Source organism: Stenotrophomonas sp. GW821-FHT09E08 (assembly GCF_059416125.1).
The window spans coordinates 168459-226129 of the sequence record NZ_JBWKOO010000002.1 but is presented as its reverse complement, the minus strand read 5'-3'; the positions used below and the strand labels follow the sequence as shown (position 1 = coordinate 226129).

Here is a 57671-nt window from a genome sequence, read left to right as displayed (position 1 = left end):
CTATCTGCTGCTGTCGCTGCTGGCCCTGGTGATCGGCCGCAACGAGCGCTGGCTGCGCCCGATCGTGGTCAGCAGCGTGCTGGTCGACATCATCGCCGCCACCTTGCTCTCACATGCACTGCCCGGTGCCAGCGCCGGCATCTCGATGTCGCTGCTGTTCAACATCGCCGCTGCTGCCACCCTGCTGCCACTGAGCTGGGGCCTGGGCCTGGCGATCGCCGCCAGCCTGGCCACGGGTGCGGAATACAGCTGGAAACTACTGGAAGGGGGCGACCCCACACGCACCCTCGCCGAGCTGGCGATGTTCGCCACCAGCTACCTGGCGCTGGCCTTCATCAGCTTCCAGGTGGGCAACCGCGCGCGCCGCAACCAGCAACTGGCCAACCAGCGCGGCGATGAAGTGGCCAACCTGTTCCAGATCAACGAACTGATCATCCGCCGCATGCGCACCGGCGTGCTGGTGGTGGATGCCGACAGCCGCATCACCCTGGCCAACGAAGCCGCCTCGATGCTGCTGGGCGACAGCGATGGCAACGGCGAAAGTGGGCGCCTGGACCTGACCAGCGCCGCGCCGGAACTGGCCCGCCGCCTGCAGCGCTGGCGCAACGGCTGGGCGCAGGACGAGCTGCCGCTGCAGCTCAACCCCGACCAGCCCGAGGTACAGCCGCGCTTTGCCCGCCTGCTGGCCGGCAGCGAACTGGCGCTGGTGTTCCTGGACGACTCCAGCGTGGTCTCGCGCCGCGCCGAATCACTCACCCTGTCGGCGATGGGGCGCTTCTCGGCCAGCCTGGCGCACGAGATCCGCAATCCGCTGGCGGCGATCAACTACGCCGTGCAGTTGCTGGAGGAAGGCACCGGCTTCAACGAAAGCGACCGCCGCCTGCTGCAGATCATCCGCCAGCAGTGCCAGCGCACCAACGGCATTGTCGAGAGCGTGCTGGGCCTGGCCCGGCGCGAGCGCGCCACCCCCGAGAACGTAGACCTGGCCGCGTTCGTGCGCCGCTTCGTGCTGGAGTACAAACAGGGGCAGACGTTGGAGACCGACAGCATCGAGCCGATCATCAACGACAGTTCGGTGATGGCCCAGGTCGATGCGAAGCATCTCTACCAGGTGCTGACCGTGCTGGTGCACAACGCACTGAAGTACGGCCGCATCGGCCAGCAACCCGCACGCGTACGGCTGCGCGTGGCGCAGCACGAGCGCAGCGCGGTGATCGACGTGATGGACCGTGGTCCGGGTATTCCAGAGAGCGTTGCCGCGCAGCTGTTCCGGCCGTTCTTCACCACCTCCGAGCATGGCACCGGCCTGGGACTGTATATCGCCCGCGAACTGTGCCGGGCCAACCAGGCACGGCTGGACTACATTCCAGTGCCGGCCGGCGGCTCCTGCTTCCGCCTGGTGCTGCCCGGCCCGCACACGCTGTTGCCCACCTGATTCCGATTCTGTGCGTCAAACATTTGTCGCTTCCAGCCCCCTCGTTTATCTTTCACGCCCATGAACGAAACCCGCAGCGCCCTCGTCGTCGACGATGAACGCGACATCCGCGAACTGCTGGTACTGACCCTCGGCCGCATGGGGCTGCGTATCAGTACCGCCGCCAACCTGGCCGAAGCGCGCGAGCTGCTGGCCAGCAATCCGTACGACCTGTGCATCACCGACATGCGACTGCCCGATGGCAACGGCATCGAACTGGTCAGCGAGATTGCCCAGCACTACCCGCGCACGCCAGTGGCGATGATCACCGCCTTCGGCAGCATGGACCTGGCCGTGGAAGCACTGAAGGCCGGTGCCTTCGACTTCGTCAGCAAGCCGGTGGACATCGCCGTGCTGCGTGGACTGGTCAAGCACGCACTGGAACTCAACAACGCCGAACGCCCGCTGCCCGGCCCCAATGCCGAACAAGGCGCACGCCTGCTGGGCGCTTCGCCGGCCATGGACGTGCTGCGCACCACCATCGGCAAGGTCGCGCGCAGCCAGGCGCCGGTCTACATCCTGGGAGAGTCCGGCGTTGGCAAGGAACTGGTCGCACGCACCATCCACGCCCAGGGCGCGCGCGCGGCCGGACCGTTCATTCCGGTCAACTGCGGCGCCATTCCCGGCGAGCTGATGGAAAGCGAGTTCTTCGGCCATCGCAAGGGCAGCTTCAGCGGCGCCCACGCCGACAAGCCCGGCCTGTTCCAGGCCGCGCACGGCGGCACCCTGTTCCTGGACGAAGTGGCCGAGCTGCCGCTGCAGATGCAGGTGAAACTGCTGCGCGCGATCCAGGAGAAGTCGGTGCGACCGGTCGGTGCGGCCAACGAAGAGCCGGTGGACGTGCGCATCCTCTCCGCCACCCACCGCGATCTGGCCGAGCTGGTCGAGGACGGGCGTTTCCGCCACGACCTGTACTACCGCATCAACGTGATCGAACTGAGGGTGCCGCCGCTGCGCGAGCGGCGCCAGGACCTGCCGGAGCTGGCCGCGGCAGTGCTGGCACGACTGGCCCGCAGCCACGGCCGCGCCACCCCGCTGCTGGCGCCGTCGGCGCTGGAGGCACTGGCGCAGTACGCCTTCCCCGGCAACGTGCGCGAACTGGAGAACATCCTGGAACGGGCGCTGGCGCTGGCCGAGGAAGACTGCATCGGTGCAGACGACCTGCGCCTGCCGCAGCATGCCCCGCGCGTCCCCGGCGGTGCGGCTCCTGCCGAAGCCGTGGCTGACCTGCAGCCTGGCAGCGCCGCCCTGCCCTCGTACATCGAGCAGCTGGAGCGCAGTGCCATCCAGCGCGCGCTGGAAGAGAACCGCTGGAACAAGACCCGCACCGCCGCACAGCTGGGCATCACCTTCCGCGCGCTGCGCTACAAGCTGAAGAAGCTGGGAATGGAGTAATCAGCCGGGTCGGATCCCTTTCCGCAGGAAAGGGCTCTGACCCGATGCCGACCGACGTCATCCACGCATGGCGTGGATCGACGTCAATCCTTGGTCACGCGGTTGATCTCGGCCAGGCTGGTCACGCCTGCCGCCGCCTTCTTCAACGCCGACTGCCGCAGGTCATTCACCCCGATCTGCTGCGCCGCCTCGGCAATCTGCAGTGCATTGCCGCCAGCCAGCACGATGGTGGCGATCTCATCGGTCATCGGCATCACCTGGTAGATACCGGTACGGCCCTTGTAACCCTCGGTGCACTCGTCGCAGCCCACTGCCTCGTACAACTGGATGCCCGCATCCAGCTGCGCCTGGGTGAAGCCCTCGGCCAGCAGCGCATGCTCCGGCAGAGTGGATGGGCGCTTGCAGTTGCCGCACAACCGGCGTGCCAGGCGCTGCGCGATCACCAGCGTCACCGAGCTGGTGATGTTGTACGGCGCAATGCCCATGTTCATCAGTCGCGCGATGGTCTGCGGCGCATCGTTGGTATGCAGCGTGGACAGCACCATGTGGCCGGTTTGCGCCGCCTTGATCGCGATCTCCGCCGTCTCCAGGTCGCGGATTTCGCCGACCATGATGATGTCCGGGTCCTGTCGCAGGAACGAGCGCAGCGCGGCAGCGAAGGTCATGCCGCGCTTGTTGTTCTGCTGCACCTGGTTGACGCCGGGCAGGCGGATTTCCACCGGATCTTCGGCGGTGGAGATGTTGCGCGTCTCGTCGTTGAGAATGCCCAGCGCGGTATACAGCGACACGGTCTTGCCCGAACCGGTCGGGCCGGTCACCAGCACCATGCCGTACGGCTTGTGGATGGCGTCGTGGAACAGCTTCTGCTGGTCCGGCTCGTAGCCCAGCTTGTCGATACCCAGCTTGGCCGCGCTGCCATCCAGGATACGCAGCACCACCTTCTCGCCGAACAGGGTCGGCAGCGTGCTGACGCGGAAGTCGATCTGCTTGGTCTTGGACAGGTTGAGCTTGATGCGTCCGTCCTGCGGCACGCGCTTCTCGGCGATGTCCAGCTGCGCCATCACCTTCAGGCGCGCGGCGATGCGCTGGTTCAACTTCACCGGCGCGCGCGCCACCATCTTCAACAGGCCGTCGATGCGCAGGCGCACACGGTAATCGTCTTCGTAGGGCTCGAAATGGATGTCCGACGCGCCCTTGCGGATCGCATCGACCAGCACCTTGTTGACGAACTTCACCACCGGGGTGTCGTCGCCCTTGGCGTCGATGCCGGAGTCGGTGCCCGCCCCATCTTCGTCACCGAGGCCGACATCAAGGTTGGCCATACCCTCGTCATCGCCGCTCAGCGCATCGCCAATGGTGTCGTGGCTGGCGTGCCACTGTTCCAGCGTGCGGCGGATCTGGTCCTCATCGACCAGGATCGGCTCCACCACCAAGTTGGTGTGGAACTTGATCTCGTCCAGCGCATGGGTCGGATTGCTGGTGCCGACGAACAGCTTGCCGCCGCGTTTGAACAGCGGCAGCACGTTGTGCTTGCGCAGCAGTTCCTCGCTGACCAGGCTCATCGCGTTCTGGCTGGCATCGAACGTGGATACGTCGAACAAGGGCATGCCGAACTCGACCGCGTTGGCGGCGGCGAGCTGCGAGGCACTGACCAGCTTGTTCTGCGCGAACCACGTAGGCAGCGGCTGGCGCGCGGCCGCGGCCTTGGCCATGGCGTCGCGGGCGCTGGCCTCATCCATGGCCCCATCCTGGACCAGGCGGCGGGCCAGGCCGGTGATGCCGACGAGGTTAGGGGTGGTGACTGCGCTCATACGCTTCCTTTACTGGCCCAAGACGGCCGCCGTGACGGCCATAGTGTTGTCTACAGGGGTTACATACTAACCGCGCAGCCCGTGTGAACGCTTGTCCAGACACCCAAAGTCCGCCTTCAGAACGGCTGCTCCCGATGCCAATCCCAGGCGCTTCCGACGATGGCTACCAGGTCCTTCCAGCTTCGCTCCCATCCCAGTTCCCGGTGTGCCTTTGCACTGGAGGCCACCAGCCGGGCCGGATCCCCAGCACGGCGGTCGACGATTTCAAGAGGTACTGCGCGCCCGACCACCTTCGCCGCGGCCTCAACGATATCCATGACTGAGTAGCCTTGTTCACTGCCCAGATTGAAGTCATGGGTTCCAGGACTCCGCTCCATCAGGTTCATCGCCAACCCATGGGCACGCGCGAGATCCTGCACATGCACATAGTCCCGTACGCAGGTCCCGTCAGGTGTGGGGTAGTCCGCGCCAAATACCTTCAGCGGTGGCGCCTGCCCGGCGGCGGCCCTGAGCACGTTCGGAATCAGGTGAGTCTCGCACGCATGCGCCTCACCTATACCGTGTTCAGGAAGAGCACCGGCAGCATTGAAGTAACGAAGCACCACCGATGACAAACCATATGCCTCACAAGCGTCAGCAAGCATCCGCTCGACCATCAACTTGCTGGCACCATACGGATTGATCGGCTGCATCGGCTGCTGTTCGTCGATAAGGGAAGCAGACGACTGCCCGAACACAGCCGCCGTGGATGAAAAAACCAACTTGCCTATATCCCGGCGCCGCAGCTGTGCCAGCAGATTCAGCGTGCCGGCCACATTGTTCCGATAGGTGGAGAATGGATCGACGACTGAAGACGCAACCAACGAATTCGCAGCGAAGTGCATCACCACGTCAAAGCGCCGACCGCTGAACGCACGCGCCAGCGAAGACTCGTCCAGCAGATCTGCCTGGATGAACTCCCCCCATTTCACTGCCTGCCGGTGACCGGTGGACAGGTTGTCCAGCACGGTTACGCCATGGCCCTGTTCGGCCAGCCACTGTGACATATGGCTACCAATGTAACCCGCCCCTCCACAGACAAGGACGCTCCACATCTGCATGACTCCACATCAGATCGAATATCACGCCGGACTATAGCCCTCCCCAATCCCCGGCAGACACCAGGAAGGAAGCATGAGGGCTGTCAGGGCTCAGGCGTTGGCCTCTTCGTGGTATTCATCGTCCACATTGATTGACCACAGCCGACTCTTGTCCACGTTGCCGGACAGGATCTGATCAGCAGCCTCTTTGGCTGTCAGCATCGAGTGATCCTGATTGTTGTAGCGGTGCATACCATTGCGCCCAACCAGGAACAGGTTCTGCACCTGATCCAATGCAGACCGCAATCGGTCGAACTGAGCGTAGGCGTCACCAAAGTAACCCGGATAGGCTTTGGGTACTCGGATCACAACTGCATCCTGCGCATGCTCAGCGGTGACCAGACCGATCTGGAGCATCTCGCGTTGGGCCAGTGCCTGCAGGTCGGCATCATCCATGTTCCACAGTGGATCAGTCTCTCGGCAGAAGAACTCGAGCCCCATCCATACCTTCGATGCGTCACGAACCATGTACGGGCTCCAGTTGTTGAAGACCTGTACGCGCCCAACGTTCACACCCGGCTCCTGAATGTAAATCCAGTTGTCGCCCAGTGTCCGCGGAAGATCGGCAGCATCGTAAAGCAGCCCGACGGTGATGAAATCACGGTATTGCAGCCCATCGGCGATCGCAGCCACATCCTCGGGCCAGCTTGACCGCGAGGCGGACACCAGCTCACGCACGGGCATGGTCGAGACCACGTGCGAGCACTCCAATTTGAAGGCCTCGCCAGTCCCGGACTGTACGGTGACGCTGTGCACCAGAGCTTCGCCCACTTCCAGGCCAACAGCGCGATGCTTCATCAACAACGTGCCACCACGCGCGACGAACTGCGCGGCAGCCATTTCCCACATCTCACCGGGGCCATGCTTCGGATACAGGAAGTGCTCGATCAATGAAGTCTGTTCAGCCTTCCCGTTCAAGCCCAGCGCGCTTCGCGCAGCGTGCAACACCGCCTTGGTGATCGACAGGCTCTTGATGCGTTGCGCACCCCATTCGGCACTGATCTGGTTGCAGGGCACACCCCAGACCTTCTCGGTGTACTCCTTGAAGAACTGTCGATAAAGACGCTTCCCGAAGCGGTTCACGAGGAAGTCCTCCAGGCTCACTTCCGGCTCGATCTTGCTGACCTGCGAGCGCAGGTAGCTGAAACCGAACAATACGGACTTGCCCAACCCCAGGTTGCGGAAACTGTCCGCATTCAACTTCAACGGGTAAGAGAAAAAGCGCCGATTGAAATAGATGCGCGACAAGCGGTTGCGTACCAGCATCGCCGTCGGCTGTGAGCTCTCTGCCACAGGTGCACCCGTCGGCAAGCCCTCACGCACCTGGCCCTGGTAGCGAAGGTTCAACGGAACGTCGCCTGTGTGTTCGATGGGCATCAGGTTGGCCCACCACTGCATCACCCAGTCCGATTTCGAAAAGAACCGGTGCCCACCAATATCGATGCGGTTGCCATTGTGATTGACCGTGCGCGAGATGCCACCCACGCAGTCGTCCGCCTCCAGCACCGTGACCTGCACACCCGGCTGCCCCACCAGCTCCAACGCGGCAGTCAAACCCGCCGGACCCGCACCGATGATTACTACATGCTTGCTCATGCCACCTCCCCGATGGCCCGTTCGCGCCCCCGCGACCGGAAAAGAATCAACTTGCGCAATGCGAAGTTCGACGTGAACGAAAACCCGACCGCAACGAGCCTGGCAATGCTCCCAGGCACACCAAGCCACTCAATGCAGACCCACATCACGCCCTGAACGACCAGCAGACCGAAGCAACCAATCAGCACGAATATGGCCAGCTCCGCCGAGGCAGAGCTGACCACGCGCCGCGCGAACACCCAGCGTACGCTTATTAAATAGGCCACCACGCTTCCTGCAAGGAAGCCACCTGCAGCGGCGTAGTACCAGCCGCTCCACCAGCGCGAGAGCAATGCAAACGTGCCGAGGTCCACGCACAAGGCAACGGCCGATGCCATCAGATAGCGTGTGCCTTCCGCCACGATTGCGAAGCGGGCATGCATCTGCTGCACCAAGCCGCGAACGGCACGATCAGGTTTCATTCAAACGCTCCGGGTCGAGAAGCCGATTTTCGCTCTCTGGAGTTCCCTGCCCAGCCCAGTCACTGCATCGGTAGAGATAGAACGTGCCCAGCGGCGCCCCGCTGTCTGGATGCCGGGGCGTCCAGTGTCCCAGTACATGCTCCTGCTGCCGGAACGGCAGAACGAAATAGTCCGGCGCCGGTACGTCCCTGTAGGGTGAGCACATGTATTGCAGACCTGGCTTTCCGATCCAACAGGCATGCGGATCCTTGTTGACAGCATTGACCATGTCACAGATCTCGCCTTGGCTATTGACCGGCCCGACCTGCAGCTGACGCTGGATGCCCTGCATAGAGGTGCCGCGATTGAACATCTGCCCTGACAACTGGAAGATGCTGAAGTAATTTGCGCGATTGAGCACCAGCCACGGCCCTAGCGGTGAAGGTTCGGTTGCATACCAGTAGACGCTTGCATCGCGCGGCAGTGCGGTACCAAACACATTGGCGCCAGGGGATCCCTCCATTACCCGCGTCCACGGACTTCTAGAGTCCCAGAGCAAGAACGAGCCCACCAGCCCAACAATACTCAACGCCCCGAGCAGAGCCCCCCATCGTGGGCCACGCCCATAGAGCCAGACCAGACCGAAGCTCAGCGCTCCGGCAAACAAGGGATAGCCCAGGATCACGACGTCTTGGCGAACCCGCTCGAAATCACCACCGAACACCTCGAACACCAGCCACGCACGCATCTGATAGCGGAATGCCGCCGCGACAATTACCGCAACCAGCCCTACCAAAACAATCGCCCTAGTTGGCGCACTCACTTTGCGTGTCGCATGCGGCCACAGAATGTGGAGTGGGATGAGACCGAGCACAGCCCAAGGAAGCGTGATCCGCGAGATACTGGCACCCGTCAGCGCAATAGCCACCAAGAGCACCACGGGCACCCATTCACGAGGTGTGCGCTGCCACTGCTCCCAGACTAGATAGGGAATACCTGCCATTGCCAGCCAATGCACGAGCCACAGCACGCGCCACGACTGCAGGCCAACCGGTAGTACAAGCTGCAGCAAATCTGCAAGCACAGCGCTGAACGTCATGCCGATGGCAAACGCGGCCAGAGCAGCGGTACAGAACTGCGCGAGCAGACTGTCGGCTTGCGTACGCCGGCTCAACAGGTAAAGGAAGTAGAAATCAGCTAGGACAATGCACCAGTCCCTGGGTTCCCATGTACCCAGATAGATCTGGCCACTAGACATGTAGATGAGTTCCCACCAGTCATAGTCAATCGCCGTCACTAGGCCTGCAAAAGGCCCGACACGGAATACCGCAAGGACAACGACGGGAACCAGCGTCAACAGCGACCAAAGCCAGCGGCGGTCGTGCAGAACCAGCCAGCACCATGCCAGCAACACCGCGGCAAACCCCTGCAGCGGATGAAGAATGCCGGCTGCGCCGAGCACCAAGATGCCAGACATGTGCTTGCGCCGCACCAGCAACCCCAGCCCGAGAAGCGCCATCGCCTCTGCATAGGGACGCGACGTGAGGAAGGGCTCGGCATACGCAAAAATGCTGTAGGCGCCATAGCGTGTCGGCATCACGATGAGTGCCAACAATGCCGGCCAGCGCCAAGCTGGTGGGAACAGCGCTCGAATCAGATACCAGCTGGCGCCGTAGAATGCGATACGTCCGAGCAGGCTCAGGACGAGAAAAAGGCCACCAGATTGGAAGTGGCCAAGCAAGGACGCCAGCAGCTGCGGGAACAGAGTGAAGTCGGCCTGGCTGCCGGCAACGAAGAACAAGTCACGGTTGAAGATATCCGGGTCGAGCAGGCGCAACGCCTGCGCCAGATACAAGGTGGCATCATGGCGTATTCCGGTATATGGCCGCAGATAGATAACAAGCGCCAGCGCAAAGCACCATGGCGCAAGCCTGCGCAGTGTCGACATCCCCACAACGCGTCCCCAATGTTCCCCATGAAAAGCAAACCCCGCGTTATGCGGGGCTGCTTCTGGACCGCTATAACACTGTGCTGGCAAAAGCCAGCAGACGACAGGTTACTGGCAGCTACCCGGACGATACTTAGCCGGGATCGAACCGCCGCAGGTCCAGCCCACAGTGCCATTGGTCGAGTTCAGCGAGGCGGTCAGGGTGATGGTCGAAGTATCGACGCCGGCACCAATGCCCTGCGCGGTTGCGGTGATGACCGAACCGTTCCAGCCGACGCTGCTCACGTACTTCGACGACTGGGCCTCGTAACCACTCCAGCCACTGCCCGGCAGCGAGTTGTTCGACGACGCATATTCAGCAACGGCAGTGCGCAGGGCCGAAGCCGCCAGCACGACTTCCGAGACCTTCGACTTCTTGGTGTAATCGGAGTACGCCGGCAGCGCGATAGCGGCCAGGATGGCGATGATCGCGACGACGATCATCAGTTCGATCAGGGTGAAGCCCTTCTGGTTCTTCATGGTGGTACATCCCCAAGATAAGTGGTGGTTGATGTCGGGGGTGGCGACCGACCGGCCAGATGGCCGGATGAGCAGGCTGCCCGTCCCCGCGGGTGGATCAACGCAGGTTACGTGCCAAACTGCCATGGCAGCGTCTCCCCGATTTCCCCGCGCCAATGATGGCAGCAATTTCGCGGATGGGAACCCCCCTGAGATCAATCTGCGATGGACGCGGCAATGTGACGCGGTACGTCACCTTTCGTCTCGTCAGGTCGAAAACCCTGCGCGGCGTCACGCCAGCAGGCTCCCCGGACGGCCTTGAACCGGCTACCATCGCCGGTCAGGATGCCCGCCTGGGGATGGCGGGCCTTGGGGAGCCAACATGTCTGTCAGTCGCAATGCGATCAAGAAAGAGCCCGTGGCGCGTAGCACCATGGAGCTGCAGCCGTTTGTCTGGGAGGGGACCGACAAGCGGGGTATCAAGATGAAAGGCGAGCAGTTGGCGAAGAACGCCAATCTGGTGCGCGCCGAACTACGCAAGCAGGGGATCAATCCCGGCCAGGTCAAGCCGAAGCCGAAGCCGCTGTTCGGCGCAGCTGGCAAGCCGGTGAATGCCAAGGACATCGCTTTCTTCAGCCGGCAGATGGCCACGATGATGAAATCCGGCGTGCCGATCGTCTCGGCACTGGAAATCATTGCCAGCGGGCACAAGAACCCGCGCATGAAGAAGATGGTGGATGGGATCCGGGCTGACATCGAGGGCGGTTCTTCGCTGAACGAGGCAATCAGCCGCCATCCTGTCCAGTTCGACGAGCTCTACCGCAACCTGGTGCGCGCAGGTGAAAGCGCCGGTGTGCTGGAGACGGTGCTGGACACCATCGCCTCCTATAAGGAGAACATCGAAGCGCTGAAGGGCAAGATCAAGAAGGCCCTGTTCTACCCGGCCATGGTGCTGGTAGTGGCCTTTCTGGTAAGTACCATCCTGCTCGTATGGGTCGTCCCTCAATTCGAAGAAGTCTTCACCAGCTTCGGTGCGGACCTCCCGGCCTTCACAAAGATGGTCGTGGGACTATCTCGATTCATGGTTAGCTGGTGGCTGCCCATCGTGATCGTGATCGTCGCTGCGGTCGTTGGAACGATCATGGCCTACAAGCGGTCGCCAAAGATGCAGCATGGCTTGGATCGGGCCATCCTGAAGGTGCCGGTGATCGGCCAGATCATGCACAACAGCTCGATCGCTCGTTTCGCCCGGACCACGGCGGTGACCTTCAAAGCGGGCGTGCCGCTGGTTGAGGCGCTGGGCATCGTGGCCGGCGCCACCGGCAACAAGGTCTACGAAGAAGGCGTGCTGCGCATGCGCGACGACGTCTCGGTCGGCTACCCGGTCAACATGGCCATGAAGCAGTTGAACCTGTTCCCGCACATGGTCATCCAGATGACCGGCATCGGCGAAGAGGCCGGCGCCCTGGACGCCATGTTGTTCAAGGTGGCTGAATACTACGAGCAGGAGGTCAACAATGCCGTGGATGCCTTGAGCAGCCTGCTGGAACCGATGATCATGGTGTTCATTGGTACCATTGTCGGTGGCTTGGTCATCGCGATGTACCTGCCCATCTTCAAACTCGGCGCCGTCGTCGGCTAAAGGTATCAATGGCATTTCTCGACCAGCACCCCGGCCTCGGCTACCCCGCCGCGGCCGCCCTGGGACTGCTGCTGGGCAGTTTCCTGAACGTGGTCATCCTGCGGCTGCCCAAGCGGCTGGAGTGGCAGTGGAAGCGCGATGCGCGCGAAGTCCTGGAGGAACCGGACTTCTATGAACCACCCCCACCGGGGATCGTGGTCGAGCCGTCGCACTGCCCGCACTGCAAGCACAAGCTGAGCTGGTACGAGAACATCCCGCTGTTCAGCTGGATCATCCAGGGCGGCAAGTGCCGCCACTGCAAGGCGCCGATCTCGCTGCAGTACCCGCTGGTGGAGGCGCTGACCTCGGTGTTGGTGCTGGCCTGCGTCTGGCAGTTCGGTTTCGGCTGGCAGGGCTTCGGCGCGATCGTGCTGACCTGTTTCCTGATCGCCCTGTCCGGCATCGACCTGCGAACGCAGCTGCTGCCCGACCAGTTGACCCTGCCGCTGATGTGGCTGGGGCTGATAGGCAGCATCGACAATCTGTACATGCCGGCCAAGCCCGCCCTGGTGGGCGCGGCGGTGGGTTACCTGTCGCTGTGGACGGTCTGGTGGCTGTTCAAGCAGCTGACCGGCAAGGAAGGCATGGGCCACGGCGACTTCAAGCTGCTGGCGGCCCTGGGCGCCTGGTGCGGGCTGAAGGGCATCTTGCCGATCATCCTGCTGTCGTCGGTGCTGGGCGCCATCATCGGCTCGATCTGGCTGTACAGCCGCGGCCGTGACCGCGCCACGCCCATCCCGTTCGGGCCGTACCTGGCCATCGCCGGCTGGCTGTACTTCATGTGGGGTGCGCCACTGGTGGAGCAGTACCTGGTGATGAGCGGGCTGCGCTGAGGGGAGTCCCCATGAGCCGCTATGTGGTTGGCCTGACCGGCGGCATCGCCTCGGGCAAGAGTGAGGTGACCCGGCGCTTCGAGGCGCTGGGGATCGTGGTGGCCGACGCCGATCTGGCTGCACGGGCCGTGGTGGCTGCCGGCAGCCCGGCGCTGGCCCGTATCGCCGAGCGTTTCGGCGCCGACATGCTGCTGGCCGACGGCAGCCTGGACCGGGCCCGGCTGCGCGCCCATGTGTTTGCCGACCCGGCCGAGCGGACGGCACTGGAAGCCATCACCCACCCGGCCATCCGCCTGCTGATGCAACAGCAGTGCGAGCAGGCCGCCAGCCCCTATGCAATTGCCGCCATTCCGCTGTTGACGGAGGTTGGTGGGCGGCAGGCCTATCCGTGGCTGGACCGGGTGCTGCTGGTGGATGCGCCGGAAGCCGTGCAGCATGCCCGGCTGATGCTGCGTGACGGCATCGACGCCGCGCTGGCCGACCAGATGATTGCCGCCCAGGGCAGCCGCGCGCAGCGCTTGGCGCTGGCCGACGATGTGGTGGTCAATGATGGGCAGCCGGAAGACCTGCAGGTGCAGGTGGAACGGCTGCACCTGCGGTATCTGGAGTTGGCTGGGGGTTGAGGCCGGGTTGCCGGCCAGCGGCCGGCACTACCGAAGCGCGTCCATGCATGGCGTGGATCTACTGATCGGGCGTCCATACGGGGCGTGGATCTACTGTAGAGCCGAGCCTATGCTCGGCTCCGGGAGCCCAAGGCAGCCGAGCATGGGCTCGGCTCTACACGGACGTCAGGGCCAGGGCCGACCAACGCCGGCATCTACCGTTTACAGTGGCTTCGGCGAGAACGTCAGGGTGGCGATCACGCCGCGTTCGCCGCCGGGGCGCACGCTCACCTGCCAGCCGTACAGATCGCACAGGCGGCTGACGATCGACAGGCCGATACCACCGCCCTGCGAATGGCCGGCATGGGTGCCGCGGTAGCCACGCTGGAACAGCTTGGCGGCATCTTCTTCGCTCAGGCCCGGGCCACTGTCGGTCACCGACACCGAGTTGGTACCGACGAACACGCGTACCTCGCCGTCCTGCGAGTACTTCACCGCATTGCCGATCAGGTTGCCCAGCGCCACCGACAGGGCCGCTTCGGGCGCATCGATCACCAGGTTGCGCTCCCCTTCCAGCAGCAGCTCCAGCGGCTTGCCGCCCAGCTGTGCGCGATGTGCATCGAGCAGCTGCTCGGCCACGCGGGCGACGTTGCTGGTGCCCTGCCCGCGCTCGTTGCGCGACAGCAGCAGCAGCGCGCCGATCAGGTCACTGCACTGCTGTTCGGCGCGCTGGATGCGCTGCAGGCGCTGCAGCACCTTCTCGTCCAGGCCGGGCCGGGTCAGCAGCAGTTCGGTGGCGCCTCGGATCACCGCCAGCGGCGTGCGCAGCTCATGGCTGACGTCTGCATTGAACTCGCGGTCGCGCTGCACCACTTCGGTCAGCCGCGAGGAATAGTCGTCCAGCGCCTGGGCCAGCTGCCCCACTTCGTCGTCGGGGAAGCGTGGCGCCAAGGGTTCGGGATCACTGGTGCCGCCGCGATAGGCACGCAGCCGCGCGGCCAGGTCCGACACCGGCTTCATCACCTTCGATGCCGACCACCAGCCCAGCACCAGCGACAGCACGCTGAACACCAGCACCGACAGCACCAGCGCGCGGTTGAGCTGCTTGCCGCCACGCACGCTGTCGGTCATGTCGTAGGCGAGGAAGAACCAGGCGTCATTCGCTTTGCGTACGGCGAGCTTGTAAGCGTAGGGCTGTCCTTGCTCGTCGGTGCCGCTCAGGTTGTAGTTGCCGTTCTGCAGATCGGCCCATTGCGGCCAGGATTCACGCGCCTTGTCGAACTTGTCGGCCGAGTAGGCGTATGCACGGATCTGCTGCACAGGCACGGCCGGATTGCGCCCTGGGTGCTCATAGAAGCGGCGGGCGTACTCTTCGATGTTGTGGTTGATCACGTCCTCCACCAGCTGGTTTTCCACGCGCATGCGGGCCCAGTTGGTGGCGAACGCGAACAGTGTTGTCAGGCAGAAGCCCAACAACACGAACGACACGATGATGCGGCTGCGCAGGCGTCGCCGATACGGCGTGCGTCGGCGCTCCCCCTTGGCTGCCACGGAATCAGGCTTCCGGGGTGGCGATGCGGTATCCGATGCCATGGCGGGTCTGGATCAGCGGCACTTCAAACGGCTTGTCGACCACCGCACGCAGGCCATGGATATGCACCCGCAGCGAATCCGAATCGGGCAGCTCCTCGCCCCACACGCGGGTTTCCAACTCCTGGCGGGTCACCACGGCCGGGGCCGCTTCCATCAGCGCCTGCAGGATCTTCAGCGCGGTCGGGTTGAGCTGCAGCAGCTTGCCCTGGCGGCGGACTTCCAGCGTATCCAGGTTGTATTCCAGGTCGCCGGTTTCCAGCACGCGGGTCTGCACGCCCTTGCCGCGGCGCGACAGGGCATTCAGGCGCACTTCCACTTCCTGCAGCGCGAACGGCTTGATCAGGTAGTCATCGGCACCGGAATCGAAACCCGCCAGCTTGTTGTCCAGCGAATCCCGGGCAGTCAGCATCAGTACCGGCGTCTGCTTGCGCGCTTCATTGCGCAGCTTGCGGCACACTTCGATGCCGTCCATGCCAGGCAGGTTGAGGTCCAGCACGATCGCGTCGAACTCGTGCACGACGGCCAGGTGCAGGCCAGTGACACCATCGGCCGCGAAGTCCACGGTGTGGCCACGATCCTCAAGGTAGTCGCCCAGGTTGGCGGCGATGTCGCTGTTGTCTTCGATTACGAGAATGCGCACTGGAACCTCTGGTTCTTGAAGGGTCGTCGGGGGGCCAGGCCCACCCCTGCAGGATGGACCTGCCTGAGTGGACGCGACGTCTACCTGCTGAACGATACAGGTTCCATTCTTAACATTTCGTACCGGCGCCGCGACCGGCGCGAATGGCCTGGGCCGGGGCCGTCGGTCAGCGGCTCATCCGCTGCTGGTCGGTCATCGCGCGGCGGCTTTCTTCCTGGGCCTTGCGGCGCTGGGCCACGGTCAGGCAGACGCTCTGCGGCATGCTGCTGCCGGTCAGGCGCTCGCGGCGGCAGATCATGCGGCTGTCGGCATGGGCACGGGTCATGATCGTGTTGACGATCTCCTGCTCGTTGAAGACGTCGTTACGCTCCTGCGGCGCAAGCTCATCAACCTTCTCGCGGCCATTCATCTTGATCTTGATGCGGTTCAGTGCCTGCTGCACCCGGCTCTTGTCCTCCAGCCCGATCTCGCTGTAGTCCTCGCTGCCGATGGCCGCTTCAACGCGGCGGATCTGCTCGGCCACCGGTGCGCCGCCGTCCATCCGAACGCCTTGCTTCTCGGCCTTGGCGTGCACAGTGGCAACCAGGCCCAGCGACAGCATCAGGGCCAGCGTGGTCTTGCGGTACATAACGCACTCCAGGTTCTTCCATGAATGGGGACCAACTTTACGACTCCGCCGATGCGCCCACAAGGGACGCTCGGCAGGGTGACCGTTGGCGATGCCTTGCGATCAGGGCTTGTAGTTGTTGAAGCGCTGGGTGTCGTTGAGCGTCTTGCGGCTTTCTTCCTGCGCCCTGCGGCGTTGCGCCACGGTCAGGCAGACACTCTGCGGCATGTTGCTGCCGGTGCTGCGCTCGCGACGGCAGACCATGCGGCTGTCGGCGTGGGCGCGGGTCATGATCGTGTTGATCACTTCCTGGTCGTTGAAGACCTGGGTCTGGTCGTGGGGGCTGAGCTGCTCCACGTGCTGGTGGTCACCCACCGTCAGTTTGATCCGACCCAGCGCCTGCTGCACCCGGCTCTTGTCCTCCAGGCCGATCTCGCTGTAGTTCTCTGAATTGATCGCCTTCTCGACTGCCTGGATCTGCTCGGCCACCGGTGCCTTGGCGTCGAACTTCACTTCACTCTTTTCTGACTTCGCCTGCGCCGTTGCGGCCAGGCCCAGGCACACCATCAGGGCAATCGGGGTCATGCGTTGCATCACTACCTCCATGTTCGTCCATGATTGAACGGCTAGAAACGGGAATCTGTCGATGTGGCCATGCGCAGCGCAAGGCAGGTGTGGGACACGGGGATCAGCGCCCGGAAGGCGGAACGAGGTTGCTGTAGCTGCGCTGGTCGTTGATCAGGGCCTTGCCCTTCTCCTCGATACGGCGCCGCTCGGCCACGGTCAGGCAGCGCCCCTTGGGCATGTTGCTGCCGGTGGTGCGCTGGTAGGTACAGATCTGGCGGCTGTCGTCATGGCCACGGGTCAGCAGGGTGTTGATCCGCTCCTGCTCGTTGAACACGTCGGCCTGCTCCTGCGGTGGCAGCTCCTGCACGGTCTGGCGTTCGCCCATCCGCGAGCGGATCCGCTCCAGTGACTGCTGCACGCGGCTGCGGTCCTCGTTGGACAACTCGGCGTATTCAGGAGTGGCCAAGGCTGCCTCCACCTGGCGGATCTGTCCGGCCACCGGCGCCTGCCGGTCCATCTGTAGGGCGGTCTTTTCCGGCTTGGCGGCAGCCGCGCCGGACAGCCCCAGCAACAACGCGATCATCGTGATGCGGTACATCGCCAGCCTCCGATCCATCCAGGAACGATGCGCGTCACTCTACGGCCGTCACGCGGCCTCCACAAGGGGCCTTCGGCAGGCATAAAAAAGACCCAGGCGGTGCCCCCGCCTGGGTCTGAAGTTGTATCCCGATACCGATCCTGCTGAGAGGCAGAGCTGCGGTTCGCTGAAGCCTACGCCGGCACCGATTAAAGGCTCGTTAAAGCCGGCATCATTTGCCCATGAGAATCATAATTACTTGAAATATCAGGGTTTTCTAAGCTTCTCGACGTGCTCGATGATACGCGTGGCGACATCCACTCCGCAGGCGGCTTCGATCCCTTCCAGCCCAGGCGTGGAATTGATTTCCAGCACCAGTGGCCCGCGCGCGGAGCGGATCAGGTCCACCCCGCACACGGAGAGTCCCAGTGCCTTGGCCGAACGTACTGCCACCTGTTGCTCGGCGCGGCTGGCCTTGGCCGCTACCGCGGTCCCCCCGGCATGCAGGTTGGAGCGGAAATCACCTTCCGGCGCCTGCCGCTGCATGGACGCCACCACCTGGTCACCCACCACGAAGCAGCGCAGGTCGGCGCCCTTGGCCTCGCCAATGAACTCCTGCATCAGGAAGTTGGCGTACAGACCACGCAGGGCCTCGACGATGCCGCGCGAAGCGCTGGCCTTCTCGGTAAGGATCACGCCCCGCCCCTGGGTGCCCTCGTTGAGCTTCACCACGTGCGGCGGCGGGCCGAGCATGGATAGCAGGTCGACGGTGTCATCGGGGTTGTCGCCGAACACGGTGACCGGCATGTCGATGCCCTTGGCCGCCAGCAACTGGTGCGCGCGCAGCTTGTCGCGCGAACGCAGGATCGCATCGGACGGATTGGGGGTGCGTGCGCCCATCAGCTCGAACTGGCGCAGCACGGCGGTGCCATAGCGGGTGATCGAGGCGCCGATGCGCGGAATGACCATGTCCACACCGGTCATCGGCCGGCCCTTGTAGTGCATCGAAAAGCCATCGGCAGCGATGCGCATGTAGCAGCGCAGCGGATCGAGGATGCGTACGGTATGGCCGCGCGCGCGCGCCGCTTCGACCAGCCGGCGGGTGGAGTACAGGGTGCTGTTGCGGGACAGGATGGCGAGCTTCATCGCGGCGGGATCGGACGGCAGGCGCGCAGCATAGCGCGGGCGTGTGGCGGGTGGATGATGCTCTGCGAACGGCGACATCTGCTCGCCTGGCAGTGCTGTGCGAAGATGCCCCTGCCGGCCAATGGACAGGACACGGCCGGCTTGCACAAACCAAGGAGAACCACAGATGCGAATGGGAATTCCGCTGTTGTTGCTGTTTGGCCTGGTGGGAGGCACCGCAGACGTACAGGCTGCGCCGACCCATGCAGTCTCCCGGCTCTACTTCGATGCCAACAACACCCTGATCGGCCAGGGCCTGCGCTACTGCACGGGCAAGACCCAGCACCAGGGCGTTGCCTCACACGCCAATACCCGCTGGATCGATGTTTCCTACGCCTGCCAGGGCGACTCGACCGACGTTTCCTATGGCAGCTGGGTGCCTGCGCAACTGCGGCAGGACTTCTGCACGCTGTACGACGCCTGCACGTCACTGATGCCGTGGCCGGAACCCGGCCTGCCCGGCCCCCTCGGCAACGGCTTCTACTCAGACTGACGGCCCGTAGCCGCCTCACTGTCTCCGGCGATGGCTGCACCGTCGCCGGAGACTCCACCCACTACACCCCGGAGACCTCATGCCGTTGACGATCCTTCCGCGTTTCTCCGAAGTGGATGTACTCGGCCACGTCACCAACACCGCCCTGCCCGTCTGGTTCGAGGAAGGTCGCCAGGAGATCTTCCGCCATTTCAGCCGCGAGGCCAGCATGCGCGACCTGACGCTGATCCTGCGCCGCTACGAGATCGACTTCCTGCAGCAGATACAGCCGGGACACGAAGTGCGCATCCAGACCCGTATCGAAAACATCGGCCGCTCCTCGCTGTCGATCGTGCAGCAGGCGTTCCAGTTCGAGGCCCTGGTGGCCAGCGGGCGCTGCGTGATGGTGCATTTCGACTACACAACCAACGCCTCGCGCGCCATCGATGCAGAGCAGCGCCGGGCGTTGTCAGGGCTGTTTACCGAGGAGTATGCGCAACAGGTGCAGGCGGCAGGCGCATGAGCCATACGGAAGTCCGGTCATACGCACCCGGTACTGCCCGCAGCCCATTTCTTCATCTTTTCCAGCGCTTTCCCGGCCTGCATCGACGACGCATGCCGGAACCTCCTTGTTTGATTCGACGCAGTCTAACCTGTGACCGAGGGCCGCTGATCCGCGCGGGGCAAGCGCAGCGAGAAGCCCCCATCGCGGACACGCACGGCCAATGCGGTTTCCCGCCATTCCACAGGCAGCGCCAATGCCGTATGTGGCGTGGGGATGCGTGTGATCGCCTCGAACGTCCAGTGTTCCTCATAGGCTTCGCAGCAAAGCGTTCCGTCATCGCCGACCGCGATCACATCGATCCAGGCCCCACTCCGGGTCTTGCCGCTGCCGCCCATCGCACGGCGGCCAATGGCCTGCCAACGCCCCTGCCAGTGGACGAGCCATACGCCCTCGATGGGACGCAGATCCCCATCAAGCACGCTTCCCGCCACCACCACGCATCGACCGGACGGGCTGGCAATGACCGTCTCCAGATCGCAGGCGTGACGGTCACTGGGCTCGCCATCAAGACAGAGCGCGTACGGGCAGATGCGCGCGAACAAGGTCGGATGCGCAGTCAGGCGCAGGTCGTCGGGAAGCAGCGGGATGGCCTGCAGCACCCGGGCATCAGGCAGGACATGCCGCAACACCTGCGGCAACCCGGCGGACAGCGCCGGATGCTCCTGTTCCAGCCATAAACCCCGGCAGGGGCGCAGCGTGGTCGATCGACTGGGAATATCCCGCAACCACATCGCGGCTTCGGCATCCCCGCCAAGCTGCCGGCGCTCGTGCAGCTCCTGCCAGAACAGGCTGGGAACAATCGCCAGCAGGTGCATCACCCTCTTGTCCGCTTCGTCGTAGACGATCACCGCTTCGCTGCGATCGCTGTAGCCACTGGCCACGCGCAGCGCGCTTCCTGCCAGCGCCTGCCACTCACTGCTGGCATCGCGACTGCCGTTGGTCGATACGCCTTCAACGATGGCGCCATCGCGCAGCACCTGGGTGCTGTAGGCAGGTCCGCCCATACCCAGCTCGCCCCAGTCCAGCAGCACATCGTGCGTGGGCGGCCGAGTGGCAAAGGGCAGCGTCGCCCGCGAGCGCAGCTGTGCGCCGCCTACGGCATCGCCAACCAGATCGAAGCGCTGCAGCACGCCGCCCAGGGCAAGGCATGCGGCCAGGCCAACGACCACGCCCAAGGGCGACCACCAGGCCACGCAGATGGCGACCCAAGCCAGGAACGGCAGCCATTGGGTATATCGGCGGAGGGTGATGCGATCAACAATCATGCGGGTGTGGTGGCTGTGACTGCGCACCATTCAAACCTTCAATGCACTGCCAGGCAATGGGGTTCGAACCAGCATTGCCGCTAGACTTTCGTTGATGATGGAATCGATGACCACCATGACGGGCCAGAATCTTCTGCAGGACGTGCTGCCGCGATGGCGAACCCTGGCGAAGGCGCCGGGCCTACCGCGCCGCACGTTACGTCTGCCGGATTGGCAGGCGGACTGGAACGCGGGCATGGCCCTGCTTGCACGTCATGCGCGCAATGGCGGTGAACCGGCACAGGATCCGCTGCAGGGGCATGCGGCGCTGGAGCATGCCTACGGCTGGGAAGCAGCCGCCCAGACCGGCAGCAACCTGCTGCTGAAAGGCATCGACCGCGGTTTCGCCCCCACGGCATTGCAGCAGATGCATGCCGACGTAGCAGATCTGTGGCTCGAGCATGCGCGTTTGCTGGCCGTTGCCAGGGACAGCCTGCAACAGCAAGGCCACGACATCATGCTGACCGCCTCGTTGCAGCCACGCACAACGCAGCACTACGAATTCGCACTGCAATTGTTGTCACTGGGCGTGCTGCTGGATGCGCAGGAACGCCTTCCGGCGTTGGTGGAGAAGGTGCTCTGTTTCGACACCGACCGCGTGCTGGACTACCTCAGCGCGCCCGCGCTGGGCCTGGTGGAAGCCAGTGATGAGGTCTTTCATCCGCGACCGTTCGCCGAGCTGTTCGCACCGCTGCGCGACGGTGAAGCGTTCGACCCTTCACTGCTGGCCGGCTACCTGCAGGTGCAGTACCGCGACTTCTTCCTGCTGCCGCCAAAGGCTCAGAAGCGGACCCGGCGCCTGATCGGGCCGAACGCGTGGGGCTACTGGGCATTTGAAGTGGCTGCGCTGGTGGTGCTGTATGGCGGTGACGACGCCACGCTGCGCACCTGCCCCCACTACCCTTCCGACCTGGTGGACTTCGCCCGGCGTTGAGTCAGGCACCCGGCAGGCCGGAAACACCGCCGAATCGATTCTCTTCCTCGTTGCCCGGCAGGAGTATGACAGGAAAGAGGACGAACACACCCAACGGGATGAAGGCGATCACCACGTACCAGCCAGACTCGTCGATGTCATGCAGTCGTCGAACGGCCAGGGCCAGCATCGGCGGAAGGAGGACGATGACCGCGCAGACCGTCATGACACTCCCCAGCGTCCGGAACGGCTCGAAGGCCTCCCAATCGAGCAGCACGGTGCCCGTCAGCCAGTATCCGCCGTCCATCAAGGTGTAGCCCACTGCCATCACAAGGGCAACAGACAGGGAGTACGACCAGAACTCTTTCCGGTTGGATCGCCCTGAAAAATCAAAGCAACGCCTGAGGGGCAAAAGTGCGGGAATCATTCGCGCTCCGGGCAGCGGACGATGGGAGGCAAGGGTTAACGATCTTTTAGCATCCCCAAGCCCAGCACCAACTGAACCCTGCGGCCCGGCGGACCCGGCAGACAGCGGAGGTTGCAGGAGGCCGCCGCGGCAGCCGCGCAGCCGGAGACGCAGCGCGAACTACCGCACATTTCCATAGGCGTGGGCATTCTGAATCGGATCACTGGCTTGCAGCAGTGGCGGATTGGTCGAATTCCAGTTTTCCAGAATGGCGCCTCTGCTAACGTCACGACTCACTCATGGATTCGAGGTTTTGAATGGCTGCGATTTCTTTTCCGCTGATGCTGGCACTGCTTTCCACCCAGGCCCCGATGGCCGCAAACGCGGAAGGTGACTACACCAGAGCCGCGGGGGCTTCGATCGGGCCTGGCATCTGCGACCCCGGCATGGACATGCTGCCGAACGGCGGAGGGGTGGTGATCCGGCGCTGCGGCAAGAATGGAACGGTCGCTGGCGTTGGCAGCAATATCGATGCTGCGACGGCCAACACCAATGGCCTCCTTGCCGTCGCCGAGGAAGGTCCCGTCTGCAGTGTCTTCGCGCGCGACCCCTATGTCAGCCTCCGGGCACCGGGTGTCGGTATCAAGGCGCAGTGCAGTTCCACGCCGCTTTCCGCCTATGGCATGACGACCACCACTGCGGGACAGAACGTACTTGAGCTGGCCATCAACCTGGCGGCGACGCAGGCCTGGTGCAATGTCGACTACTACAATGGTTCGGCGCATGGCTATAAGTATCCCTACACCTGCAACCGCCCGGGCCAGTCCTGGAGCGTTGCCGGCCTTGGCTCCAGCGTCGACGATTCAAACGCAATGGCAATGCGGCTTGTGAAGAAATCTTCCAAAACCGGTACGCACTGCTATTTTGACAACGCCCAGTTGAATGGCGTCGTCTTCCGCGCATACCTGCACTGCAACGGATCGACCTATACCGGTTTCGGGAGCTCTGTGACTGCTGCGGCCAAGGACGCGGCTGCGCAAGCGGGCGCATAAGCTACTCGGGCTGTGGTTCGGAAGAGCCACAGCCCGACGCATTGAAGAATGAGGTTCCGGCGCCGTTGCCCCACGCTGGACTGGGGTGTGGTTCAACGATTGCGCCGCGTCTGCCTGGGGTGAATACCCTGGAGACATGGAGCGGGCGATGGGAATCGAACCCACGTCAGTAGCTTGGGAAGCTACAGCTCTACCATTGAGCTACGCCCGCGTTGCGGTGGAAAGTCTATGCGGAGCGGCCGGTGTTGCGCAATGGTGGCCGGTCCATCCTGCCATGCAGCGACGGGGTCGGAGCCCTTTCCCTGCGGAAAGGACCCCGACCCCGCTCTGGATCAGAAGCTGCCGCTGACGGTGGCGAAGACCGAGGCATCACGGGCGCGCTTCTGCGCGGCCGTGGTGCTCAGGCCAACGTTGCCCTGCAGGCCGAACAGGTCCATGCGCGCACCCAGCACGGCGGTGGCGTAGTTCTTGTCGAAGTCCAGGCCCGGCACGCGGTAGCTGCCCAGTTCCGGCAGCGTCTGCAGCCAGGCGCTGGCCTGCTTGGTGTCCTCGAACTCGTGGTCGTAGGTCACCTGCACGTACGGCTTGACGGTGCCGCCATCGAAGCGGGCCTGCCAGCCGATACGGCCGACGGTGGAGTCGACGTTCTGGCGGTCGTAGCCCAGGGCGGTGGCCAGCGTGCCGGCGGCGGCGCTTTCGCTGTAACCGTCGATCTTGACCTTCTGCCAGATCACCGCAGCGACCGGACCATGGCGGAAGCCACCTTCGGTGCCGAACTCATAACCGGCGTTCAGTGCAGCAGTCAGGTTGCTGCCATCCGGCGAACCACCGTGCTCGCGGGTGGCCGGGCCCAGCTGGACCTTGCGGTTCACGTCATACGACAGCCAGGTGTAGCTGACCTGGCCGTTGACCCAGACGCGGTCGCCGTACCATGCCGCAAACAGGCCGGCAGTGGTGTCCTTCTGGGTGAAGTCGCCACGGCTGTTGCCGAAGTCGGCATTCAGGCGGCCGAAGCCGGCGAAGCCGCCGAGCACCACGCCGTCGCGCGCCCAGTCGATGCCGAACAGGCCGGCCGGAGCGAGGCCGTCATACAGGTCCGCGTGGTCGTAGCGCTGCAGGTCGCCACGCACGCCACCCCACCACGACAGGCCATCGGCCGGACGGGCGCCCAGGTGATTGCTGACCTGATCGGCACGCGAGCGGCCGATGGTCTGTGCCGAGTGGCTCAGCACCTGCTGCAGGCGCGGTGCTTCCAGCACCGAAACGGCGTACTGACCCAGCAACTGGTGGCCAGCGACGGTCGGATGCACGCCATCGGCGAACAGATAGGTCTGGTACGCATCCGGGCTGACATAGCTGGTCGGATTGCAGGTCAGGATGCTGACCGTCGAGTTGTTCGGATCGATCTTGCAGGCGGTGCTGGTGACGTTGGTGAAACCGTACATGGCCGGGTTGGCAGCCACTTCACTCAGCACGGTGAACGTATCCAGCGGAATGAACTCGATGCCGGCCTGCTTCAGGCCACCATACAGGGCCTTGTTGTAACCCGCGGACAGCGCAGTGGCGGTGGCCGCATTCGGGCCACGGAATGCAGGAGTCAGGCCGACGTTCGGCAGGTTCGGCACCAGCACGTACTGTGCCCCCGCCTGCTTCAGCGCGCCAACCAGGGCAATCTGATCGGTAACGGCTGCGCCGATGATGGCCTGGGCCTGCGTCGGAGCGCCAGCTGCAGCGAACAGGTCGTTGGCGCCACCCCATACGGTGTACAGGGCATTGCGATCTGCCTTGCCGCCGTTCGCAGCCAGGTAACGGTTAGCCTGCGTCTTCAGCGACGGGATGACGCCCAGCGCGCTCGGTACGTCCACGCTGACACGGGCACCGCCTGCGGCGTAATTGTCACCGTTCTGGCCATTGCCGTTGGCGCCGTTGTTGAGGCCGTAGTAGTTGGCCACCTGTTGTGACCACACCCAGCCCGGGTTGGTGGTGAACTGACCGGTGGCCCCCTGGGTGGCCGCCGGCAGCAGCGGACGGAAGTAACCGGCGTCGGTCAGGCTGTCACCGAAGAACACGGCCTTCGAGTACGGGTTTTCGCCTGCCATGGCCGGAAGCGCGGCCAGCGCGATCGCGGCCGCCATCAGGGAGCGGATCGGGTGTTTGCTGAGCTGCATGTAGAAACTCCTGTGGGGAAGATAGGTAGGAATCCGGCGCACGTACGCCGGCGCACGGTGAATGGTTTCACCGCGCCGCCTTTTGCTCACGCTGCGCCGCCGCATGGATTGTCGCCTGATCGCCTGACAGTGCGCTGTGCCAGCGTTGGCGCCCGGAGGAAGTTGCAAGCATTCCGATCCTGACGTGCCATCAGCGACAATGAGCGGATGAACATCCAGCTCAATGGCGAACCGCGTACCCTGCCCGCTTCGGCGACCCTCCACGACCTGCTCGAGGCCGAACAGCTGCTGCAGCGCCGGGTGGCGGTGGAGGTCAACGGCGAGATCGTCAGCCGCAGCCGCCATGGCGAACATGCGCTGGCCGAAGGCGACGTGGTGGAGATCGTGCACGCGCTGGGCGGGGGCTGATGGCCGGGGTCGGATCCCATCGAATTGCGATGGGCTCTGCCCCAGAACCACTTCGCAGCGGGTCAGAGCCCTTTGCCCTGGCAAAGGGATCCGACCCAGCCCTCTACGTGACCCCATCTTCAGGCGGATAAGCGATAATCGCGCCATGAACGTTCAAGTCTCCCCCGATTCGCTGGTGATCGCCGGCAAGACCTATGGCTCGCGGCTGCTGACCGGCACCGGCAAGTTCAAGGATCTGGAAGAAACCCGCCTGGCCACCGAGGCTGCAGGCGCCCAGATCGTCACCGTGGCCATCCGCCGCACCAACATCGGGCAGAACCCGGGCGAGCCGAACCTGCTCGACGTGCTGCCGCCGGAGCGTTTCACCATCCTGCCCAACACCGCCGGCTGCTACACCGCCGAGGATGCCGTGCGCACCTGCCGCCTGGCCCGTGAGCTGCTGGACGGCCACAACCTGACCAAACTCGAAGTGCTGGGCGACCAGAAGTCGCTGTACCCGGACGTGGTGCAGACCCTCAAGGCCGCCGAGCAGCTGGTCAAGGACGGTTTCGAGGTGATGGTCTACACCTCCGACGACCCGATCCTGGCCAAGCGCCTGGAAGAGATCGGCTGCGCTGCGGTGATGCCGCTGGCCGCGCCGATCGGTTCGGGCCTGGGCATCCAGAACAAGTACAACCTGCTGCAGATCATCGAAGACGCCAAGGTGCCGATCATCGTCGACGCCGGCGTCGGCACCGCTTCGGATGCGGCGATCGCGATGGAGCTCGGCTGCGATGGCGTGCTGATGAACACCGCCATTGCCGGCGCACGCCACCCGGTGCTGATGGCCAGCGCCATGCGCAAAGCGGTCGAAGCCGGACGCGAGGCCTTCCTGGCCGGGCGAATCCCGCGCAAGCGCTATGCCAGTGCGTCGTCGCCGATTGACGGGTTGATCGGCTGATGACCAATCCTTTCGACAGCGCGGGTTCCAAGGCCCCGCCCAAGCCCTTCACGGTCAGTGAAGGTCGCCGCGAAGTGCGCAGTTTCGTGCTGCGTCAGGGCCGCTTCACTCCGGCCCAGCAGCGCGCGTTCGACGAACGCTGGCCACGCTTCGGCCTGGACTACAGCGGCCAGCCGCGTGACCTGGATGCGACCTTCGGCCGTCCCGCGCACAAGGTGCTGGAAATCGGCTTCGGCAATGGCGCGGCCATGCGCTTCGCCGCCCAGCACGACCCGTCGCGCGACTACATCGGCATCGAGGTGCACGCCCCGGGTGTGGGCCGCCTGCTGAACGCGCTGGCCGATGACAACGCCGATCACGTGCGCCTGTACCACCACGATGCGGTGGAGGTGCTGCAGAACGAGATCGCCGATGGCGCGCTGGATGAAGTGCGCATCTACTTCCCGGATCCGTGGCACAAGAAGCGCCACAACAAGCGCCGCCTGCTGCAGCCGGCGTTCGCCGAACTGATCGTGCGCAAGCTGCGCCCGGGCGGCCGCCTGCACTGCGCCACCGACTGGGAGGACTACGCCGAGCAGATGTGGGACGTGCTGGACGCCACCGCTGGCCTGGTCAACCGCGCCGGTCCGCGTGGCAGCGTGCCGCGCCCGGACTGGCGGCCGCAGACCCACTTCGAGACCCGCGGCCAGAAGCTCGGCCATGGCGTCTGGGACCTGTTGTACGACCGCACCTGACGATCGCCTGAGGACGCCGCTCCCCACATGGATACCGCGCTGACGCTGACCAACGACATGAAGCTCGTGCTCGGGCTGGTCGGCTTCACGATGGCGATGTTCCTGTTCGAGCGCATCCGCGCCGACGTGGTCGCGCTGGTGGTGCTGGTGGTGCTCGGCGTCACCGGCCTGATCGCGCCGGAGGAAATCTTCGGTGGTTTCTCCGGTAACGCGGTGATGAGCATCATCGCCACCACCATCCTCGGTGCCGGCCTGGACCGCACCGGGGCGCTGAACCGGCTGGCCGCATGGCTGCTGCGGCGCGGCCATGGCGTCGAACAACGGCTGCTGATGATGACCACGGCCATCGCCGGCCTGAACTCGTCCTTCATGCAGAATCCGTCGGTGATGGCGCTGTACCTGCCGGTGGCCTCGCGGCTGGCGGCGCGCACGGGCCTGACCATGCAGCGGCTGCTGCTGCCGATCTCGGCGGCGATCGTGATGGGTGGCGCGCTGACCATGGTCGGCAACTCGCCACTGATCCTGCTGAACGATCTGCTGGCCTCGGCCAACAACAACCTGCCCTCGGGCCTGGCCACCATCGAACCGCTGCGCATGTTCGCGCCGCTGCCGATCGGCGTGGCGCTGCTGATCGCTTCGCTGCTGTACTTCCGCTACTACGGCGACCGCAAGCTGGTGGAAGAGGAAAGCCTGGTCAACGACGGGGTCACCCCGGCACGCACCGAGAGCTACTTCGCAAAGACCTATGGCATCGAAGGCGACGTGTTCGAACTGGTGGTCAGCGCTGAAAGCCCGCTGGTCGGCATGACCCTGGGCGAGGCCGAGAACCTGCATGATGCGCCGCTGCTGCTGGCCCTGAAAACCGGCAATGACACCCGCCTGGCGCCACCGGCGGAAATGCGCATCTGGGTCGGCAGCGTGCTGGGGGCGATGGGCCCGCGCGAGCAGATCCACGATTTCGCGCAGAACCAGTTCCTGCGCATGTCCTCGCGCCTGAAGCACCTCGGTGACCTGTTCAACCCCAGCCGCGCCGGCATCTCCGAGGCGGTGGTGCCACCGACCTCGAACGTGATCGGCAAGAGCGCGGCCGACCTGCGCCTGCGCAAGGAGCGCGGCATCAGCCTGCTGGCGATCAACCGCGACAAGCAGGTGATCCGCGAGGACGTGCGCGATGTGCAGCTGCGTGCCGGCGACATGCTGGTCTTCCACAGCATCTGGACCGACCTGGCACAGGCCGCCAGGAGTCGTGACTTCGTGGTGGTGACCGACTACCCGACCGGCGAGCAGCGCCCGCACAAGTTCAAGATCGCGATGGCGATCTTCGCGTTGACCATCCTGATCGCGCTGACCAGCAAGCTGCCGGTGGCGCTGACCCTGATGACCGGCGTGGCCGGCATGCTGCTGACCGGCGTGCTGCGCATGGACGAGGCCTACGCCTCGATCAACTGGAAAACAGTGTTCATGATGGCCGGGCTGATCCCGCTCGGCTGGGCGATGGACTCCAGCGGCGCGGCGGCATGGGTGGCCGGCCACACCATCGACAAGCTGCCCACCGGCATCCCGGTTTGGGTGCTGGAAGTCGCACTGGCGCTGCTGACCACGGCGTTCTCGCTGGTGATCAGCCATGTGGGCGCGACCATCGTGATGGTGCCCATTGCGGTGAACCTGGCGCTGGCCGCGGGCGGCAACCCGACGGCGTTCGCGCTGATCGTGGCGCTGTCGGCGTCCAACAACCTGATGACGGCCTCCAATCCGGTGATCTCGATGATCACCGGCCCGGCCAACTACACCCCACGCGAAATGTGGCGGGTCGGCGGACCACTGTCGCTGATCTATACGTGCGTGGTGGTGTTGATGATCAACCTGATGTTCTGAGGGTTGGGGTTTGTTGGCAGGGGTGCGCCCTGCACCCGCCGAGGCAACGACAACGGCAACGGCCTGCATTCCTTGGGATGGCGGGTGGGTCCGGTTGCGGGGGACGCCGTAAACCCGTCCGTGGGGGCTTGGCCGCGGCATCCATGCCGCGGACACCCCCGCAACCGGACTCACCCCGCCTTCGACAGATTTCCGCGCGCTGTCGGAACGGCATGGACCGCTGTTGGTAGGTGTCGCCCTCGACACGACTTTTGTAGAGTCGAGCCGTGCTCGACTGCTTCCGGCCTCAGGCCAGGTAGACCTGCCCGTCGCGCACGTCCACCGGCACCGCGCGCAGGCGGTCGCCCTTGCAGGGGCCGGCGATGCAGTCGCCGCTGTCCAGCGCGAACGAGGCGCCGTGCGCTGCACATACCAGGTGGCCTTCGCGGCTCTTCAGGAACTGGCCCGGTGCCCAGTCCAGGCGGCGACCGGCATGCGGGCAGATGTTCAGGAACGCCCGCACCTGAGACCCGTCGCGGTACAACACCAGCGACTCGGCATCCCCATCGACCACCGCCTCGACCTCGGCGAACGCGCCATCGGCAATGGCATCAAGGGCGATCAGGGCAGCAGCGGCAGTCATGGCGAAGGCTCGGACAGTAAACGCGCATTGTCGCACGCCCACTCAGGTGACTGGCTGCAACATGAACACAAGTCATTGATTCGTAATAAGCACAGGCTATATTTAACGAGTTTTTCACTCAAAGACAGTGGCACCTCCCGATACTCTGGTTTCGCTGATTCCAGCCTATCGAGCCGCCATGTTCAATCGCGCATCCGCCTTCAACCAGTTCCGCACCCTGTTCGCGCCGCGCAAGCCGCGCCATCCGCTGGTGCGCGTTGCCGTAGGCCTGCTCGGCCTGGCGATCCTGGCCGCGATGGTGTTCATTGGCGTGTTCGTCGGTGCGGCGATGATCCTGGTCGGCCTGGCGTGGAAGCTGCTGGCTTCGCGCAAGCCGGGCACTGCCCGTCCGCTCGACCCGAACGTGGTCGAGGGCGAATTCCGCGTGGTGCGCAAGCCGGTGCTGCCGGCCTCGCGTTGATCCACGCCCTCCGCGCCCGCTGACGGCGGGCGCCATGCGTTCTAGACTGCGGGCACGCCCTTCCTGGATGCCCGCATGTCCGATGTCTCCGATGTGATTCCTGCCGTAGCCCTGCCGCGTGTGCCGGTGGTGGGTGGTGGCAGCTTCCCCGTGCACCGTATCTACTGCGTCGGCCGCAATTTCGCCGACCATGCCCGCGAAATGGGCGCAGCGGTGCCGGCGGCCGACGACCGCGGCCGTCCGATGTTCTTCAGCAAGCCGGCCGATGCGATCGTGGTCGGCCACGACGATGCCATCCCCTATCCCCCGGCAACCGCCAACCTGCACCACGAAGTGGAACTGGTGGTGGCGATCGGCCGTGATGCGCCGGCCGGTGAACTAGCCGTGGCCGATGCCGATGCGCTGGTCTACGGCTATGCAGTGGGACTGGATCTGACCCGTCGCGACCTGCAGGCCGCCGCCAAGGACAAGGGCCATCCGTGGGATGCAGCCAAGGGCTTCGACGCCTCGGCGCCGATCAGCGAGATCGTGCATGCCGCTGAAGTGGGCGACCTGGCCGCGCTGAACCTGTCGCTGGAGGTCAACGGCGAGGTCCGCCAGCAGGCCCTGCTCGACCAGATGATCTGGAACGTGCCGGAGATCCTGCATGAGCTGTCCAAGCTGTGGCAGCTGCGTGCCGGCGACCTGGTGTTCATGGGTACCCCGTCCGGGGTGGCCGCGCTGAAGCCCGGCGACCGTTTCAGTGCCCGATTGGAAAACGTGGCCGAGCGCCACGGCGTGATCGCCGGCTGACATCACCTGCGCTACCCTGCGCGCTGTCCACTTCCCCCACCGGAGAAAAACAACAATGGGAATGCTCACCGAGTTCAAGGAATTCGCGATGCGCGGCAACGTCATCGACCTCGCCGTCGGCGTGGTGATCGGCGCGGCCTTCGGCAAGATCGTGACCGCGCTGGTCGAGAAGATCATCATGCCGCCGCTGGGCATGCTGATCGGCAAGGTGGATTTCTCGCAGCTGGCGTGGACGCTGTCACCGGCCAGCATCGGTGCCGACGGCAAGGAAATCCCCGCCGTGGTGATCGGCTACGGCGACTTCATCAACACGCTGATCCAGTTCGTGATCGTGGCCTTCGCCATCTTCCTGGTGATCAAGGTGATCAACCGCCTGTCCCGCAAGCAGGAAGCCGCTCCGGCCGCACCGGCCGAGGAAGTGGTGCTGCTGCGCGAGATCCGCGACAGCCTGAAGAAATAAGGCGGCCTACCGGTAGTGGCGGCCGCTGGCCGGCAACGTCGGAACAACCGTGGTGCCGGCCAGCGGCCGGCACTACCGCGACTGCACGAAAGCCCCGCTCCGGCGGGGCTTTCGCTTTGCCGGACGTGGCGGAAAACAGCGTTCGCGCCAGCCATGACCTCCCGCCCATGCGCGGGCCTGAACGACTGTTAAGCTCCAAGGCTTGGTCCCTTCCCGGAGCTGTCCATGCGTCGCCGCATCCTTGCCATCGCATCCTCCCTCGCCCTGCTGGCCGCCCCGGCCTTCGCGGCGCCGCACACCACCACCCTGCCCCCGGCTTCGCTGGCCACCGCTGCGCAGCTGCGCGACCAGGCGCTGGCTGACGACACCGGCTGGAAGGTGGTCGAATCGCTGACCACCGAGATCGGCCCGCGCATCGCCGGCAGCGAAGCTGACGCTCGCGCCGTGGCCTGGGCCGAAGCCAAGTTCAAGGCACTCGGTTTCGACAAGGTCTGGAAAGAGCCGGTGACCTTCCCGAAATGGGAGCGCCGCAGTGAACACGCCGCCGTAACCGGCAGGAACCCGCAGCCGCTGCAGATCACCGCGCTGGGCGGCAGCCCGGGCGGCACGGTGGAAGCCGAAGTCGTGCGCTTCGCCGACCTGGCTGCGCTGCAGGCAGCACCGGCCGGTTCGTTGAAGGGCAAGATCGCCTTCGTCGATTACCAGATGCTGCCCTTCCGCGATGGACGCGACTACGGCCGTGGCGGCGCGATCCGCAGCAAGGGCCCGTCCGAGGCGATCCGCAAGGGCGCGGTCGGTTTCCTGATGCGTTCGGCCGGTACCGATTCCCACCGCGTGCCGCATACCGGCATCACCCGCTTCGACGACGGCCTGACCCCGGTGCCGTCGGCGGCACTGTCGGTGCCCGACGCCGATCAGCTGGCCCGCCTGCTGGCCCGTGGCAGCACCACGGTGAAGGTGGCGCTGGACTGCGGCTGGGATGGCACCGCCACCTCGTACAACGTGATCGGCGAGATCACCGGCCGCAGCCTGCCCAAGGAAGTGGTGGTGATCGGTGGTCACCTGGATTCCTGGGACCTGGGCACCGGCGCGGTGGATGACGGTGCAGGCGTGGGCATCACCATGGCCGCTGGCCATCTGATCGGCCAGCTGAAGCAGGCGCCGAAGCGCACCATCCGCGTGATCGCGTTCGCCAACGAAGAACAGGGCCTGTATGGCGGCAAGGCCTACGCCGAAGCGCATGCCAAGGATGTGGCCCTGCACCAGCTGGCCGCCGAGAGCGACTTCGGTGCTGGCCGCATCTACGCCTTCAACACCGGTTCGCCGAACCCGGAAGGCTCGCGCGAAGCGACGAAGCAGATTGCCGAAGTGATGAAGCCGCTGGGCATCGAGTACCAGGCCGACAAGGGTGGTCCGGGCCCGGACGTCGGCCCGCTGGCGGCCAAGGGCGGTGCATGGGCGTGGCTGGCGCAGGACGGCTCGGACTATTTCCACCTGCACCACACCGCCGACGACACGCTGGACAAGATCGACCCGAAGGCGCTGGCACAGAACGTGGCCGCCTACACCGTGTTCGCGTATCTGGCGGCGGAAGCCGATGGCAGCTTCGGCAGCGAAGCCAAGGCGACCACGCCGCCGAACGAATGACGCAGTAGCGCCGGGCCATGCCCGGCGAGCGCAGCGGCGGGAGCGGTGCGAACCAAAGTTCGCACCCACCACGGCAGATCCTGCATCGGGAACCGGACGGGGTCAGAGCCCTCGCCGTGGCGAGGGATCTGACCCCGCGCAGAGGTTCAATCGCGGCGACTGACCCACTGAGCCAACAGCACGGCCGTGGCCGAGGCCACGTTCAGGCTCTCCACCGCGCCGCTGCCGGGAATCGAGACCTGCAGGTCGCATTCGCTGGCAAGGCTGCGGTCCATGCCTTCGCCTTCGGCACCCATCACGTAGACCAGTCGTGCCGGCAGCGATGCGCGGAACACGTCCTCACCGCCCTCGACCAGGGTTGCTGCCAGCCCGAAACCGGCCGCTCGCAGCTGCGCCATCGCCTGTGCGTTGTCCGGCAACTGCACCAGCGGCACCGATTCGGCGCCACCTTCGGCAACGCGTGCCGCGGCGCCGGACAGCGCCAGCGTGCTGCCGGCCGGCAGCAGCAGCGCCTTGACGCCGAAGTGCGCGGCCGAGCGCAGGATCGCGCCGAAGTTGTGGGGATTGCCGACACCGTCCAGCCACAACGCCAGCGCCGGTGCATCAGCCGGCAGCGTCGCCAGCCATGCGTCCAGCGCCAGCACCGGCGCACGCAGCACGTCGGCCACCAGGCCTTCGTGATGGGTGGTGGCAGCCAGCTTGTTGAGGTCGCCCTCCTCCACCACGCGATAGCCCACGCGGTTGGCCACGCACCACTTCAGCACCGGCTGCATGCGCGGAATCAGCGATTCCACCAGGTACAGCTTGCGCAGTGCCTGCGGGCGCTTGTCGAACAGGGCCTGCACGGCGTTCCAGCCATACAGGCGCAGTTCGTCATTGCCACGCCCCGGCGGTGGCGGGGTGCCGCCCTCACGCGGTGGCAGCGGGGTGGCCCGCGGCGGTCGCGACGACGGGCGGCGGGCATTCTTCCAGGGATCATTCACTACGGGACAACTCCAGCTTGCGTTGACGCCAGAAATCGGCGTTCTTGATGCCCAGGGCATCGGGGTCGAAAATCGGATCCAGGCCCAGCTTCTTCTGCCGCTCGTAATCGCGCAGGGCAAGCATGGCCGGCTTCTGGATGATGAGGATGGCGATGATGTTCAGCCAGGCCATCAGGCCCACGCCGATGTCACCCAGCGCCCAGGCCAGGGTGGCGTTGTGGAAGGCACCGAACACCACCATGCCGATGATGCCCAGGCGCAGCAGCAGCACGGTCAGCGGGCGCTTCTTGTTGTGGTTGACGTAGGTCAGGTTGGTTTCGGCCATGTAGTAATAGGCCATGATGGTGGTGAAGGCGAAGAAGAAGATCGCCACCGACACGAAGGCCGAGCCCCAGCCCGGCAGCACCGCTTCAACACCGGCCTGCGCATAGCCCGCGCCTTCCGGAATACCGGCCAGGCCCTGGAAGATCGGCGCGCCACCCGGCACCGGCGAGTACACGTTGTAGGTGCCGCTGGCCAGGATCAGGAATGCGGTGGCGGTGCACACCATCATGGTGTCGAAGTAGATGGCGAACGCCTGCACGTAGCCCTGCTTGGCCGGGTGCGAGACCTCGGACGCAGCGGCCGCATGCGGGCCCGAGCCCTGGCCGGCCTCGTTGGCGTAGATACCACGCTTGATGCCCCACTCCACCGCCAGGCCCATCATCGCGCCGAATGCAGCATGGGTACCGAAAGCACTCTTGAAGATGATGCCGAACATTTCCGGCACGCGGTCGTAGTTGATGATCATGATGACGATGGCCATCAGGATGAAGCCGGCGGCCATGAACGGCACCACCACTTCGGCGAAGTTGGCGATGCGCTTGACGCCGCCGAAGATCACCACGCCCAGCAACAGGGCGACCACGATGCCGATGCCCAGCTTCAGCGCCTGCGCCGATTCCATGCCGAAGGCCTGGCCATCGAGCGGGCCGCACAGCGCGGTACCACGGCAGGCATTGATGACGCTGTCGGCGATGGCATTGGCCTGCACGCCCGGCATCAGGAAACCGGCGGCGATGATCGTGGCGATGGCGAAGGCCATGGCATACCACTTCAGGCCCATGGCCTTTTCAATGTAGTAGGCCGGGCCGCCGCGGTAGCGGCCTTCGGCGTCCTTGGTCTTGTAGATCTGCGCCAGCGTGCATTCCACGTACGAGGTGGAGGCGCCGAGGAAGCCCATGACCCACATCCAGAAGATGGCGCCGGGTCCGCCAAAGGCGATGGCGGTGGCCACGCCGGCGATGTTGCCGATGCCCATGCGCCCGGCCATCGACATGGCCAGCGCCTGGAAGGAAGACACGCCGGCCTCGGACTTCTCGCCGGACACGGTCAGGCGGCACATCTCGACGAAACCACGGATCTGCATGAAGCGGGTGCGCAGGCTGAAGAACAGGCCGGCGGCCAGGCACATGAAGATCAGCGCCTTGCTCCAGATGATGCTGTTGATGAAATGTACGGTAGCTTCCACGCGCGCTCTCTCCAGTCGGCGGGTTGTGAGGACGTCCCGTCGGCTGGAAGGGACCGGTCGATTCTCCCTGATCGAAGGCCGCTGCGGTAGCGGCAGAAGGATGGGGGCGGATCCCTTGCGCAACGCGCAAGGGCTCTGACCCCCGATACCGGTGAAATGGGGTCAGAGCTCTTTTCTGCGAAAAGGGATCCGACCCCGCCCCTCAGGGCAGCTGCGTGCGCACCCGGGCGAAGCGGCGCAGGTCGTGCAGCACGCCGCGCTTGTAGACCGCGCAGCGGTCCACGCCCTCTTCCTGGAAGCCGTTCTTTTCCAGCACCCGGGCCGAACCGAGGTTGAAGTCGACCACCCCGGCCTGCAGCCTGAACAGGCGCAGTTCGTCCATCACCCACGGTGCGAACAGGCCGACCACCCGGGTCATCAGGCCTTGGCCCCAGTAGGACTGGCCCAGCCAGTAGCCCAGTTCCGCCATGTGACCGCGCTCGGCGATGCCCTGCTGGGCACCGACGCTCCCGCAGGCCTGGCCGTCGATCTCGATGGCCAGGTTGAGCGTGCCCGGCGCCAGCACGCGGCCAGCCAGGAAAGCCTCGCCATCTTCGCGCGTGTACGGGTACGGGAAGCGATCACGCAGGCCCCGCGATACCTCGGCATCGTTGGCATGGCGCAGCAGCGATTCGAGGTCTTCATTGCACCAAGGGCGTAGGAGGAAGCCCTCGCCCTGCAGGTGTGGGGTCGGATCCCTTTCCCATTGGGAAAGGGATCCGACCCCGCCAGCCATCCCGTTGGTGGTCAGGTCAGGCATGTCCACCCACCGACGGCGACTCCGCTTCCTGCTTCTCCAGCTCGCGCTTCACCGCTTCCGGCGAGCGCGTGTATGGCGCCAGCCGCGCGTAGAACGCCGGCACCACGAACAGCGACAGGAAGGTCGAGAGGGTCACGCCGAAGATGATCACGATGCCGATGGTGCCACGGCTGGCCGAACCGGGGCCACCGGCCACCACCAGTGGGACCGCACCGACCACGGTGGCGATCGAGGTCATCAGGATCGGGCGCAGGCGCACCATCGCCGATTCGATGATCGCCTCGCGCACGGTTCTCCCGTCGTCGCGCAGCTGGTTGGCGAATTCGACGATCAGGATGCCGTTCTTCGCCGCCAGGCCGACCAGCATGACGATGCCGATCTGGCTGAACAGGTTCACCGTGCCACCGCTGACCCACAGACCGACCAGCGCACCGAGCACGCCCAGCGGCACGGTCAGCATGATGGTCAGCGGGTGGATGAAGCTCTCGAACTGCGCGGCCAGCACCAGGTACACCACCAGCAGCGCCATGGCGAAGGTCAGCAGCACCGCGCCGCCGGCACTCTGGTATTCGCGCGATTCGCCCTTCCAGTTCACCTGCGCATACTGCGGCAGCTCCTCGCGCGTGACCTGCTGCGCCCAGGCAATCGCCTCGCCCAGCGGATAGCCCGGCGCCAGGCCGGCATTGATGGTGATCGAACGCAGCCGGTTGAAGCGGTTCAGGGTGCCGGCCTCGGCCACTTCGCTCAGCGTGACCAGGTTGGACAGCGGCACCAGTTCGCCGGAGGTGGCGCGCACACGGATCGCGGCGAGGTCGGCCGGGCTGGCGCGACCATCGCGGCCGGCCTGGACCAGCACGTCGTACTCTTCGCCGTTGTCGACGAAGGTGGTGACGCGGCGCGAGCCCATCATGGTTTCCAGTGCCGAACCGATCGCGGTGACCGGCACGCCCAGATCGGCCGCACGCTGACGGTCGATGTTGACCCGCATCTGCGGGCGGGTTTCCTTGTAGTCCGAGTCTGGGCCGACCAGGCCGGGGTTGTCGGCCATGCGCAGCAGGATGCGGTCGCGCCACTGCGCGATCTCGGCGTATTCCGGGCCGCCCAGCACGATCTGGAACGGCTGGCCGCCGCTGCGCACCAGGCCACCGCCCACCTGCGTACGTACGCGCACGCCGCGGATGGTGTCCAGTTCCTTCTGCAGCTCATTGGCCACTTCTGGCGTGCCCTCGCTGCGCTGGCGCCACGGCTGCAGGAAGATGCTGACGCGGCCGGTGTGCATTTCCTCGCTGGCGCCCCAGCCACCCGGCACGCGCGGGTTGGCGCGCACGATCGGTTTGTCAGGGCCGACATGCGGTGCCAGCATCGCTTCCACCTGCTGCACCTGCTGCACCGTGTAGTCGTAGCCGGCACCTTCCGGGCCGTCGATCATGATCTGGAACGAACCGCGGTCTTCGGCCGGTGCCAGTTCCGATGGCAGCAGCTTGAGCAGGCCCCAGCTGGCGGCCAGGGCAGCCACCATCACCAGCAGGTAGATCCAGGTGCGATCGACGTGGTGGTCGAGCACCCGCCCATAGGCCCCGGCCAGGCGCTCCAGGTTGCGGTTGATGAAACCATGCAGGCCACGCGGCGCCTGCCCGGTATGGGGCTTGAGCAGCTTGGAGGCCATCGTCGGCGTCAGCGTCAGCGCCACGAACGCGGACAATGCCACTGCCGCAGCCAGCGCCACTGCCAGTTCACGGAACAGCCGTCCCGTGTTGCCCTCAAGGAAACCGACCGGCAGGAACACCGCCACCAGCACGGCCGTGGTGGCGATCACCGCGAACGCCACCTGCGCGGTACCGCGTTTGGACGCCACCAACGGCGGTTCACCCAGATCGATGCGGCGCTGCACGTTCTCCACCACCACGATCGCGTCGTCCACCACCAGGCCGATGCACAGCACCAGCGCCAGCAGGGTCAGCAGGTTGATCGAGAAGTCGAACGCATACAGCGCGATGAAGGCGGCGACCAGGCACACCGGCACCGTCACTGCCGGAATCAGTGCAGCACGGAAGCTGCCGAGGAACAGCCAGATCACCGCCAGCACCAGGATCATCGCTTCCACCAGCGTGGCGTAAACACGGTCCACTGCGGCTTCGATGAAGGTGGTGTTGTCGAAGGCAACGAAAATCTGCGTGCCCTTGGGCAGCGTCAGCGCGACCCGCTCCGCCTCAGCGCGCGCGGTGCGTGCCACATCCAGCGAGTTGGCGGTGGAGGTCTTGACGATGCCCAGGCCGATGCCCGGTTCACCGTTGCTGCGGTAGTAGGCGCGACGCTCGGCCGAAGCCAGCTCGATCTTCGCCACGTCGCCCATGCGCACCACGTAGCCGTCGCGGCCCTTGCCCAGCGGGATGGTCGCGAAGTCTTCGGGCTTGATGTAGTTGCGCTCCACGCGCAGGGTGAAGTCGCGGTCGGTCGATTCGATGCGGCCGGCCGGCAGTTCCACGTTCTCGTTGCGCAGCGCGGTTTCCACGTCGCCGGTGGTCAGCCCGCGCGCGGCCAGCTGGTCACGGTCCAGCCAGATGCGCATCGCATAGCGCTGGCGGCCGCCGATGCGGACCTGGGCCACGCCGTCGAGGCTGGAGAAACGGTCGACCACGTAGCGGTCGGCGTAGTCGCTCAGTTCCAGCGTGTCCATGGTCGAGGAGACCATGTTGAACCAGATGATCGGGTCGGCATCGCTTTCGACCTTGGCGATTTCCGGCGGGCGCGCTTCTTCCGGCATGCGGTCGGCAACGCGGCTGACCGCATCACGCACGTCGTTGGCTGCGGCCTCGATATCGCGGTTGGAGGTGAATTCGATGCTGACCTGCGAGCGGCCATTTGTGCTGCGCGCGTTGATCGTATCGATGCCTTCGATACCGGCCAGCGCGTCTTCCAGCACTTGGGTGATGCGGCTTTCGATGACCGCCGCCGAGGCACCGGTGTAATCCACCGACACCGAAACGATCGGCGGATCGATGGCAGGCAGCTCGCGCAGGGTCAGGCGGGTGAAGGACATCACGCCCAGCACCAGCAGCAGCAGGCTCATCACCACGGCGAACACCGGCCGCTGGATGGAGGTGTCGGACAGCTTCATCCGCCGTGGCCCTCGGCGACCACCGCCGCCGGCGCGTCAGCCGGCTTGGCGCCGCTCGCCGGTGCTGCGTCCTTGGCGGCTACCTTCAGTCCCGGGCGCAGCTTGCCGGTGCCATCGACCACGATTCGCTGGCCCGCTTCCAGGCCCTGCTTGATCTCGACCACGCCGGCACGGCGCGCACCGGTGACCACATCCACGCGCTCGACGCTGTCGTCGCTTTTGATGCGATACACGAAGGTATCGCGGCCGACCTGCACCACCGCGATTTCCGGAACCACCAGCGCCGGCCGTTCGGGATGGAACAGGCGTACGTCCAGCAGCATGCCCGGACGCAGCGCGTGGTCGCTGTTGGCGAAGTCGGCGCGCACGGTCACTGCACGGGTCGCCGGATCGATGCGTGCATCGATGGTACTGACCACGCCTTCGAAGGTGCGGCCCGGCCAAGCCACGCTGGATGCACTGACCTTGTCGCCGACGCCGAGTGCGGCCAGTTCCACTTCCGGCACTTGGAAATCGATGTGCATGTGTTCGATGTCGTCGAGCGTGGCGATCACCGTGGTCGGCGTCAGCAGCGTGCCCGGGCTGACCTGGCGGATGCCGAGCACGCCGGCAAACGGCGCACGCACACGGCGGTCACCGATGTCCGACTGCATCTGCGCCACGCGCGCTTCGGCGGCATCGCGGATCGACTTCTGCGTATCCAGCGTGGCACTGGATACCAGCCGCTGCGTGGCCAGCTCGCGCTGGCGCCTGTACAGCTGGTCGGCCTCATGGAAGGTGGCCTGCGCCTGCACCAGTGCCGCTTCCTGAGCCTGCCCGCGCAGGGTCACGATCGGCGCACCGGCGGCGATGTGCTGGCCGCTCTCGAAGTGCACCTTCTCGACGATTTCGCTGACCTTGGCGGTGACGCTGATCGATTCGCGCGCCTTGGCCGTGCCCAGCGCCTGCAGGGTGTCGCTCCACTGCGTGGGCTGCACGACCTGCGCGGTGACCGGCACTGCTTCGCCCTGCCGACGTGCGGCAGCCTCCTGTTTGCCTGCGCACCCGGCCAGCACGGCCAGGCTGAGGCCGAAGGCCAGGGTCGAAGCGATACGAGCCAACATGAACGGTCCTGATTGATCCACGGCCGCCGAGTGTAGGCAAGGGCCCGCAAAAGCGGTATGTGCCAAGCGTTTACCGGCGTGGAACCGGCACCGCGCTAGCGCCTTCAACCGGTTCCGTGCAAGGCTGGTGCTGGCGGTGTCGGCTTGTGTCGGGGTGTATCCAGCGACCCATTACCGACGTTGCCATCGTAGAGTCGAAGCTGCCCGACAGAGGGCGTCGGGCGGGGACGGATCCTGGCGGGGATCCGGCCCCGTTTTTTTTTGCCCGGCGGATCAATACCGGTAGTTCACCTTCATCCACACGCTGCGGCCCGGCTCGTTGATGCGTACCGGGTCGGCCGGGAAGCCGAAGTCGGCGCTGCCGGCCAGGTTCAGGTGCTCGCTGTAGGTGCGATCAAACAGGTTGTCGACACCCGCGCTGAGCTGCAGCTGCGAGCTGAAGCGGTAAGCCGCATTGAGCGCGAAGGTGGCGAAGCCGGCGCTCGGTCCCAGGTCCTGGGCGACCACGTTGCCCTGGCCATCGGCGACACGGTGCTGGTGGGTCACCGCACGCAGCAGCGCACCAGCACTCCAGCGCTGGCCTTCCCAGTTCGCACTCAGGCGCGCCTCCAGCGGCGGCATCTGCGGCAGCGGTCGCTGCTGGTCGCGGTTCTCGCCCCAGGCATAGGCCAGCGTGCCGCCCAGCTTCCACTGTTCGGCCAGCGCCACTTCCACGCCCGCCTCGGCCCCGGCAATGCGGGCATCGACGTTGCGGGCCTGGCTCATGCCCATCATCCCGCTGCCGTGGTAGGTGAACAGGATGTAGTCCTGGATCTGACCGGCGTACGCCGAGAGCCAGGCCTGCACGCGCGGGCCCTTGTACTGCATGCCCACATCAAGCTGGGTGGTGCGCTCGGGCTGCACGCCGCTGAATGCATTCACCGTGCCGGCCGGTCCCTGGTTGGGCGAGAACAGCTCCCAGTAGTCAGGCATGCGCTCGCTGTGGCCGAGGCCTGCGTACCAGGTCAAGCCGTCGGCCAGATCCTGCTCGTAGCGCAGGAAACCACTGCCCAGCCATTCCTTGCGCTGCAGGCCAGCGGTCGGGTTCGGCCGGTTGCCCATCATCCCGCGCACCGACTGCCGCTCATCGCGGACGCTCGCGCGATCGATGCGAAGCCCGCTGATCCAGCGCTGGTCGGTGCCGGCGCCGAGGGTCAACTCGGTGAACACGCCATAGCGGCGGAAGTTGGCATCGGTCTCCCAGGCTGCCTGCCGGTAGGTGTCGCGGCCCATGCCCATGCGGCCACGATGACGGCTGTCCTCGCCATCCGCACCGGCCACCAGCTGCACGTCCTGCCAGCGCCACTCGGAACTGACCCGCCCGCCCTGGGTACGGCGGTCCACGTTCGAGGCCATCGGCATCGGCATCATGCTGTGCGGGTTCGGCGTGCGCAGCGTGTAGTTGTCCATCACGTGATCGGCCTTGTTGTAGTACACGTTGGCCTGCAGCGTGTCCCACGCACCCGGCAGATTGCGCTTTTCGAAGCGCGCCGCGTAGCTGGTGCGCTCGAACGCGGCACCGTCCATGCCACGGCCCGCGTAACGCGCGATCGCATCACCGGCACCGGCGGAGATTTCCAGCAGCGTGTCGGCATCCGGCGTCCAGCCGATGGCCACGTCGCCATTCCACTTGCGCCACTTCGACGGCACCACGTCACCGTGGCCGTCCTTGTAGTCATCGGCTTCGGAACGGTTGCCGCTTGCACGCACGTAGCCGGTCGGATTGCCCAGTGTCAGGTCCAGCACCTGGTCGTTGCGGTTGCGCGAACCGACCAGCGCACTGGCATCGGCACGCAGGCCCGGCTCATCGAAACGCGGCGTATCGCGCTCGAAACGCACGGTGCCGGCCGAGGCACCTGCGCCCCAGCGCACGCTCTGCGGGCCCTTGATGATGGTCAACCGGTCGAAGCTCTCCGGCGCGATGTAGGACAGCGGATTGTCCATGCGCGACGGGCAGGCACCGATCAGGTTGCCATCGTTGCTGAGGATGTTCAGCCGCGAACCGAACATGCCGCGCAGCACCGGGTCGCCATTGGTGCCACCGTTGCGGATGGCGGCGAAGCCGGGGACGGTTTTCAGGTAATCAGCACCGTCGCTGGCGGGCACCGGCTGCCGAGGCAGGCGCGGATCGGTCACCCAGTGCAGCGGCGAGGACGGTGCAGCGGCGGTCACCACCAGGGTGTCGAGAGTGCGCGCCTCGTCGGCAGGCGCGGCGTGTGCCAGTGATGCGGCCACGGCCAGGCCAAGGGCAACCGGCAGGCGCGCGCAGGCGCCCGCGGGGCGGGAAGTCATTTTCATCGGAACAGCTCCAAAGTACGCACGCGCGCACGGCGCCCGGTCAGGCGTCGTGCGGCGGATTCGATAGGGACATCAGCGAACGATGGAGAAGCGCGGCGGCCCACGCGCGGCATGTGCCGGCCACCGCAGTGCCGGCAGCACCTGCTGCGACCATGGGAACGCCAGCTGCGGCCGCCACAACAGCGGCAACAGCAGCACCAGCACGGCCAGCCACGGCAGCAGGCGCATCGCCAGCACGCAGTATTCGCAGGCTTCGCCATGCATGGCGTGGTGGTCGGCCGGACGGCTGGGCGCTGCAGGCGCAGCGCCGTGCCGATCGTGCCCGGCCATGGCCATGGCGTGCATGTCATGGCCCATGGCGGCGTGGTCCATGCCTGCCATCGCGGCGTGCTCCATCGGCTGTGCCTGCAGCGCGCGGCTGACCAGTGGCGCAAGCACCACCAGCAGCGTCGCCAGGATGGCGAGCTGGAGCAGAAGGCGCTGCGGGCGGGACGGGCGGGTCACCCCGCTAGTGTAGAGCGGGGTCCAGGGTTGCCCGTGCGACGAACCGTCGCAGGAGGGGGTTTATCGGCAGGGCTGCGCCCTGCACCCGCTGCGAGCTGGAGCAACAGCAACAGCAACAGACGAAGCAGAAGCGGGCTTCCTGTGGGTAGGCGGGGTGGGCCCGGTTGCGGGAGACGCCGTAAACCCATCCCTGGGGGCTTGGCCGCGGCATCCATGCCGCGGACACTCCCGCAACCGGACCCACCCCGCCTTCGACAGATTCCTGCGGTCTGTTGGAACGGCTCTTGGGGTCAGATCCGTTTTCCGATCTGACCCCACATGTATTTCGATATCTGACAGTTTCCATCCACGCATGGCGTGGATCTACCGTGTCGACCAAGGTCGACACCTACCAACAGCCATCGGAATCTGTCAGAGGTGGGGCGGTGTCGGAGTGCGGGGTGTCCGCGGCATGGATGCCGCGGCCAAGCCCCCAGGGACGGGTTCACGGCGTCCCCGCAGTCCGACACCGCCCCGCCATCCCACGGATAGCGAGCTTTTGACGTTGCTGTTGCTGTTGCTCCGGTTTGCAGCAGGTGCAGGGCGCAGCCCTGCTCGACCAGCCTCACACCGTGATGGTCTGGGTCAGCGACTCCCACGTCGGTGGTACCGGCCACGCCGCCGCCTGGTTGCCATCCAGCACCCTGCGCAGGTCGCGCGGATCGATCTGTGGGGCCAGCACGTGCACCAGCTCCAACGCGTAATCACGCAGCACCCGGTCGCGCGGCAGCACCGCCCAGGCGATGCACTCGGCAATCGGTGCCGGCGCCGGCCACGCCTTCAGGTCTTCGTCGTTGGAACTGACCGCCATCTCCGCCAGCAACCCCACGCCCAGTCCGGTGCGCACGTAGGTCTTGATCAGATCAGCATCGAGCGCGGTCAACGCCAGATCCGGCACCAGGCCGTTGGCGGCGAAGGCACGCTGCAGCGAGGAATTCGGCCGAGTCGATGATTCGTAGCTGATCAGCGGCTGCCGGGCCAGCGCGGCCAGGTCCGGGGTGCGCCCTGCGCGGTCCAGCGGGTGGCCCTTGGGCACCACCACCAGGCGCCGCCAGCGGAACAGCGGCACCGCAATGCCATCGGTGGGCTCGCTGCCGGCGGTGCTGATGATCGCAATGTCGGCATCGCCCTGGTTCAAGCGATCAAGTGCATCGGCTTCACCGGCCTGCTGCAGATGCACGCTCACCTGCGGATACGCCTGCTTGATCGCCGCCACCGCCGGCGGCAGCACGAAGCGCGCCTGGGTGTGGGTGGTGGTCAGGATCAGCTGGCCCTGACTCTCGCGGCGCTGGTTGGCCGCGTAGGTGCGGATGTTGTTGGCCTCGGCCAGCACCGAGCGGGCGCGGGCGATGACCTCGGTGCCGGCCGGGGTGACCGACTCCAGGCTGCGGCCCTTGCGCACGAACAGCAGGAAACCCAGCTCGTCCTCCAGCTGCTTGAGCTGCTTGGACAGGCCGGGCTGGGTGGCATGCACGCGCGAGGCGGCCAGCGTGATGTTCAGCTCGGCGTCGGCGATGGCAACCAGATAGCGCAGCTGGGTCAGCGTCATGGCAGGCGGGCGATGTGGGGGCGGAGGTCCACTCTAGGGTCAATTGCCGTCACCAGCTTATAACCAAAGGTTGTTTAAGAAAGGTATCTGGTCATTTCCGGGCGTCATATGCCGGCGCTACGGTCAGCCGGCAGCCGCTGGCCTCAACAGCCAGCCCTCCCCCTTCGCCCGCCGAAGCCCGGCGCGGCCCCTCTCCGGAGCGCTTCCATGGCCCTGTACGACTCCATCCTCGACACCGTCGGCAACACCCCCATCGTCAAGCTGCAGCGCCTGGCTCCGCCGCAGGTCAGCCTCTACGCCAAGGTCGAGTCGTTCAACCCGGGCGGCTCAGTGAAGGACCGCCTGGCACTGGCGATCATTCTCGACGCCGAAGCGCGTGGCCTGCTCAAGCCGGGCGACACCATCGTCGAGGCCACCTCGGGCAACACCGGCGTGGCACTGGCGATGGTCGCCGCCGCGCGCGGCTATAAGTTCGTGGCAACCATGGTCGAAACGTTCTCGGTGGAACGGCGCAAGCTGATGCGCGCGTATGGCGCCAAGGTGATCCTGACCCCGGCCGCCGAGCGCGGCAGCGGCATGGTACGCAAGGCGGCCGAACTGGCCGAGCAGCACGGCTGGTTCCTGGCCAGCCAGTTCGCCAACCCGGCCAACCCGGCCTACCACCGCAACACCACCGCCGCCGAGATCCTGCGCGATTTCGCCGGCAAGCGACTGGACTACTTCGTCAGTGGCTGGGGCACCGGCGGCACGCTCACCGGCGTGGGCGAAGTACTGAAGGTCGCGCGCCCGCAGACGCGCATCATCGCCACCGAACCGGCCGGTGCCGCGCTGCTGAAGGGCGATGACTGGAAGCCGCACAAGATCCAGGGCTGGACCCCGGACTTCGTGCCCGATGTACTCAACCGTGATGTAGTGGATGAACTGGTGACGGTGGAAGATGACCGCGCGATCGCCACCGCCCGCCGCCTGGCGGCGGAGGAAGGCATCTTCGTTGGCATCTCCGCTGGCGCCACTGTCGCCAGCGCGCTGGATGTCGCCGCGCGCGCCGAACCGGGCTCGGTGATCCTGGCGATGCTGCCGGACACCGGCGAACGCTACTTCTCCACGCCGCTATTTGCCGATGTGAACGAAGGTTCCGACGACGACTGGTTGGCCGGCCTGCCGTGACGCATCGGGTCGGATCCCTTTCCTGCAGGGAAAGGGCTCTGACCCGGTTTGCCAGAACTATGGATCGCAGGGGTCAGAGCATTTTCCGTGCGGGAAAAGGCTCTGACCCCTTTCTGCTTCAGCCTGCGTGAAGGCGCCACCCGCCATCGTGCGTGAAGGCCGCCGGATCGCAGCGCGTGAGACGGTCATGACGCAGTATCAATGCCCTGTCCCCTACCTTGGGAACAGCCGGCGCAGATGCTGCGCGGAACACCTCACAGGCAGGAGACGGGCGCATGAAGATCGAAGTTTGGCAGGGCGACATCACGACCCTGGCGGTGGATGCGATCGTCAACGCGGCCAATGAAACACTGATCGGCGGTGGCGGTGTCGACGGTGCGATCCATCGCGCCGCAGGCCCAGCGCTGCTGGCCGAATGCGAACAGCTGCCGGAACTGCGGCCCGGTGTGCGCTGCCCGACCGGCGAAGTGCGTGCCACCGACGCCCATGCGTTACCTGCGCGGCATGTGCTGCATACGGTCGGCCCGGTCTGGCACGACGGTCAACGCGACGAACCGGCGCTGCTGGCCAACTGCTACTGGAAATCCCTGCAGCTGGCCGAATCGCTGGGAGTGACATCGATCGCTTTCCCGGCGATCAGCTGCGGCGTGTACGGCTACCCGCTGTACCAGGCCGCGCAGATCGCAGTGACCGAAACGCTGGCATGGCAGCGCAGCCATGCACAGCCGATGCGCATCGTGCTGGTGGCGTTCAATACCGCTACCGCCAAGGCTTACCAGCAGGCGCTGACCGCTGCCGGACAGAACGCGGACAACGAGCCGCGCAGCTCGATGCTGCCGCCATTGGGCGATACCGGATTTGCAGCCGCGCATTGAACGGCTGACGTGGTTGGAACAGAAAAGGCCGGGCGATGCCCGGCCTTTTCTGTTGTGCGACTGCTTCCATCCACGCGTCGCTTGGATCTACCCATCCATGCGCCGCATGGAGCGATGTCAGCGGCTGGCGGCATCCACTGCGGCGGCATCATCGGCCACTGCGGCAGCAGCGTCCGCAGCGGCACGCGCGGCCGAGGCAGCAGCACCGTCGGCGCTGGCACCCTCCACCTGCACGCGCACTTCCACCATGCCCGCGCCATTGTTCAGGCTGGACACGTCAATGGTGTAGTGACCGGCCGGCAAGGTCTCCTCCAGGCGCGAATTGGTACCGTTGCCACCGTCGTCGTCGGTCAGCTCGACATCACCGCCGACCACGCGCAGCACGGTATCGACCTGGCTGGAGATCGCATCCAGGCGCACGTCGGCCGGGCGGTCCAGGGTCAGCAGGAAACGACGGCGGCCATCGTTGTCGAGCATGGTGTACACACTGCCCGACTTCGGCAGGGCGGTGCCATCGCGTTCAACCAGATTGCCCGGCAGTTCGATGCGGTTGGCAGACAGGGTAAACATGCCATTGACACCGTCGCCCAGACCGCGCGCGGTCAAGGTGTACTTGCCCGGCTTCAGCGACAGGGTCAGGCGCGAGTTGGTGCTGTCGTTGCCATCATCATTCTCGGCCTCAACGCCCTGGCCCGACAGCTTCAGCACCGGGTCGAACACATCCGACACCAGGCGGATCTCGTACAGGCCTGCCTTCTCCACCTGCAGGGTGTAGTCCTGCGAGCTGCCGGCCAGCATGTCGGCGATCTCGCCGCTACCCACCAGCGGCTTGCCGTCATACGGCTTCAGCTTCTCGGCGCGCAGGCGATACGGACCGAAGGCGCTCGGGCCATCGGCGTTGACCGCCACCTGGTAGGTGCCGCCACCGTTTGCACGGAAGGCCAGCGAGACGTCGCCTTCGCGTTCGTAGCCGGTATTGCTGGTGGATACCAGGCTGCCGTTGTTGAACACGGCGATCGAACCGGTCAGTGCACCGGTCAGCTTCAGACCGACCAGGTCCTTGTCTTCCAGCTTGATCTGGTACAGCTGGTGGTGGCTGCCGTCGTTGAAGTTGATGCCGCTACGCGAGGTGATTTCGCCGGACACCGGCTTGTCGAAATCGAGAGACGCGGCCTTGCCTGCGTCACCACCGCCACCGATGCGGTTGCAACCGCCGGCGATCAGGACCGTGGCAACGGCCACTGTGATTGCTGCCAAACGCATGTTTTTTCTCCTTGGCCTTCCATGTATGTCCCGCACACCGGCCCGGTGCGTGGGGGCGGAAAAGATACCCGCAAAAGCAAACGCCGGCGTGATGCCGGCGTTGCCCTGTTCATCCTGCGATGGGACGGATCAACCGTTCCACTTGCCCAGCGCGGCCAGGCCATTGTCCTTGGCGCGCTCGTACACGGTCTTCTGGGCAGCAGCGTAGTTGCCCTTCATGTCCTTGGCCCACAGCTTCAGCGCAGCCTGCTGCATCGCGCGGCCGTAGGAGAAGCTCAGCGGCCACGGCAGGTTGCCCATCTGGTTCATGGCGTTGAGGTGAGCGGTGGACTGCTCGTCGCTCTGGCCACCGGACAGGAACACCACGCCCGGCAGGATCGCCGGCACGGTGCTCTTCAGGCACATCACGGTCGACTCGGCCACTTCCTCGACGTCGGCCTGCTCATCGCAGTTCTTGCCGGAGATGACCATCGAGGCCTTCAGGATGGTGCCTTCCAGCAGCACGTTCTGCTGGTACAGCGCATCGAACAGCGAACGCAGGGTCGCTTCGGTGACTTCGTAGCAGGTCTCGATGTCGTGGTCGCCGTCCATGATCACTTCCGGCTCGACCATCGGCACCAGGCCGCATTCCTGGCACAGCGCTGCGTAGCGGGCCAGCGCGTGGGCGTTAGACTCGATGCAGGTACCCGACGGAATGCTCTCGCCGATGTTGATCACCGCACGCCACTTGGCGAAGCGCGCGCCCAGCTTGTAGTACTCCTGCAGGCGCTCGCGCAGGCCGTCCAGGCCTTCGGTCACCAGCTCGCCCGGGCAGCCGGCCAGCGGGTGCGCACCCTTGTCCACCTTGATGCCCGGAATCATGCCGTGGTCGGCCATGTACTTGGCGAACGGCACGCCGTCCTTGGTCGACTGACGGATGGTTTCGTCATACAGGATGGCGCCGGAAATATGCTCGTTGAGCTTGGGCGTGGTCAGCAGCAGTTCGCGATAGGCACGACGGTTCTCCTCGGTGTTCTCGATACCGACGCCGGCGAAACGCTTGGCGATGGTAGCGGTGGATTCGTCGATCGCGATGATGCCCTTGCCCGGGGCAACCATGGCCTGGGCGGTTTCAGCCAGCTGTTCGATGCTCATGTACTTCCTGTGGCGGGTGCGGGAAAAACGTAAGTATAGCCCCGCTATCCGTTGCCTCGCCGTGGAGGCCAGGCTGGAAACGATTCCAATGTCCGCACAGGACAGACGATGTCCTGTTGCGCCGGGTCAGAGCCCCTTCGGGGAACTGACCCGGGCTCCAGGGTTTACAGGTCGCCCAGACCGCTGGCACGGCCGTCTTCGCCCACTTCCAGCAGGCGCAGGGTGTTGGTCGCCCCCAGGGTTTCCATGTGCTCGCCGCTGGTGAACACCACGCGGTCACCGGCCTGCAGCAGATCAGCTTCAACCAGCAGGCGGATGCTGCCGCGCGCGGCTTCGCGCGGGGTCAGGCCACGGCTGTCGAAGTTGATCGGATACACATCGCGCATCAGCGCCATCTGCCGGCGGGCGCCGTCATGGCGGGTGACCGCGAACACCGGCGCCTTGGCACGGAAACGCGACAGGTAGCGGGCGGTGCCACCGGATTCGGTCATCGCCACGATCGCGCGCACGCCCACGTGCTGGGACAGGAACATGGTGGCCATGGCAATGGCCTGGTCGGCACGTTCCAGGTTGCGCGGCGAGGCGTTGAAGTCGGTCTCGGTCTGGAACTGGCGCTCGGCACCCAGGCAGATCCGCGCCATCGCTTCCACGGCCTTGACCGGGTAGGCACCGGCAGCGGTTTCAGCCGACAGCATGACCGCGTCGGTGCCGTCGATGACCGAGTTGGCCACGTCCAGCACTTCGGCGCGGGTCGGGATCGGGCTTTCGACCATCGACTGCAGCATCTGCGTAGCGGTGATGACCACCTTGTTCTGCGCCAGCGAGGCCTTGATGATCTTCTTCTGCAGGCCCGGCAGTTCGGCATCGCCGATTTCCACACCGAGGTCACCGCGCGCAACCATCACCACGTCACTGGCCTCGACGATCTCTTCGAGGTTTTCGATGGCCTCGGTGCGCTCGATCTTCGACACCAGTGCGGCGTAGCAGCCGTGCGATTCAGCGATCTCGCGCGCGTCATTCATGTCCTGCGCATTGCGGCAGAACGACACGGCGATGAAATCGACGCCGATCTTGGCGACGATGCCGATCAGTTCCTTGTCGCGCTCGGTCAGCGCACCCAGCGACAGGCCGCCGCCCTGCTTGTTCAACCCCTTGCGATCAGACAGCGCGCCGTCGTTGAGCACGGTGTTGATGATGCGCTCGCCTTCCACTTCGACTACCTGAAGCTGCATCAGGCCATCGTCGAGCAGCAGGACATCACCCGGGCCGACATCCTGCGGCAGGCCGAGGTAGCTGACGCCGACCTGGGTCGCATCACCGGGGCCGGCATTGGTGCTGGCGATCAGGTCGAAACGGTCGCCCGCCTTCAGCTGCACCTTGCCTTCGGCGAAACGCTCGATGCGGATCTTCGGGCCCGGCAGGTCGGCCAGGATGCCCACTTCCACGCCGACGCGGGCCGCAGCCGCACGCACTTCGGCGGCACGCTTGGCCTGGCCGGACGGATCACCGTGGCTGAAGTTCAGCCGCACCACGTTGACGCCGGCGCGGAACAGATCCTCCAGCACGCCCGGCGGATCAGTGGCCGGGCCGAGGGTGGCAAGGATCTTGGTGCGACGCTGACGCTCGAACATGGTGAATGGGCCTCTCCCGATAAAGAACGGAAATTAGCACATCCTTCACGCCGCATGTATACGGTTACAGCCTTGCGCTGCCTGACTTCGCGGGTCATCGAACGGACATCGGCCGGACATACGCTGGCGCAGGGTCGTGGTAGCGCCGGGCAGGGCCCGGCGCTACCGATCAAAGGCGCATCACGCCAGCAGCGTTTCCAACTGCGCCGGTTCGCGTGCCAGTTGCCCGGCGCCGGCTTCGGTCAGCTCCTGCTCGCCACCGAAGCCCCACAGCACACCGATACTGCGCAGGCCGTGGTGACGCGCACCTTCGATGTCCATGCGGCGGTCGCCGATCATCCAGCATTGCGCCGGCTGCACCTGCAACCGGCGCAGCGCTTCGCCGACCAGTTCCGGCTTGTGGCTGCGCGAGCCGTCCAGGGTCGAGCCGACAATCTCCTCGAACAACCCGCCGAACGGCAGGTGGGCAAGGATGCGGCGCGCGTGCGGCTCGTTCTTGGCGGTGACCACCGCCAGGCGGTGGCCACGACCGTGCAGCGTGCGCAGCGCGTCTTCCACCTGCGGATACACCGTGTGCTCGCGCCAGCCTTCGGCATCGAAACGTTCACGGTAGTAGCCCACGGCTTGTTCCACCCGCGCCGGTTCGACGAACAGCGGCGCGAAGGTGGTCCGCAACGACGGACCGATCCAGCCCAGCAGGGTGTCCTGCGGCGGCACCGGATGGTCCATCTTCTGCAGCGCGTAGGCGATGCAGGCGGTGATGCCCACCTGCGAATCGATCAGCGTGCCGTCGAGGTCGAAGAACAGCACATCCCTGCCGTGGTCGGCATTCATGCGCCGCGCGCGTCGAGTGCGGCCACGGCCGGCAGGGTCTTGCCTTCCAGGAACTCCAGGAACGCACCACCGCCGGTGGAGATGTAGCTGACCTGCGCGGCGATATCGAACTTGTCGACCGCAGCCAGGGTGTCGCCACCGCCGGCGATGGAGAACGCGTTGGAGCTGGCGATGGCGCGAGCCAGCGCTTCGGTGCCCTTGCTGAAGGCCTCGAACTCGAACACGCCAACCGGACCGTTCCAGACCACGGTGCCGGCGTTTTCGATCAGCTGCGCATACTGCGCAGCGGTCTGCGGGCCGATGTCCAGGATCAGGTCGTCTTCGGCGACGGCGTCGACCGCCTTCACTTCAGCCATGGCGTCGGGCAGGAACTGCTTGGCGGTGACCACGTCGACCGGCAGCGGGATGTCCGCACCACGGGCCTTGGCATCGGCGACGATCTTCTTCGCGGTGTCCAGCAGGTCCGGCTCATACAGCGACTTGCCGACGTTGTAGCCAGCGGCGGCGATGAAGGTATTGGCGATGCCGCCACCGACGATCAGCTGATCGACCTTGCCAACCAGGCTGGCCAGCAGTTCCAGCTTGGTGCTGACCTTGCTGCCCGCGACGATCGCCAGCAGCGGCTTGGCCGGGGCATCCAGCGCCTGCGCCAGCGCATCCAGCTCGGCCATCAGCAGCGGGCCACCGGCCGCGACCGGTGCGAAGCGGATGACGCCATGGGTGGAGGCCTGGGCGCGGTGCGCGGTACCGAAGGCATCCATCACGAACACGTCGCACAGCGCGGCATACTTCTTCGACAGGGCTTCATCGTCCTTGGCCTCGCCGACATTCATGCGGCAGTTTTCCAGCAGCACCAGCTGACCCGGCTGCACCTCGACGCCGTCGACCCAGTCGCGCACCAGCGGAACCTCGCGGCCGAGCAGCTCGGACAGACGCTGGGCCACCGGCGCCAGCGAATCTGCTTCGCTCCACACGCCTTCCTTCGGGCGCCCCAGGTGCGAGGTGACCATCACCGCCGCGCCCTGCTCCAGCGCGCGCTTGAGCGTCGGCAGCGAAGCGGTGATGCGCTGTTCGGAAGTGATGCGGCCATTCTCGATCGGCACGTTCAGATCCTGGCGGATCAGCACGCGCTTGCCGGAGAGGTCGAGGTCGGTCATGCGGACGATGGACATGGGCAACTCTTTGGCTCAGGGACGGGATGCCGGGCTACGGCAGACGGCCATTGTATCGGGTGCGGGTGGTGGGAGGGCCGATGCCTGCGGCAGGCAGAAGCGCAGGGCGACAGCAACAGCGACAGCAACAGCAACGGCCGAAGCCAAAGCGCTGGCGCTTCGTGGTGCTGTGGATGGGCCGGGGTGGTTCGGGCTGGCAGGGGACGCCGTAAACCCATCCCGCCCGGCCAAGCGCGACTTCTGCTGTTGCTCTACACGACCAACCCCACCCACGAGGGGCTGCGCCGTTCGCCGGAACCTATGCCGAAGGCGACGGCTTCTGCTTCAGCAGACTGAGCGCCAGACCACCCACCACCAGCACGCCCAACCCCAACAACGCCCACAGCAACCACGCCTTCCAATCGCGCTGCGGCTTCAGCGCCGCGTCTCCGGCCAGCGGTTCCGGGCTGCCTTCCAGGCGCGCCAGCGTCGGCTGCCAGGAAGGGTCATTGCGCTGCCGCAGTTCCTCGATCAGCACGTCCACCGGTGCCTCCGCCCGGCGTGCGGTCGAACTGCCTACCGCCAGCGCATACGGTGCCGCGCCCTGGCTCAGGAACACCAGCACTTCCGGCTGATAGCCCAGGCGCAGGGTCGGCGCCGTCGCGGTTTCAGCCGGGTTCGCCACCAGCTTCCAGTAACGGTCGCGGTGGATGCCGCCCAGCGGTTGCGCGGCGGACTGCTGTCGCTGGCCCTGGGCGCCCTGCTGCAGCTGGTAGGCAATCCATGGTGCGCTACGGCGCTGCCATTCCGCGCTCTCGTCATCACGGCTGAACAGCGTCCACTGCACCAGGCTGTTGTCGGTGCTGGCCACGTCAGCGCGCGCCACCGGGAAGCGGCCGTCCAACTCGAAGGTGTACTCGCCCTTGCCCTTCGACGTCGGCTCCAGCGACAGCCATTCCCATGGCAGCGTGGCCGGCGCCGGCGGCAGCTCGGCCAGCACGCTGCGAAGGGTCGGCAGGCGTGCCTCGCCCTGTGCCAGCACGCGCACGTAGCGGGCGTTGCTGTCCACCTGCAGCCGGCGCTGCAACAGGCGCTTGCCGGCGCGCTGCAGATCCACCAGTGGCACATCCCGCGCGATCGGGCGCCAGTTCTGCAGATCATCGCTGGCGTCCAGCTGCACCTGCGCCTGCAGCGGCTGGCCGCTGTCAGCCCAGTCCAGCACCAGCGCTGCCAACGGCTGCTGGCCAAGCACGCTGGCGTCGATCAGCCAACCGCCCTGCCCGTTCGTCACCGCGCTGCCGCCCACGCGCGCTTCAACCCGGCGCACGCGGCCGTCGGTATCGCGTTCGGTCAGCAGCTGCAGGTCATTGCGCTGCGATTCGGCCAGCGGCGGCAGCACGAACCATGGCAGTTCGCGCTGCACCGGCGGCTGTGCCAACGGCTGGTCCGGTGCCAGCAGCGCCGATGGCAGCGATTGGCCCGCCGCGTTGAATACCTGCAGATCACCCAGGTCGGCGGCACCGGCACGGCGGTAGATCGCCGGTTCCAGCACGACGCGATACGCACCGGACTGTGCACTGGACAACGTCAACGGCCATTGTTCGGCGTACTGGGTGCGGTACTCGGCGGCCTGCACCGCGACGGCGGCCAGCATGCCGAACATCGCCGGCAGCAGCGCCCTGCTCCAATTCCTCATTGTTTTTCCTCCACGGACGGCGCCGCGCTGGGCGGTGCCGGTGCCAGATAACCCACGACCGTGCACAGCAGGCCGTAGGCGATGAACGATGCGATGCCGAGCAGGTTGCCAAGGTGCTGGCGATCGATGAGTACCAGCTTGGCCAGCACCACGCCCATCAGCACGGCGCCCACCATCCACAACACGCGTTGGCCGCGACGCGAGCCCCATACCCAGGCGATCACGCCAAGCACGCTCCACAGCACGGTCAGGCTGGTCTGGGCCAGGCTGAAGCGCATCATCGAGGCGCTCCAGGACAGGCCGCCCCACTGGTGCACGCCATGCAGCACCAGGCTGGTCAGCGCAATGAAGGCCGCCAGCGCCAGCACGGGCAGGCGGATCTTCAGCAGTGCCTGCGGCGCCTGGTCGCTGTACAGCCAGCGCGCCAGCAGCAGCAGGCTCAGCCACTGCCCGATCTCGGCCGGATTCAATATCGGCAGCCACAGCAGCGGCGCGGCATCACCCGGCAGCAGCTGGCCGAACAACCAGCCGATCGACAACAGGCCGAACAGCACGCACTGCAGCGGCAGGCGCACGCTGTCGAAGGCCACGCCCAGCGGCCAGCGCAGGACGTTCCAGCGCCACAGCGACAGCGCCGCCATCAGCAGCCACGGCAGCGTGACCAGCAGGGTCGTCCAGCCCTGCGCCAAGTTGGCCTCGCCACCGCCCCACAAGGCCAGCAGCGAAAGCAGCGAGGGCCACAGCAGCCACCACAGGAACTGCGCGATACGTGCCACGGTGTCGCCGCCCTGGCGCAGGCACAGCAGCGTGCGCACACCAAGCACCGCGAACGCCGCCCAGGCCAGCACACCGTAGCCGGCGAACGGTTGCTGGTGCGCATCGCTCTGCACCAGCGCCAGCGGGAAGCCCAGCGCCAGCATCGCCAGTGCGGTCACGCCCAGCGCGCGCGCCGGCTGGCGACGCTGCATTTCCGCGGCCAGCCATGCAGTAACCGCGGCCAGCACCAACAGTGCATCCACTTCGATGCGGTAGGGGAAGAACCGGATGATCTCGTGCACCAGGCCGCCCAACCACCACAGCAGTCCCCACAGGTAGTAGACCAGCGCGATCTCGTGACGCTCCCTGCGCTGGTAACTCCACGCCGACGCGAAGCCGGCCACGGCCAGCAGCAGCGCACCAATCGCTGTTGGGTTGAGCAGGAAACGCACGTCTTCATGCCAGTGATCGCCACCGGCAACGAAGGCGAACGCGGCACCCATCTGCAGCAATGCACCGGACACCTGCGGCAGCCAGCGCTTCTGGCGCAGGCCCAGCCAGGCCAGGCCGGCACCTTCCAGTGCGAACACCGCACCGGTTGCACGCGCTGACAGCGCCAACGGCACCGCCAGCGTGGCGAAGCCCACCGCCAGCACCGCATGCGACTGCGCCAGCACGGTGTACGACGCACGCGCGATCAGCGCCCGCGCCAGCACCGCGTAGATCGCAGCCAGGCCGAGTGCACACAGTGCCAGCGTCATCGGATGCTCATGCAGCATGCCGGCCTGCAGCGAGAACGCGACAAGCGGCGTGCCGAACACCAGGCTGCCGTCGACCAGATCGCGCCGACCTGCCGGCTGACGGCGTGCATACAGCAGCGGAATCAACAGGTAGAAGGCAAAGAACAGCAACAGGAACGGCTCGGTGCTGCTGAACTTGTCAGGCGCGTACTGCAGCACGCCCCAGAAGGTACCGATGCCAAAGGTGAAAGCGAAGCCGAGCAGGTTCAGCGCACGCCACGGACGGAACCAGGCGATGGCGAAGATGCCTGCGTTGAGCACCGCGTAACAGCTGAACAACCCCACGTGGTTGCCGCTGCCGGTGGACAGCCACAACGGCGCCATGAAGCCGGCCAGGATGCCCAGCACCGCCAGCGTGCGCGAGTTCTGTACCACTGCCAGCACGCACAGCCCGGCCACCAGTGCGATCGAACTGGCAAAGGCAAAGCCTGGGTTGAGCAGTTCAAAGCGTTTGAACGCGGCGAAGATGGTCAGCAGCAGCACGCCGATGGCACCGCCCTGCAGGGCCAGCGCAAACAGGCGCCGACGTTCGCGCTGGTGCCAGCCGAAGGCCAGCAGGCCCAGCGCACCCACGGTGACGCCGGCCAGGCGCAGTTCGATCGGCAGCACCAGCCAGCCCTGGTCGCTGACGTACTTCAGCAGTGCGGCGACACCGGCCAGCAGCACCAGCATGCCGATCTTGACCGGCACGTTGCCTTCGGTGAACCAGCGTTTGACCGCACCGACGCCACGCTCGATGAAATTAGGCAGCGCCGGTTCTGGCGGCAACGGCGGCAACGGTGGCTGCACCGGCACCGGCGGTGGCGCGGCAGGACGGGGAACAGGCGCCTCGGTGGGCGCGGCCTCGCGCAACGGCGGCTGCGGAGGCTGAGGTGAGGGCGGCACAGCCGCAGCGACCGGCCGCAGGAAGGGGGGATCGGCACTGGCGGCGGGCGTGACCAGCCGTTCAGGCGCGGGCGCGGCGGCGACCGGCCTGGCGACAGGTTCGGCGGCCAGTGCGCTTTCCAGCGCGGCGACG

50 protein-coding genes and 1 tRNA gene (2 of these 51 cut by a window edge) are annotated in these 57671 nt (G+C 65.7%); 19 read left to right on the top strand and 32 right to left on the bottom strand.

Annotated features, from left to right (window positions below; all coding sequences use genetic code 11):
• Together AC07M7_RS03480 and AC07M7_RS03475 are read left to right on the top strand one after the other, a co-directional pair.
• Window positions 1-1435, top strand: partial view of a sensor histidine kinase gene (locus AC07M7_RS03480; RefSeq protein WP_046985447.1) — the 3' portion only. It extends 179 nt beyond the left edge of the window; 1435 of the gene's 1614 nt are visible here — the last part of the coding sequence; the start codon falls outside the window, past its left edge; its stop codon occupies window positions 1433-1435.
• A gap of 60 nt (window positions 1436-1495) precedes the next feature.
• Window positions 1496-2869 (top strand): sigma-54-dependent transcriptional regulator, encoded by a 1374-nt coding sequence (locus AC07M7_RS03475; RefSeq protein ID WP_337302840.1) that lies wholly within the window; start codon window positions 1496-1498, stop codon window positions 2867-2869.
• 83 nt (window positions 2870-2952) lie between these two features.
• Here the strand turns inward: AC07M7_RS03475 and pilB are convergent, their stop codons facing one another.
• The 6 genes from pilB to AC07M7_RS03445 all read right to left on the bottom strand — a co-directional run bounded on the left by pilB (window position 2953) and on the right by AC07M7_RS03445 (window position 10322).
• The gene (pilB, locus tag AC07M7_RS03470) at window positions 2953-4680 is read right to left on the bottom strand and encodes a type IV-A pilus assembly ATPase PilB (RefSeq protein ID WP_495206739.1); all 1728 of its coding nucleotides are present in this window, start codon (window positions 4678-4680) and stop codon (window positions 2953-2955) included.
• Between the two features lie 116 nt (window positions 4681-4796).
• Window positions 4797-5774: a UDP-glucose 4-epimerase GalE gene (gene galE / locus AC07M7_RS03465; protein WP_495206837.1), complete on the bottom strand. Its 978-nt coding sequence runs from the start codon at window positions 5772-5774 to the stop codon at window positions 4797-4799.
• A gap of 96 nt (window positions 5775-5870) precedes the next feature.
• On the bottom strand, window positions 5871-7415 hold the full coding sequence (locus tag AC07M7_RS03460) for an NAD(P)/FAD-dependent oxidoreductase (protein WP_495206738.1): 1545 nt from the start codon (window positions 7413-7415) through the stop codon (window positions 5871-5873).
• Window positions 7412-7876 (bottom strand): GtrA family protein, encoded by a 465-nt coding sequence (locus tag AC07M7_RS03455; RefSeq protein ID WP_495206737.1) that lies wholly within the window; start codon window positions 7874-7876, stop codon window positions 7412-7414. Before AC07M7_RS03455 ends, AC07M7_RS03460 begins: the two co-directional genes overlap by 4 nt.
• Window positions 7866-9803, bottom strand: coding sequence for a hypothetical protein (locus tag AC07M7_RS03450; protein ID WP_495206736.1), 1938 nt, complete (start codon window positions 9801-9803; stop codon window positions 7866-7868). The genes AC07M7_RS03455 and AC07M7_RS03450 overlap by 11 nt, the downstream gene beginning before the upstream one ends.
• Before the next feature lie 108 nt (window positions 9804-9911).
• Window positions 9912-10322, bottom strand: coding sequence for a pilin (locus AC07M7_RS03445; RefSeq protein WP_495206735.1), 411 nt, complete (start codon window positions 10320-10322; stop codon window positions 9912-9914).
• 361 nt (window positions 10323-10683) lie between these two features.
• Between AC07M7_RS03445 and AC07M7_RS03440 the strand changes: the two genes are divergently transcribed.
• The 3 genes from AC07M7_RS03440 to coaE are packed head-to-tail and all read left to right on the top strand — an operon-like array spanning window position 10684 to window position 13438.
• Window positions 10684-11943, top strand: coding sequence for a type II secretion system F family protein (locus AC07M7_RS03440; RefSeq protein WP_495206734.1), 1260 nt, complete (start codon window positions 10684-10686; stop codon window positions 11941-11943).
• Between the two features lie 8 nt (window positions 11944-11951).
• Window positions 11952-12815, top strand: coding sequence for a prepilin peptidase (locus AC07M7_RS03435; protein ID WP_032128827.1), 864 nt, complete (start codon window positions 11952-11954; stop codon window positions 12813-12815).
• Between the two features lie 11 nt (window positions 12816-12826).
• Window positions 12827-13438 carry a dephospho-CoA kinase gene (gene coaE, locus AC07M7_RS03430; RefSeq protein ID WP_495206733.1) on the top strand — a complete coding sequence of 204 codons (612 nt, stop codon included), beginning with the start codon at window positions 12827-12829 and terminating at the stop codon, window positions 13436-13438.
• A gap of 201 nt (window positions 13439-13639) precedes the next feature.
• Here the strand turns inward: coaE and AC07M7_RS03425 are convergent, their stop codons facing one another.
• From AC07M7_RS03425 to rimK, 6 genes are all read right to left on the bottom strand, one after another.
• The gene (locus tag AC07M7_RS03425; RefSeq protein ID WP_478473939.1) at window positions 13640-14968 is read right to left on the bottom strand and encodes a sensor histidine kinase; all 1329 of its coding nucleotides are present in this window, start codon (window positions 14966-14968) and stop codon (window positions 13640-13642) included.
• 4 nt (window positions 14969-14972) lie between these two features.
• Window positions 14973-15650 carry a response regulator transcription factor gene (locus tag AC07M7_RS03420; protein WP_005410804.1) on the bottom strand — a complete coding sequence of 226 codons (678 nt, stop codon included), beginning with the start codon at window positions 15648-15650 and terminating at the stop codon, window positions 14973-14975.
• Window positions 15651-15816: 166 nt separating this feature from the next.
• On the bottom strand, window positions 15817-16278 hold the full coding sequence (locus tag AC07M7_RS03415; protein WP_495206732.1) for a hypothetical protein: 462 nt from the start codon (window positions 16276-16278) through the stop codon (window positions 15817-15819).
• 102 nt (window positions 16279-16380) lie between these two features.
• Window positions 16381-16851 carry a hypothetical protein gene (locus AC07M7_RS03410; RefSeq protein ID WP_495206731.1) on the bottom strand — a complete coding sequence of 157 codons (471 nt, stop codon included), beginning with the start codon at window positions 16849-16851 and terminating at the stop codon, window positions 16381-16383.
• 94 nt (window positions 16852-16945) lie between these two features.
• Window positions 16946-17422, bottom strand: coding sequence for a hypothetical protein (locus tag AC07M7_RS03405; protein ID WP_046985458.1), 477 nt, complete (start codon window positions 17420-17422; stop codon window positions 16946-16948).
• A 246-nt stretch (window positions 17423-17668) separates the two neighbouring features.
• Window positions 17669-18547 (bottom strand): 30S ribosomal protein S6--L-glutamate ligase, encoded by an 879-nt coding sequence (gene rimK, locus AC07M7_RS03400; protein ID WP_012511943.1) that lies wholly within the window; start codon window positions 18545-18547, stop codon window positions 17669-17671.
• A gap of 166 nt (window positions 18548-18713) precedes the next feature.
• On the opposite strand from rimK, the gene AC07M7_RS03395 reads away from it, so the two are divergent.
• Together AC07M7_RS03395 and AC07M7_RS03390 are read left to right on the top strand one after the other, a co-directional pair.
• Window positions 18714-19079, top strand: a complete 366-nt coding sequence (locus tag AC07M7_RS03395) for a hypothetical protein (RefSeq protein WP_495206730.1) — start codon at window positions 18714-18716, stop codon at window positions 19077-19079.
• A 79-nt stretch (window positions 19080-19158) separates the two neighbouring features.
• Window positions 19159-19581, top strand: coding sequence for an acyl-CoA thioesterase (locus AC07M7_RS03390; protein ID WP_495206729.1), 423 nt, complete (start codon window positions 19159-19161; stop codon window positions 19579-19581).
• 125 nt (window positions 19582-19706) lie between these two features.
• Here AC07M7_RS03390 and AC07M7_RS03385 read toward each other — a convergent pair whose 3' ends face one another.
• The gene (locus AC07M7_RS03385) at window positions 19707-20918 is read right to left on the bottom strand and encodes a hypothetical protein (protein ID WP_495206728.1); all 1212 of its coding nucleotides are present in this window, start codon (window positions 20916-20918) and stop codon (window positions 19707-19709) included.
• Window positions 20919-20982: 64 nt separating this feature from the next.
• Here AC07M7_RS03385 and AC07M7_RS03380 point away from each other — a divergent pair, with 64 nt between their 5' ends.
• Entirely contained in the window at window positions 20983-21861 is an 879-nt protein-coding gene (locus AC07M7_RS03380) for a PoNe immunity protein domain-containing protein (protein WP_495206727.1), read from the top strand.
• Between the two features lies 1 nt (window position 21862).
• Here the strand turns inward: AC07M7_RS03380 and AC07M7_RS03375 are convergent, their stop codons facing one another.
• Window positions 21863-22267, bottom strand: coding sequence for a DUF805 domain-containing protein (locus tag AC07M7_RS03375; RefSeq protein ID WP_495206726.1), 405 nt, complete (start codon window positions 22265-22267; stop codon window positions 21863-21865).
• Between the two features lie 296 nt (window positions 22268-22563).
• Between AC07M7_RS03375 and AC07M7_RS03370 the strand changes: the two genes are divergently transcribed.
• A complete protein-coding gene (locus AC07M7_RS03370) occupies window positions 22564-23298 on the top strand; it encodes a hypothetical protein (protein ID WP_495206725.1) in 735 nt (244 codons plus the stop codon).
• 137 nt (window positions 23299-23435) lie between these two features.
• On the opposite strand, the gene AC07M7_RS03365 is transcribed toward AC07M7_RS03370, so the two are convergent.
• Both AC07M7_RS03365 and AC07M7_RS03360 read right to left on the bottom strand, forming a co-directional pair.
• Window positions 23436-23509 (bottom strand) — tRNA-Gly (locus AC07M7_RS03365).
• A gap of 121 nt (window positions 23510-23630) precedes the next feature.
• Window positions 23631-25466 carry an autotransporter domain-containing esterase gene (locus tag AC07M7_RS03360; protein ID WP_046985463.1) on the bottom strand — a complete coding sequence of 612 codons (1836 nt, stop codon included), beginning with the start codon at window positions 25464-25466 and terminating at the stop codon, window positions 23631-23633.
• A 207-nt stretch (window positions 25467-25673) separates the two neighbouring features.
• Between AC07M7_RS03360 and thiS the strand changes: the two genes are divergently transcribed.
• From thiS to AC07M7_RS03340, 4 genes are all read left to right on the top strand, one after another.
• Window positions 25674-25874, top strand: coding sequence for a sulfur carrier protein ThiS (thiS, locus tag AC07M7_RS03355; protein WP_046985464.1), 201 nt, complete (start codon window positions 25674-25676; stop codon window positions 25872-25874).
• A gap of 145 nt (window positions 25875-26019) precedes the next feature.
• Window positions 26020-26814, top strand: coding sequence for a thiazole synthase (locus AC07M7_RS03350; RefSeq protein ID WP_006387459.1), 795 nt, complete (start codon window positions 26020-26022; stop codon window positions 26812-26814).
• Window positions 26814-27548 (top strand): tRNA (guanosine(46)-N7)-methyltransferase TrmB, encoded by a 735-nt coding sequence (gene trmB / locus AC07M7_RS03345; protein WP_046985465.1) that lies wholly within the window; start codon window positions 26814-26816, stop codon window positions 27546-27548. Before AC07M7_RS03350 ends, trmB begins: the two co-directional genes overlap by 1 nt.
• Window positions 27549-27575: 27 nt before the next feature.
• Window positions 27576-29423, top strand: coding sequence for an SLC13 family permease (locus tag AC07M7_RS03340; RefSeq protein ID WP_046985466.1), 1848 nt, complete (start codon window positions 27576-27578; stop codon window positions 29421-29423).
• 286 nt (window positions 29424-29709) lie between these two features.
• Here the strand turns inward: AC07M7_RS03340 and AC07M7_RS03335 are convergent, their stop codons facing one another.
• Window positions 29710-30045, bottom strand: a complete 336-nt coding sequence (locus tag AC07M7_RS03335) for a Rieske (2Fe-2S) protein (protein WP_046985467.1) — start codon at window positions 30043-30045, stop codon at window positions 29710-29712.
• A 178-nt stretch (window positions 30046-30223) separates the two neighbouring features.
• Here AC07M7_RS03335 and AC07M7_RS03330 point away from each other — a divergent pair, with 178 nt between their 5' ends.
• The 4 genes from AC07M7_RS03330 to AC07M7_RS03315 all read left to right on the top strand — a co-directional run bounded on the left by AC07M7_RS03330 (window position 30224) and on the right by AC07M7_RS03315 (window position 33404).
• Window positions 30224-30505, top strand: coding sequence for a hypothetical protein (locus AC07M7_RS03330; RefSeq protein WP_046985468.1), 282 nt, complete (start codon window positions 30224-30226; stop codon window positions 30503-30505).
• A gap of 75 nt (window positions 30506-30580) precedes the next feature.
• Entirely contained in the window at window positions 30581-31297 is a 717-nt protein-coding gene (locus AC07M7_RS03325) for a fumarylacetoacetate hydrolase family protein (protein ID WP_006387611.1), read from the top strand.
• Between the two features lie 55 nt (window positions 31298-31352).
• Window positions 31353-31757: a large-conductance mechanosensitive channel protein MscL gene (mscL, locus tag AC07M7_RS03320; RefSeq protein WP_006387613.1), complete on the top strand. Its 405-nt coding sequence runs from the start codon at window positions 31353-31355 to the stop codon at window positions 31755-31757.
• Between the two features lie 225 nt (window positions 31758-31982).
• Window positions 31983-33404, top strand: coding sequence for a M28 family peptidase (locus tag AC07M7_RS03315; protein ID WP_136639340.1), 1422 nt, complete (start codon window positions 31983-31985; stop codon window positions 33402-33404).
• 146 nt (window positions 33405-33550) lie between these two features.
• Here AC07M7_RS03315 and AC07M7_RS03310 read toward each other — a convergent pair whose 3' ends face one another.
• The 8 genes from AC07M7_RS03310 to AC07M7_RS03275 form a co-directional block, all read right to left on the bottom strand.
• Entirely contained in the window at window positions 33551-34387 is an 837-nt protein-coding gene (locus AC07M7_RS03310) for a TrmH family RNA methyltransferase (RefSeq protein ID WP_046985471.1), read from the bottom strand.
• Complete coding sequence (locus AC07M7_RS03305) at window positions 34380-35897, bottom strand: alanine/glycine:cation symporter family protein (RefSeq protein ID WP_478473952.1); 1518 nt, start codon at window positions 35895-35897, stop codon at window positions 34380-34382. The genes AC07M7_RS03310 and AC07M7_RS03305 overlap by 8 nt, the downstream gene beginning before the upstream one ends.
• Window positions 35898-36099: 202 nt before the next feature.
• Window positions 36100-36672 (bottom strand): GNAT family N-acetyltransferase, encoded by a 573-nt coding sequence (locus AC07M7_RS03300; protein ID WP_495206836.1) that lies wholly within the window; start codon window positions 36670-36672, stop codon window positions 36100-36102.
• 16 nt (window positions 36673-36688) lie between these two features.
• A complete protein-coding gene (locus AC07M7_RS03295) occupies window positions 36689-39814 on the bottom strand; it encodes an efflux RND transporter permease subunit (protein ID WP_495206724.1) in 3126 nt (1041 codons plus the stop codon).
• Window positions 39811-40917: an efflux RND transporter periplasmic adaptor subunit gene (locus AC07M7_RS03290; RefSeq protein ID WP_495206723.1), complete on the bottom strand. Its 1107-nt coding sequence runs from the start codon at window positions 40915-40917 to the stop codon at window positions 39811-39813. The genes AC07M7_RS03295 and AC07M7_RS03290 overlap by 4 nt, the downstream gene beginning before the upstream one ends.
• Before the next feature lie 273 nt (window positions 40918-41190).
• Window positions 41191-43254, bottom strand: a complete 2064-nt coding sequence (locus AC07M7_RS03285) for a TonB-dependent copper receptor (RefSeq protein WP_495206722.1) — start codon at window positions 43252-43254, stop codon at window positions 41191-41193.
• Between the two features lie 72 nt (window positions 43255-43326).
• Window positions 43327-43758 carry a DUF2946 domain-containing protein gene (locus AC07M7_RS03280; protein WP_495206721.1) on the bottom strand — a complete coding sequence of 144 codons (432 nt, stop codon included), beginning with the start codon at window positions 43756-43758 and terminating at the stop codon, window positions 43327-43329.
• Between the two features lie 604 nt (window positions 43759-44362).
• A complete protein-coding gene (locus tag AC07M7_RS03275) occupies window positions 44363-45346 on the bottom strand; it encodes a LysR family transcriptional regulator (RefSeq protein WP_012511956.1) in 984 nt (327 codons plus the stop codon).
• Between the two features lie 207 nt (window positions 45347-45553).
• Here AC07M7_RS03275 and cysK point away from each other — a divergent pair, with 207 nt between their 5' ends.
• Together cysK and AC07M7_RS03265 are read left to right on the top strand one after the other, a co-directional pair.
• Window positions 45554-46513 (top strand): cysteine synthase A, encoded by a 960-nt coding sequence (cysK, locus tag AC07M7_RS03270; RefSeq protein WP_012511957.1) that lies wholly within the window; start codon window positions 45554-45556, stop codon window positions 46511-46513.
• 275 nt (window positions 46514-46788) lie between these two features.
• Window positions 46789-47388: an O-acetyl-ADP-ribose deacetylase gene (locus AC07M7_RS03265; RefSeq protein WP_495206720.1), complete on the top strand. Its 600-nt coding sequence runs from the start codon at window positions 46789-46791 to the stop codon at window positions 47386-47388.
• Window positions 47389-47505: 117 nt separating this feature from the next.
• Here AC07M7_RS03265 and AC07M7_RS03260 read toward each other — a convergent pair whose 3' ends face one another.
• From AC07M7_RS03260 to AC07M7_RS03230, 7 genes are all read right to left on the bottom strand, one after another.
• Window positions 47506-48651, bottom strand: a complete 1146-nt coding sequence (locus tag AC07M7_RS03260; RefSeq protein ID WP_136639345.1) for an iron-sulfur cluster assembly protein — start codon at window positions 48649-48651, stop codon at window positions 47506-47508.
• Between the two features lie 129 nt (window positions 48652-48780).
• Window positions 48781-49785: a class I fructose-bisphosphate aldolase gene (locus tag AC07M7_RS03255; RefSeq protein WP_006388532.1), complete on the bottom strand. Its 1005-nt coding sequence runs from the start codon at window positions 49783-49785 to the stop codon at window positions 48781-48783.
• 164 nt (window positions 49786-49949) lie between these two features.
• Window positions 49950-51416, bottom strand: coding sequence for a pyruvate kinase (pyk, locus tag AC07M7_RS03250; RefSeq protein ID WP_006388586.1), 1467 nt, complete (start codon window positions 51414-51416; stop codon window positions 49950-49952).
• A 180-nt stretch (window positions 51417-51596) separates the two neighbouring features.
• The gene (locus AC07M7_RS03245) at window positions 51597-52250 is read right to left on the bottom strand and encodes an HAD hydrolase-like protein (protein WP_495206719.1); all 654 of its coding nucleotides are present in this window, start codon (window positions 52248-52250) and stop codon (window positions 51597-51599) included.
• Window positions 52247-53422: a phosphoglycerate kinase gene (locus AC07M7_RS03240; RefSeq protein ID WP_495206718.1), complete on the bottom strand. Its 1176-nt coding sequence runs from the start codon at window positions 53420-53422 to the stop codon at window positions 52247-52249. The genes AC07M7_RS03245 and AC07M7_RS03240 overlap by 4 nt, the downstream gene beginning before the upstream one ends.
• A 298-nt stretch (window positions 53423-53720) precedes the next feature.
• On the bottom strand, window positions 53721-55097 hold the full coding sequence (locus AC07M7_RS03235) for a DUF3999 domain-containing protein (RefSeq protein WP_495206717.1): 1377 nt from the start codon (window positions 55095-55097) through the stop codon (window positions 53721-53723).
• Window positions 55094-57671 carry the 3' portion of a DUF2339 domain-containing protein gene (locus AC07M7_RS03230; RefSeq protein ID WP_495206716.1) on the bottom strand. It continues 95 nt past the right edge of the window, so the window shows 2578 of its 2673 coding nt (coding positions 96-2673); its start codon lies beyond the right edge, outside the window — the gene reads right to left on this strand; its stop codon occupies window positions 55094-55096. Before AC07M7_RS03230 ends, AC07M7_RS03235 begins: the two co-directional genes overlap by 4 nt.

Bases quoted from the DNA above. Each gene is read 5' to 3' on its own strand.
- AC07M7_RS03475 (WP_337302840.1), top strand. From the start codon at position 1,496: ATGAACGAAACCCGCAGCGCCCTCGTCGTCGACGATGAACGCGACATC.
- pilB (WP_495206739.1), bottom strand. From the start codon at position 4,680: ATGAGCGCAGTCACCACCCCTAACCTCGTCGGCATCACCGGCCTGGCC.
- galE (WP_495206837.1), bottom strand. From the start codon at position 5,774: ATGTGGAGCGTCCTTGTCTGTGGAGGGGCGGGTTACATTGGTAGCCAT.
- AC07M7_RS03460 (WP_495206738.1), bottom strand. From the start codon at position 7,415: ATGAGCAAGCATGTAGTAATCATCGGTGCGGGTCCGGCGGGTTTGACT.
- AC07M7_RS03455 (WP_495206737.1), bottom strand. From the start codon at position 7,876: ATGAAACCTGATCGTGCCGTTCGCGGCTTGGTGCAGCAGATGCATGCC.
- AC07M7_RS03450 (WP_495206736.1), bottom strand. From the start codon at position 9,803: ATGTCGACACTGCGCAGGCTTGCGCCATGGTGCTTTGCGCTGGCGCTT.
- AC07M7_RS03445 (WP_495206735.1), bottom strand. From the start codon at position 10,322: ATGAAGAACCAGAAGGGCTTCACCCTGATCGAACTGATGATCGTCGTC.
- AC07M7_RS03440 (WP_495206734.1), top strand. From the start codon at position 10,684: ATGTCTGTCAGTCGCAATGCGATCAAGAAAGAGCCCGTGGCGCGTAGC.
- AC07M7_RS03435 (WP_032128827.1), top strand. From the start codon at position 11,952: ATGGCATTTCTCGACCAGCACCCCGGCCTCGGCTACCCCGCCGCGGCC.
- coaE (WP_495206733.1), top strand. From the start codon at position 12,827: ATGAGCCGCTATGTGGTTGGCCTGACCGGCGGCATCGCCTCGGGCAAG.
- AC07M7_RS03415 (WP_495206732.1), bottom strand. From the start codon at position 16,278: ATGTACCGCAAGACCACGCTGGCCCTGATGCTGTCGCTGGGCCTGGTT.
- AC07M7_RS03410 (WP_495206731.1), bottom strand. From the start codon at position 16,851: ATGCAACGCATGACCCCGATTGCCCTGATGGTGTGCCTGGGCCTGGCC.
- AC07M7_RS03405 (WP_046985458.1), bottom strand. From the start codon at position 17,422: ATGTACCGCATCACGATGATCGCGTTGTTGCTGGGGCTGTCCGGCGCG.
- rimK (WP_012511943.1), bottom strand. From the start codon at position 18,547: ATGAAGCTCGCCATCCTGTCCCGCAACAGCACCCTGTACTCCACCCGC.
- AC07M7_RS03395 (WP_495206730.1), top strand. From the start codon at position 18,714: ATGCGAATGGGAATTCCGCTGTTGTTGCTGTTTGGCCTGGTGGGAGGC.
- AC07M7_RS03390 (WP_495206729.1), top strand. From the start codon at position 19,159: ATGCCGTTGACGATCCTTCCGCGTTTCTCCGAAGTGGATGTACTCGGC.
- AC07M7_RS03385 (WP_495206728.1), bottom strand. From the start codon at position 20,918: ATGGTGCGCAGTCACAGCCACCACACCCGCATGATTGTTGATCGCATC.
- AC07M7_RS03380 (WP_495206727.1), top strand. From the start codon at position 20,983: ATGATGGAATCGATGACCACCATGACGGGCCAGAATCTTCTGCAGGAC.
- AC07M7_RS03375 (WP_495206726.1), bottom strand. From the start codon at position 22,267: ATGATTCCCGCACTTTTGCCCCTCAGGCGTTGCTTTGATTTTTCAGGG.
- AC07M7_RS03370 (WP_495206725.1), top strand. From the start codon at position 22,564: ATGGCTGCGATTTCTTTTCCGCTGATGCTGGCACTGCTTTCCACCCAG.
- AC07M7_RS03360 (WP_046985463.1), bottom strand. From the start codon at position 25,466: ATGCAGCTCAGCAAACACCCGATCCGCTCCCTGATGGCGGCCGCGATC.
- thiS (WP_046985464.1), top strand. From the start codon at position 25,674: ATGAACATCCAGCTCAATGGCGAACCGCGTACCCTGCCCGCTTCGGCG.
- AC07M7_RS03350 (WP_006387459.1), top strand. From the start codon at position 26,020: ATGAACGTTCAAGTCTCCCCCGATTCGCTGGTGATCGCCGGCAAGACC.
- trmB (WP_046985465.1), top strand. From the start codon at position 26,814: ATGACCAATCCTTTCGACAGCGCGGGTTCCAAGGCCCCGCCCAAGCCC.
- AC07M7_RS03340 (WP_046985466.1), top strand. From the start codon at position 27,576: ATGGATACCGCGCTGACGCTGACCAACGACATGAAGCTCGTGCTCGGG.
- AC07M7_RS03335 (WP_046985467.1), bottom strand. From the start codon at position 30,045: ATGACTGCCGCTGCTGCCCTGATCGCCCTTGATGCCATTGCCGATGGC.
- AC07M7_RS03330 (WP_046985468.1), top strand. From the start codon at position 30,224: ATGTTCAATCGCGCATCCGCCTTCAACCAGTTCCGCACCCTGTTCGCG.
- AC07M7_RS03325 (WP_006387611.1), top strand. From the start codon at position 30,581: ATGTCCGATGTCTCCGATGTGATTCCTGCCGTAGCCCTGCCGCGTGTG.
- mscL (WP_006387613.1), top strand. From the start codon at position 31,353: ATGGGAATGCTCACCGAGTTCAAGGAATTCGCGATGCGCGGCAACGTC.
- AC07M7_RS03315 (WP_136639340.1), top strand. From the start codon at position 31,983: ATGCGTCGCCGCATCCTTGCCATCGCATCCTCCCTCGCCCTGCTGGCC.
- AC07M7_RS03300 (WP_495206836.1), bottom strand. From the start codon at position 36,672: ATGGCTGGCGGGGTCGGATCCCTTTCCCAATGGGAAAGGGATCCGACC.
- AC07M7_RS03295 (WP_495206724.1), bottom strand. From the start codon at position 39,814: ATGAAGCTGTCCGACACCTCCATCCAGCGGCCGGTGTTCGCCGTGGTG.
- AC07M7_RS03290 (WP_495206723.1), bottom strand. From the start codon at position 40,917: ATGTTGGCTCGTATCGCTTCGACCCTGGCCTTCGGCCTCAGCCTGGCC.
- AC07M7_RS03285 (WP_495206722.1), bottom strand. From the start codon at position 43,254: ATGAAAATGACTTCCCGCCCCGCGGGCGCCTGCGCGCGCCTGCCGGTT.
- AC07M7_RS03275 (WP_012511956.1), bottom strand. From the start codon at position 45,346: ATGACGCTGACCCAGCTGCGCTATCTGGTTGCCATCGCCGACGCCGAG.
- cysK (WP_012511957.1), top strand. From the start codon at position 45,554: ATGGCCCTGTACGACTCCATCCTCGACACCGTCGGCAACACCCCCATC.
- AC07M7_RS03265 (WP_495206720.1), top strand. From the start codon at position 46,789: ATGAAGATCGAAGTTTGGCAGGGCGACATCACGACCCTGGCGGTGGAT.
- AC07M7_RS03260 (WP_136639345.1), bottom strand. From the start codon at position 48,651: ATGCGTTTGGCAGCAATCACAGTGGCCGTTGCCACGGTCCTGATCGCC.
- AC07M7_RS03255 (WP_006388532.1), bottom strand. From the start codon at position 49,785: ATGAGCATCGAACAGCTGGCTGAAACCGCCCAGGCCATGGTTGCCCCG.
- pyk (WP_006388586.1), bottom strand. From the start codon at position 51,416: ATGTTCGAGCGTCAGCGTCGCACCAAGATCCTTGCCACCCTCGGCCCG.
- AC07M7_RS03245 (WP_495206719.1), bottom strand. From the start codon at position 52,250: ATGAATGCCGACCACGGCAGGGATGTGCTGTTCTTCGACCTCGACGGC.
- AC07M7_RS03240 (WP_495206718.1), bottom strand. From the start codon at position 53,422: ATGTCCATCGTCCGCATGACCGACCTCGACCTCTCCGGCAAGCGCGTG.
- AC07M7_RS03235 (WP_495206717.1), bottom strand. From the start codon at position 55,097: ATGAGGAATTGGAGCAGGGCGCTGCTGCCGGCGATGTTCGGCATGCTG.